55 protein-coding genes (2 of these 55 only partly in view) are annotated in these 56,194 nt (G+C 61.0%); 31 read left to right on the forward strand and 24 right to left on the reverse strand.

The features are described from left to right. The 3 genes from ACJ8IP_RS22700 to greB form a co-directional block, all read right to left on the reverse strand. Positions 1-161: the 5' portion of a hypothetical protein gene (locus ACJ8IP_RS22700; protein ID WP_342174348.1), read on the reverse strand. 136 nt of this gene lie to the left of the window's left edge; 161 of the gene's 297 nt are visible here — the first part of the coding sequence; the start codon lies at positions 159-161; its stop codon lies beyond the left edge, outside the window. Positions 162-464: 303 nt separating this feature from the next. Continuing rightward, on the reverse strand, positions 465-2,798 hold the full coding sequence (locus ACJ8IP_RS22705) for a Tex family protein (RefSeq protein ID WP_094142018.1): 2,334 nt from the start codon (positions 2,796-2,798) through the stop codon (positions 465-467). 157 nt (positions 2,799-2,955) lie between these two features. Continuing rightward, positions 2,956-3,429, reverse strand: coding sequence for a transcription elongation factor GreB (greB, locus tag ACJ8IP_RS22710; RefSeq protein ID WP_033645289.1), 474 nt, complete (start codon positions 3,427-3,429; stop codon positions 2,956-2,958). A 230-nt stretch (positions 3,430-3,659) separates the two neighbouring features. Between greB and cbpA the strand changes: the two genes are divergently transcribed. From cbpA to envZ, 4 genes are all read left to right on the forward strand, one after another. After that, positions 3,660-4,622 (forward strand): curved DNA-binding protein, encoded by a 963-nt coding sequence (gene cbpA, locus ACJ8IP_RS22715; protein WP_033645288.1) that lies wholly within the window; start codon positions 3,660-3,662, stop codon positions 4,620-4,622. Positions 4,623-4,627: 5 nt separating this feature from the next. Beyond that, positions 4,628-4,933, forward strand: a complete 306-nt coding sequence (locus ACJ8IP_RS22720; protein WP_004930739.1) for a chaperone modulator CbpM — start codon at positions 4,628-4,630, stop codon at positions 4,931-4,933. Positions 4,934-5,189: 256 nt separating this feature from the next. Then, positions 5,190-5,909, forward strand: coding sequence for an osmolarity response regulator transcription factor OmpR (gene ompR, locus ACJ8IP_RS22725; protein ID WP_004709363.1), 720 nt, complete (start codon positions 5,190-5,192; stop codon positions 5,907-5,909). Next, positions 5,906-7,276, forward strand: coding sequence for a two-component system sensor histidine kinase EnvZ (envZ, locus tag ACJ8IP_RS22730; protein WP_033645286.1), 1,371 nt, complete (start codon positions 5,906-5,908; stop codon positions 7,274-7,276). Before ompR ends, envZ begins: the two co-directional genes overlap by 4 nt. A 32-nt stretch (positions 7,277-7,308) precedes the next feature. On the opposite strand, the gene ACJ8IP_RS22735 is transcribed toward envZ, so the two are convergent. From ACJ8IP_RS22735 to ACJ8IP_RS22765, 7 genes are all read right to left on the reverse strand, one after another. After that, complete coding sequence (locus ACJ8IP_RS22735; RefSeq protein ID WP_033645285.1) at positions 7,309-7,788, reverse strand: type II toxin-antitoxin system VapC family toxin; 480 nt, start codon at positions 7,786-7,788, stop codon at positions 7,309-7,311. Then, the gene (locus ACJ8IP_RS22740) at positions 7,785-8,048 is read right to left on the reverse strand and encodes a FitA-like ribbon-helix-helix domain-containing protein (RefSeq protein WP_004930730.1); all 264 of its coding nucleotides are present in this window, start codon (positions 8,046-8,048) and stop codon (positions 7,785-7,787) included. Before ACJ8IP_RS22740 ends, ACJ8IP_RS22735 begins: the two co-directional genes overlap by 4 nt. A 126-nt stretch (positions 8,049-8,174) precedes the next feature. After that, positions 8,175-9,794, reverse strand: a complete 1,620-nt coding sequence (gene pckA / locus ACJ8IP_RS22745) for a phosphoenolpyruvate carboxykinase (ATP) (protein ID WP_015379308.1) — start codon at positions 9,792-9,794, stop codon at positions 8,175-8,177. Between the two features lie 194 nt (positions 9,795-9,988). After that, on the reverse strand, positions 9,989-10,867 hold the full coding sequence (gene hslO, locus ACJ8IP_RS22750) for an Hsp33 family molecular chaperone HslO (RefSeq protein WP_033645284.1): 879 nt from the start codon (positions 10,865-10,867) through the stop codon (positions 9,989-9,991). A 25-nt stretch (positions 10,868-10,892) separates the two neighbouring features. After that, a complete protein-coding gene (hslR, locus tag ACJ8IP_RS22755) occupies positions 10,893-11,300 on the reverse strand; it encodes a ribosome-associated heat shock protein Hsp15 (protein WP_033645283.1) in 408 nt (135 codons plus the stop codon). Then, the gene (gene yrfG, locus ACJ8IP_RS22760; RefSeq protein WP_025304546.1) at positions 11,297-11,977 is read right to left on the reverse strand and encodes a GMP/IMP nucleotidase; all 681 of its coding nucleotides are present in this window, start codon (positions 11,975-11,977) and stop codon (positions 11,297-11,299) included. The genes hslR and yrfG overlap by 4 nt, the downstream gene beginning before the upstream one ends. Before the next feature lie 98 nt (positions 11,978-12,075). Next, positions 12,076-14,211: an intracellular growth attenuator family protein gene (locus tag ACJ8IP_RS22765; protein ID WP_164107056.1), complete on the reverse strand. Its 2,136-nt coding sequence runs from the start codon at positions 14,209-14,211 to the stop codon at positions 12,076-12,078. 445 nt (positions 14,212-14,656) lie between these two features. On the opposite strand from ACJ8IP_RS22765, the gene nudE reads away from it, so the two are divergent. Further along, on the forward strand, positions 14,657-15,211 hold the full coding sequence (gene nudE, locus ACJ8IP_RS22770) for an ADP compounds hydrolase NudE (protein ID WP_033645281.1): 555 nt from the start codon (positions 14,657-14,659) through the stop codon (positions 15,209-15,211). A gap of 51 nt (positions 15,212-15,262) precedes the next feature. On the opposite strand, the gene mrcA is transcribed toward nudE, so the two are convergent. Beyond that, on the reverse strand, positions 15,263-17,821 hold the full coding sequence (gene mrcA, locus ACJ8IP_RS22775; RefSeq protein ID WP_442524529.1) for a peptidoglycan glycosyltransferase/peptidoglycan DD-transpeptidase MrcA: 2,559 nt from the start codon (positions 17,819-17,821) through the stop codon (positions 15,263-15,265). Between the two features lie 121 nt (positions 17,822-17,942). On the opposite strand from mrcA, the gene pilM reads away from it, so the two are divergent. The 12 genes from pilM (at position 17,943) to trpS (ending at position 27,970) form a co-directional block, all read left to right on the forward strand. Further along, positions 17,943-18,776: a type IV pilus biogenesis protein PilM gene (pilM, locus tag ACJ8IP_RS22780; protein WP_033651740.1), complete on the forward strand. Its 834-nt coding sequence runs from the start codon at positions 17,943-17,945 to the stop codon at positions 18,774-18,776. After that, positions 18,776-19,315 (forward strand): PilN domain-containing protein, encoded by a 540-nt coding sequence (locus tag ACJ8IP_RS22785; protein WP_072626820.1) that lies wholly within the window; start codon positions 18,776-18,778, stop codon positions 19,313-19,315. Before pilM ends, ACJ8IP_RS22785 begins: the two co-directional genes overlap by 1 nt. After that, a complete protein-coding gene (locus ACJ8IP_RS22790; RefSeq protein ID WP_072626821.1) occupies positions 19,308-19,802 on the forward strand; it encodes a hypothetical protein in 495 nt (164 codons plus the stop codon). Before ACJ8IP_RS22785 ends, ACJ8IP_RS22790 begins: the two co-directional genes overlap by 8 nt. Beyond that, on the forward strand, positions 19,795-20,154 hold the full coding sequence (locus ACJ8IP_RS22795; RefSeq protein WP_147880784.1) for a HofP DNA utilization family protein: 360 nt from the start codon (positions 19,795-19,797) through the stop codon (positions 20,152-20,154). The genes ACJ8IP_RS22790 and ACJ8IP_RS22795 overlap by 8 nt, the downstream gene beginning before the upstream one ends. Beyond that, entirely contained in the window at positions 20,151-21,395 is a 1,245-nt protein-coding gene (hofQ, locus tag ACJ8IP_RS22800; RefSeq protein ID WP_147880783.1) for a DNA uptake porin HofQ, read from the forward strand. Before ACJ8IP_RS22795 ends, hofQ begins: the two co-directional genes overlap by 4 nt. Positions 21,396-21,744: 349 nt before the next feature. Then, complete coding sequence (aroK, locus tag ACJ8IP_RS22805; RefSeq protein WP_004391482.1) at positions 21,745-22,266, forward strand: shikimate kinase AroK; 522 nt, start codon at positions 21,745-21,747, stop codon at positions 22,264-22,266. 106 nt (positions 22,267-22,372) lie between these two features. After that, complete coding sequence (gene aroB / locus ACJ8IP_RS22810) at positions 22,373-23,473, forward strand: 3-dehydroquinate synthase (protein ID WP_046687922.1); 1,101 nt, start codon at positions 22,373-22,375, stop codon at positions 23,471-23,473. 156 nt (positions 23,474-23,629) lie between these two features. Further along, a complete protein-coding gene (locus ACJ8IP_RS22815; RefSeq protein WP_033645274.1) occupies positions 23,630-24,643 on the forward strand; it encodes an SPOR domain-containing protein in 1,014 nt (337 codons plus the stop codon). Positions 24,644-24,727: 84 nt separating this feature from the next. After that, positions 24,728-25,540: an adenine-specific DNA-methyltransferase gene (gene dam, locus ACJ8IP_RS22820; protein WP_033651736.1), complete on the forward strand. Its 813-nt coding sequence runs from the start codon at positions 24,728-24,730 to the stop codon at positions 25,538-25,540. A 51-nt stretch (positions 25,541-25,591) separates the two neighbouring features. Further along, positions 25,592-26,269: a ribulose-phosphate 3-epimerase gene (gene rpe, locus ACJ8IP_RS22825; protein ID WP_019456160.1), complete on the forward strand. Its 678-nt coding sequence runs from the start codon at positions 25,592-25,594 to the stop codon at positions 26,267-26,269. Further along, on the forward strand, positions 26,262-26,960 hold the full coding sequence (locus ACJ8IP_RS22830) for a phosphoglycolate phosphatase (protein WP_147838462.1): 699 nt from the start codon (positions 26,262-26,264) through the stop codon (positions 26,958-26,960). Before rpe ends, ACJ8IP_RS22830 begins: the two co-directional genes overlap by 8 nt. A gap of 2 nt (positions 26,961-26,962) precedes the next feature. Further along, a complete protein-coding gene (gene trpS, locus ACJ8IP_RS22835; RefSeq protein ID WP_004930324.1) occupies positions 26,963-27,970 on the forward strand; it encodes a tryptophan--tRNA ligase in 1,008 nt (335 codons plus the stop codon). Positions 27,971-28,021: 51 nt separating this feature from the next. On the opposite strand, the gene cysG is transcribed toward trpS, so the two are convergent. Genes cysG through nirB form a run of 3 tightly spaced genes read right to left on the reverse strand, consistent with a single transcriptional unit; the run spans position 28,022 to position 32,347 of the window. Then, complete coding sequence (cysG, locus tag ACJ8IP_RS22840; protein WP_047573442.1) at positions 28,022-29,425, reverse strand: siroheme synthase CysG; 1,404 nt, start codon at positions 29,423-29,425, stop codon at positions 28,022-28,024. Positions 29,426-29,474: 49 nt separating this feature from the next. Next, complete coding sequence (nirD, locus tag ACJ8IP_RS22845; RefSeq protein WP_033645269.1) at positions 29,475-29,801, reverse strand: nitrite reductase small subunit NirD; 327 nt, start codon at positions 29,799-29,801, stop codon at positions 29,475-29,477. Beyond that, the gene (gene nirB, locus ACJ8IP_RS22850) at positions 29,798-32,347 is read right to left on the reverse strand and encodes a nitrite reductase large subunit NirB (RefSeq protein WP_108682133.1); all 2,550 of its coding nucleotides are present in this window, start codon (positions 32,345-32,347) and stop codon (positions 29,798-29,800) included. The genes nirD and nirB overlap by 4 nt, the downstream gene beginning before the upstream one ends. 290 nt (positions 32,348-32,637) lie before the next feature. On the opposite strand from nirB, the gene ACJ8IP_RS22855 reads away from it, so the two are divergent. Then, positions 32,638-33,918: a cytosine deaminase gene (locus ACJ8IP_RS22855; RefSeq protein ID WP_169539927.1), complete on the forward strand. Its 1,281-nt coding sequence runs from the start codon at positions 32,638-32,640 to the stop codon at positions 33,916-33,918. A gap of 54 nt (positions 33,919-33,972) precedes the next feature. Here the strand turns inward: ACJ8IP_RS22855 and tsgA are convergent, their stop codons facing one another. The 4 genes from tsgA to ACJ8IP_RS22875 all read right to left on the reverse strand — a co-directional run bounded on the left by tsgA (position 33,973) and on the right by ACJ8IP_RS22875 (position 38,044). Then, a complete protein-coding gene (gene tsgA / locus ACJ8IP_RS22860) occupies positions 33,973-35,157 on the reverse strand; it encodes an MFS transporter TsgA (RefSeq protein ID WP_025304528.1) in 1,185 nt (394 codons plus the stop codon). 191 nt (positions 35,158-35,348) lie between these two features. Beyond that, positions 35,349-36,329, reverse strand: coding sequence for a LacI family DNA-binding transcriptional regulator (locus ACJ8IP_RS22865; RefSeq protein WP_033645266.1), 981 nt, complete (start codon positions 36,327-36,329; stop codon positions 35,349-35,351). Between the two features lie 72 nt (positions 36,330-36,401). Further along, a complete protein-coding gene (locus tag ACJ8IP_RS22870) occupies positions 36,402-37,709 on the reverse strand; it encodes a 6-phospho-beta-glucosidase (RefSeq protein ID WP_033645265.1) in 1,308 nt (435 codons plus the stop codon). Continuing rightward, entirely contained in the window at positions 37,706-38,044 is a 339-nt protein-coding gene (locus ACJ8IP_RS22875; protein ID WP_164107064.1) for a PTS lactose/cellobiose transporter subunit IIA, read from the reverse strand. The genes ACJ8IP_RS22870 and ACJ8IP_RS22875 overlap by 4 nt, the downstream gene beginning before the upstream one ends. Before the next feature lie 353 nt (positions 38,045-38,397). Here ACJ8IP_RS22875 and ppiA point away from each other — a divergent pair, with 353 nt between their 5' ends. From ppiA to argD, 6 genes are all read left to right on the forward strand, one after another. Beyond that, positions 38,398-38,967 carry a peptidylprolyl isomerase A gene (gene ppiA, locus ACJ8IP_RS22880; protein WP_038878108.1) on the forward strand — a complete coding sequence of 190 codons (570 nt, stop codon included), beginning with the start codon at positions 38,398-38,400 and terminating at the stop codon, positions 38,965-38,967. Positions 38,968-39,122: 155 nt separating this feature from the next. Further along, entirely contained in the window at positions 39,123-40,808 is a 1,686-nt protein-coding gene (locus tag ACJ8IP_RS22885; RefSeq protein WP_033651731.1) for a sensor histidine kinase, read from the forward strand. Further along, positions 40,808-41,533: a two-component system response regulator BtsR gene (gene btsR, locus ACJ8IP_RS22890; RefSeq protein ID WP_025304522.1), complete on the forward strand. Its 726-nt coding sequence runs from the start codon at positions 40,808-40,810 to the stop codon at positions 41,531-41,533. Before ACJ8IP_RS22885 ends, btsR begins: the two co-directional genes overlap by 1 nt. 151 nt (positions 41,534-41,684) lie before the next feature. Further along, positions 41,685-43,208, forward strand: a complete 1,524-nt coding sequence (locus tag ACJ8IP_RS22895; RefSeq protein WP_033645261.1) for a helicase HerA-like domain-containing protein — start codon at positions 41,685-41,687, stop codon at positions 43,206-43,208. Between the two features lie 72 nt (positions 43,209-43,280). Then, the gene (locus ACJ8IP_RS22900; protein ID WP_033645386.1) at positions 43,281-43,856 is read left to right on the forward strand and encodes an aminodeoxychorismate synthase component II; all 576 of its coding nucleotides are present in this window, start codon (positions 43,281-43,283) and stop codon (positions 43,854-43,856) included. 131 nt (positions 43,857-43,987) lie between these two features. Beyond that, a complete protein-coding gene (gene argD / locus ACJ8IP_RS22905; protein WP_164107059.1) occupies positions 43,988-45,205 on the forward strand; it encodes a bifunctional acetylornithine/succinyldiaminopimelate transaminase in 1,218 nt (405 codons plus the stop codon). Positions 45,206-45,245: 40 nt separating this feature from the next. Here the strand turns inward: argD and ACJ8IP_RS22910 are convergent, their stop codons facing one another. Next, on the reverse strand, positions 45,246-47,324 hold the full coding sequence (locus ACJ8IP_RS22910; RefSeq protein WP_164107060.1) for a YccS/YhfK family putative transporter: 2,079 nt from the start codon (positions 47,322-47,324) through the stop codon (positions 45,246-45,248). A 50-nt stretch (positions 47,325-47,374) separates the two neighbouring features. Then, positions 47,375-48,007, reverse strand: coding sequence for a cAMP-activated global transcriptional regulator CRP (crp, locus tag ACJ8IP_RS22915; protein WP_004090925.1), 633 nt, complete (start codon positions 48,005-48,007; stop codon positions 47,375-47,377). 382 nt (positions 48,008-48,389) lie between these two features. Between crp and ACJ8IP_RS22920 the strand changes: the two genes are divergently transcribed. After that, positions 48,390-48,797 (forward strand): OsmC family protein, encoded by a 408-nt coding sequence (locus tag ACJ8IP_RS22920; protein WP_025304517.1) that lies wholly within the window; start codon positions 48,390-48,392, stop codon positions 48,795-48,797. Positions 48,798-48,835: 38 nt separating this feature from the next. On the opposite strand, the gene ACJ8IP_RS22925 is transcribed toward ACJ8IP_RS22920, so the two are convergent. From ACJ8IP_RS22925 to ACJ8IP_RS22935, 3 genes are all read right to left on the reverse strand, one after another. Then, positions 48,836-49,705 (reverse strand): phosphoribulokinase, encoded by an 870-nt coding sequence (locus tag ACJ8IP_RS22925; protein ID WP_042785488.1) that lies wholly within the window; start codon positions 49,703-49,705, stop codon positions 48,836-48,838. A gap of 151 nt (positions 49,706-49,856) precedes the next feature. Continuing rightward, entirely contained in the window at positions 49,857-50,090 is a 234-nt protein-coding gene (locus ACJ8IP_RS22930; RefSeq protein WP_004930376.1) for a YheU family protein, read from the reverse strand. Further along, entirely contained in the window at positions 50,087-51,067 is a 981-nt protein-coding gene (locus tag ACJ8IP_RS22935) for a hydrolase (RefSeq protein ID WP_072626833.1), read from the reverse strand. The genes ACJ8IP_RS22930 and ACJ8IP_RS22935 overlap by 4 nt, the downstream gene beginning before the upstream one ends. Positions 51,068-51,186: 119 nt before the next feature. Between ACJ8IP_RS22935 and ACJ8IP_RS22940 the strand changes: the two genes are divergently transcribed. From ACJ8IP_RS22940 to tauD, 6 genes are all read left to right on the forward strand, one after another. Then, entirely contained in the window at positions 51,187-51,789 is a 603-nt protein-coding gene (locus tag ACJ8IP_RS22940) for a LysE family translocator (RefSeq protein WP_033645257.1), read from the forward strand. A gap of 11 nt (positions 51,790-51,800) precedes the next feature. Next, positions 51,801-52,583 (forward strand): PhzF family phenazine biosynthesis protein, encoded by a 783-nt coding sequence (locus ACJ8IP_RS22945; RefSeq protein ID WP_164107061.1) that lies wholly within the window; start codon positions 51,801-51,803, stop codon positions 52,581-52,583. Positions 52,584-52,697: 114 nt separating this feature from the next. Beyond that, positions 52,698-53,693: a taurine ABC transporter substrate-binding protein gene (gene tauA, locus ACJ8IP_RS22950; RefSeq protein WP_164107062.1), complete on the forward strand. Its 996-nt coding sequence runs from the start codon at positions 52,698-52,700 to the stop codon at positions 53,691-53,693. A 9-nt stretch (positions 53,694-53,702) separates the two neighbouring features. Beyond that, positions 53,703-54,470, forward strand: coding sequence for a taurine ABC transporter ATP-binding subunit (gene tauB, locus ACJ8IP_RS22955; protein WP_033645255.1), 768 nt, complete (start codon positions 53,703-53,705; stop codon positions 54,468-54,470). Beyond that, on the forward strand, positions 54,467-55,303 hold the full coding sequence (gene tauC, locus ACJ8IP_RS22960; protein ID WP_033645254.1) for a taurine ABC transporter permease TauC: 837 nt from the start codon (positions 54,467-54,469) through the stop codon (positions 55,301-55,303). Before tauB ends, tauC begins: the two co-directional genes overlap by 4 nt. Then, positions 55,300-56,148, forward strand: coding sequence for a taurine dioxygenase (gene tauD, locus ACJ8IP_RS22965; protein WP_089192317.1), 849 nt, complete (start codon positions 55,300-55,302; stop codon positions 56,146-56,148). Before tauC ends, tauD begins: the two co-directional genes overlap by 4 nt. Positions 56,149-56,154: 6 nt before the next feature. Here tauD and ACJ8IP_RS22970 read toward each other — a convergent pair whose 3' ends face one another. Next, positions 56,155-56,194: the end of an ABC transporter ATP-binding protein gene (locus ACJ8IP_RS22970; RefSeq protein WP_047026483.1), read on the reverse strand. Its footprint extends 1,874 nt past the window's final position; 40 of the gene's 1,914 nt are visible here — the last part of the coding sequence; its start codon lies beyond the right edge, outside the window; the stop codon is at positions 56,155-56,157.

A 56,194-nucleotide genomic window follows, 5' to 3' on the forward strand; every position in this document is an offset into this window, starting at 1 on the left:
CATTCAATGCAAAAAGTAAGGGTATTGTAACCAATTATTTTGGCGGCGGCCGCTTTTTGGCTGGCCCCCTTGATAATCCCCGTTTTACCACCGCTTATACGCGGCGACAAATGAGAATGGCGAGTTAAATCAGTTACGTATTTGTAGCCGAGTTTTCTCATTTGCAAATATCGATGGCTTTTTCCCTTTATTTATTTCCGCTGAAAGGCAATTCGATAACATTATTCCGCCGTAATGCGAGCGGTAACCATTTGTGTTTCTCTCACAATTCGCGAGATGAAAAATGCGTGTTAACGGAGTTGTTAATAAACGGCTGCAGAAGGGATTTTTGCTGGCTGAATAATGGGAGGACGGTCACACAAGAACGGGAAATAAAAAGATGATGGTTTATTGAGACGGGTCAAAAATGCCGCAAGTTTTCTTCATTGGAAAGGGCGGAGCAGGCTCCGCCCTGTTGGTCTGACTTAGCGTTTCTTGCCGAAAGCCGCCGCCAGCGCGTCGCCCATGGCGCTGTTGCCGGCCGGCGCCGCATTGCGCGGTTTGGCCTTGTTGGCGGGCGCCGAACGGTTGGCGTTGTCGCGCGCCTGTGCCGGCGCGTTGCCGCCGCGGCGCGGCGAGCCTTCGCCCGGTTGCTCATCCAGACGCATGCTCAGCGCGATGCGTTTGCGTTGCAGATCGACTTCCATCACCTTCACTTTGACGATGTCGCCGGCTTTCACCACGGTGTGCGGATCTTCGACGAACTTGTCCGCCAGCGAGGAGATATGCACCAGGCCGTCCTGATGCACGCCGATATCCACGAAGGCGCCGAAGTTGGTGACGTTGGTCACTGACCCTTCCAGGATCATGCCCGGCTGCAGATCGTTGAGGGTTTCCACGCCTTCGGCAAAGGTGGCGGTTTTGAACTCCGGACGCGGGTCGCGGCCCGGTTTCTCCAGCTCTTTCAGGATGTCGGTGACCGTCGGCACGCCGAACTTGTCGTCGGTGAAATCGACCGCTTTCAGGCTGCGCACCGCCGAGGCGTTGCCCATCAGATCCTGCAGCGCCTGCTCGGTGGCGGCCAGAATGCGCTGCACCACCGGGTAGGCTTCCGGGTGGACGGTAGAGGCATCCAGCGGGTTGTCGCCGTGGTTGATGCGCAGGAAGCCGGCGCACTGTTCGAACGCTTTCGGCCCCAGACGGCTGACTTTCAGCAACTGTTCACGGTTGCTGAAGCGGCCGTTCTCGTCGCGCCAGTTGACGATATTCTGCGCCATCATGCGCGTCAGGCCGGCCACGCGGGTCAGCAACGGCACCGAAGCGGTGTTCAGATCGACGCCGACGGCGTTCACGCAGTCTTCCACCACCGAGTCCAGCTTTTTCGCCAGCTGGCTCTGGCTGACGTCATGCTGATACTGGCCGACGCCGATGGATTTCGGGTCGATCTTCACCAGCTCCGCCAGCGGATCCTGCAGACGACGGGCGATGGACACCGCGCCGCGCAGCGACACGTCGAGATCCGGGAACTCCTGCGCCGCCAGTTCGGACGCGGAGTACACCGACGCGCCCGCTTCGCTGACGATCACTTTTTGCGCCCGGACGTCGCTGAACTGCTTTTGCAGGTCGAGATAGAAACGCTCGGTTTCACGTGAAGCGGTGCCGTTGCCGATCGCCACCAGCTCCACGTTGTGTTTGATGCACAGCGCCGCGACGATGGCGGCGGCTTTGGCCGCTTGCCCGGTGTGCGGATAGACGGTGTCGGTGGCGACCAGCTTGCCGGTCGCGTCGACCACGGCGACTTTCACCCCGGTACGCAGGCCAGGATCGAGGCCCATGGTGGCGCGCATGCCGGCCGGCGCGGCCATCAACAGATCATGCATGTTGCGGGCGAAGACGTTGATCGCTTCATCCTCCGCGCGTTCGCGCACCGTGCCCATCAGTTCGGTTTCAAGGTGCAGCAGCACCTTGATGCGCCAGGTCCAGTTGACCACCGCCTTGCGCCAGGCGTCGGCCGGAGCGTTGTTCAGGCGCAGATTGAGGTGATTGATGATGATCAGCTCCGCCTGGCTTTCGCGCGGCGCTTCCTCAAACTGCGGATCGGCGTTCAGCGCCAGCTGCAGCACGCCTTCGTTGCGGCCGCGGAACATCGCCAGCGCGCGGTGCGAAGGCACCTGGGAAATCGGTTCGTGGTGATCGAAATAGTCGCGGAACTTAGCGCCTTCGTCTTCCTTGCCCTCGACCACTTTGGAGACCAGATGGGCGTTTTTCCACAGGTAGTCGCGCACCTTGGCCAGCAGCGCGGCGTCTTCGGCGAAGCGCTCCATCAGGATATAGCGCGCGCCGTCGAGGGCGGCTTTCACGTCCGCCACGCCCTTCTCGGCGTCGACGTAGCGTTCAGCCAGCTGTTCCGGCTGCTGTTGCGGATCCTGCCACAGCGTGTCCGCCAGCGGTTCCAGACCGGCTTCGATGGCGATCTGGCCACGGGTGCGGCGCTTGGGTTTGTACGGCAGGTAGAGGTCTTCGAGTTCGGTCTTGCTCAGCGTGGCGTTGATCGCCCCCGCCAGTTGTTCGGTCAGTTTGCCCTGTTCATCGATCGACTTCAGGATGGTCTGACGACGATCTTCCAGTTCACGCAGATAACCCAGGCGGGTTTCCAGCTGGCGCAGTTGGGTGTCGTCCAGGCCCCCGGTGACTTCCTTACGATAGCGTGCAATAAAGGGCACGGTATTACCTTCATCCAGCAGACGGATGGCGGAGTCGACTTGCTCCGGCCGGGCCTGCAGTTCTGTTGCAATAATGCGGCTCAGTGGGTCATTCATAGGTCTGGTATCTGTATTGAGAACGGTGAATAAACAGGGGACAGTTATACGGATTGATCGCGGAAAATGCCAGCGGAGCGGGCCGCCGCCGCGCGGCCGCGGCGTGGAGAACAGCTCGGGCGGCGGCGTTGGCGGCGGTTAGGAAAAAGCTGAAAGCTTACTTCGGGTAGTTTATCTCGTTAACGTACCACTGCGCCTCGCCCAGCGGGGTATTGACGGTGGCGACGTCCCCGACCTCTTTTTTCAGCAGGGCGCGCGCCATCGGCGCATCGATGGAGATGTAATCCTTGCGGCCGAAAATCTCGTCGTAGCCGACGATGCGAAAACGTTTGATCTCGCCGTCGTCATTCTCCACCTCCACCCAGGCGCCGAAGAACACTTTGCCTTCCTGCTGCGGGGAGTAATCGACGATCTTCAACTGCTCCAGGCATTTGGTCAGATAGCGGACGCGGCGATCGATCTCGCGCAGCCGCTTCTTGTTGTATTGGTAATCGGCGTTTTCGCTTCTGTCGCCCAGGCTGGCGGCCCAGGTCACTTTCTTGGTCACCTCGGGGCGTTCTTCACGCCAGAGGTAATCCAGCTCTTGTTTGAGCTTGTCATACCCTTCACGGGTTATCAGTTGAGTTCTCATCGTGATTTATCTTTATGGGGCCACCGCCACAGTGTACGTGAATGCGGAGGGCTTTAAAAATGGCGCGCGGGCCTGCGCCTTGTCGCACGGTTTTTATTCAGTTTGCGCAGCTTTTAACAATCGGGAGTATGCTTAGCGATAGCGGAAAAAGAATGTGACGAAAGGAGGATATCTGGCGAGAGAGACAAGGAATTTTGGCGCACAACCCAACACATTGAAGGTATTACCGCATGGAATTTAAAGATTACTACGCCACGATGGGCGTTGAGCCCAACGCCGATCTGAAAACCATCAAAACGGCTTACCGCCGGCTGGCGCGTAAATATCACCCTGACGTGAGCACCGAAGACGACGCCGAGAGCAAGTTCAAGGAACTGGCCGAAGCCTATGAGGTACTGAAGGACGACGAGCGCCGCGCCGAGTACGATCAGATCCGGCTGCATCGCAACGATCCCAACTTTGGCCGCCAGGCGCGCGGCGATCACGGCGGCTATCAGCAGAGCGCCTCATGGCACGGCGGCGGCGCCGACGCGCAAGACTTCTCCGACTTCTTCGAGAGCATGTTCGGCGGGCGGGCGGCGGGCGGGCACCGTTCCGCTTCGCACTCGCACGGCGGGCATGGCTTCCGCGGCCAGGATCTGGAGATGGAGGTGCCGCTGTTCCTCGAGGAAACGCTGCATGGTCAAAGCCGCGAGATTTCCTACAAGCTGCCGGTGTACGACGAACTGGGGCGGCAGGTAAGCGAAGCCAGCAAGACGCTGAACGTGAAAATTCCGGCCGGCGTGGGCGACGGCGAGCGCATTCGCCTCAAGGGGCAGGGCGTTGCCGGCGTGGGCGGCGGCCAGAACGGCGACCTGTATCTGGTTATCCGCCTCGCGCCGCACCCGCTGTTTGAGATAGACGGCCACAACCTGAGCATCGTGGCGCCGCTCGCTCCGTGGGAAGCGGCGCTCGGCGCCAGCATTGAGGTGCCGACGCTGACCGGCAAAATCGCGCTGACCGTGCCGGCCGGCAGCCAGAGCGGCAAACGGCTGCGGGTCAAAGGCAAAGGGCTGGCGGGCAAGAAAGAGCCCGGTGACCTGTACGTTATTCTCAAGGTGGTGATGCCGCCGAAGCCGAACGAGAAGGCCAGCGCCCTGTGGCGGGAACTGGCTGAACAGGCGGCGTTCAACCCGCGCGCGGAATGGGAGTAAAGCAGATGATGAAAAAAGAGATCACTTTCACCGTGGTGGAATTGTGTCAGAGGGTGGAGATTTCAGAGGACGAGCTGGTCGAGATCGTCGGCCTGGGCGTTATCGTGCCGCTGGAGCCGGCGCAGCCGCGCTGGGAGTTTGATTATCCGGCGCTGAGCCATCTGCAGCGCGCACGCAGGCTGCGGGCGGAGCTGGATCTGGACTGGCCGGGGATCGCCATGGCGCTGACGCTGCTCGACCGGGTTGATGCGCTACAGCAAGAGAACCGGCAGCTGCGCAGGCAGCTGGCGCGTTTCCTGCAAACTTCCTGACCCGACAGCTGAACGCCACCGGGCGCTTCCCGGTGGCGAAATTGCACAAAATTGGGCCGTCGCCCCACATTGCGCCGATAAAGGGCGAAATTTTGACGAACCCCCGTCGACATTCACTGAAAATTGTTGATAAATGGGGAAAAGAATAAGCTTTGTAACAATTTCGTCTAGAATACATACCATTAAACGCTGTCTCAAATGGCAAGGTTTTCTAACAATATTCGAGTCAGGCAATAAAGCCTTTGGGAGTAATACCATGCAAGAGAATCATAAGATCCTGGTTGTCGATGATGACATGCGCCTGCGCGCGCTTTTAGAACGTTATTTAACCGAGCAGGGCTTCCAGGTTCGCAGCGTTGCCAACGCTGAGCAAATGGATCGCTTGCTGACTCGTGAATCCTTCCATTTGATGGTGCTCGATCTGATGTTGCCGGGCGAAGACGGCCTGTCCATCTGCCGCCGCCTGCGCAGCCAGAGCAACCCGATGCCGATCATTATGGTCACCGCGAAAGGCGAAGAGGTCGATCGCATCGTGGGCCTGGAAATCGGCGCCGACGACTACATTCCTAAACCGTTCAACCCGCGTGAGCTGTTGGCTCGTATCCGCGCGGTGCTGCGCCGTCAGGCGAACGAACTGCCGGGCGCGCCTTCGCAGGAAGAAGCGGTGATCGCTTTCGGCAAATTCAAACTGAACCTCGGCACCCGCGAGATGTTCCGCGAAGACGAGCCGATGCCGTTGACCAGCGGCGAGTTCGCGGTACTGAAGGCGCTGGTCAGCCACCCGCGTGAACCGCTGTCGCGCGATAAGCTGATGAACCTGGCGCGTGGCCGCGAATACAGCGCCATGGAACGCTCCATCGACGTGCAGATCTCTCGTCTGCGCCGTATGGTTGAAGAAGATCCGGCGCATCCGCGTTATATCCAGACCGTGTGGGGTCTCGGCTACGTCTTCGTCCCGGACGGCAGTAAGGCATGAGGCGATTGCGCTTTTCACCGCGTAGCTCGTTTGCCCGAACCCTGTTGTTGATCGTCACCTTGCTGTTCGTCAGCCTGGTGACGACCTATCTGGTGGTGCTGAACTTCGCCATCCTGCCCAGCCTGCAGCAGTTCAACAAGGTATTGGCCTACGAAGTGCGTATGCTGATGACCGATCGGCTGCAGCTGGAGGACGGCACGCTGCTGGAGGTGCCGCCGGCGTTCCGCCGTGAGATCTACCGCGAACTGGGCATCTCTCTCTACACCAACTCGGCGGCGGAGGAGAGCGGCCTGCGCTGGGCGCAGCACTACCAGTTCCTCAGCCAGCAGATGGCGCAGCAGCTCGGCGGGCCGACCGATGTGCGGGTGGAGGTGAACAAGAACTCCCCGGTGGTGTGGCTGAAAACCTGGCTGCAGCCCGATATCTGGGTGCGCGTGCCGCTGACGGAAATCCACCAGGGCGATTTCTCGCCGCTGTTCCGCTATACGCTGGCGATTATGCTGCTCGCGATCGGCGGCGCCTGGCTGTTTATTCGTATTCAAAACCGCCCGCTGGTGGAGCTGGAACATGCGGCGCTGCAGGTGGGCAAGGGCATTATTCCGCCGCCGCTGCGCGAGTATGGCGCTTCCGAAGTGCGGTCGGTGACTCGCGCATTCAATCAGATGGCGTCGGGCGTCAAACAGCTGGCGGATGACCGCACTTTGCTGATGGCCGGAGTCAGCCACGACCTGCGCACGCCGTTGACGCGCATCCGCCTGGCGACGGAGATGATGAGCGCCGAAGACGGCTATCTGGCCGAGTCGATCAATAAAGACATCGAAGAGTGCAACGCCATCATCGAGCAGTTCATCGATTATCTGCGCACCGGGCAGGAAATGCCGACCGAAAGCAGCGATCTGAACGCCATTTTAGGCGAAGTGGTCGCGGCCGAGAGCGGCTATGAGCGGGTGATTGAAACCGCGCTGTCGCCGGGCGAGCTGATGATGAACGTGCATCCGCTGTCGATTAAACGGGCGGCGGTGAATATGGTGGTGAACGCGGCGCGTTACGGCAACGGCTGGATCAAGGTCAGCAGCGGCCGTGAGCTGCAGCGCGGCTGGTTCCAGGTGGAAGATGACGGCCCGGGCATCAAGCCGGACGAGTTGAAGCACCTGCTGCAGCCGTTCGTGCGCGGTGACAGCGCGCGCAGCACCAGCGGCACCGGCCTGGGGCTGGCGATCGTGCAGCGTATTATCGACGCGCATGATGGCGAACTGGATATCGGCACCAGCGAGCGCGGCGGGCTATTGATCCGCGCTTATATTCCGTTGCCGATGGAGAAAAAAGAGTCGACCAACGGCCATCAAACGGCCAGGGAAACCGCCTGACCTCTGATGTGGGCCGCGCCGCTGCGGCCCCGTCAGGACTTTCTGCTCATCACGTAGTATTCCGCCGCATCCTCATGCAACCGGCGGCCGGTCGGCGCCTGCCACGGATCGATTAATTCGATGCCGCAGTGGAGGAAGTCTTTGGTATTGCGGGTGGCCAGGGCGGCGCCGTAATGCAGGCAGGTGGCGGCGATTTGGGTATCGGGCACGCTCATCGCTTTACCCAACAGCCGATTCCTTGCCGTCAATTCCGCGTATTGCATCGCGCACAGCCCATCAAACGGCAATATCTGCCCCTCGAACTTCAATTCAATGGCGTCCGCCAATTTCAGCTTGAGATCCCGCTGGCGTTTGCCGTCAGGCATGCAGGCCACGCCGCTGAACAGTTCGGCGAGGACAATGGCGCTGAGATAGAGCTCGTCATTGTCCTTTTCATTTAACCAGTTAATGACGTTGTAGTACGGGCTGGGACGCAGCGTTTCTGAAATGACGTCGGTGTCGATAATGATCATGCGTTGTCATCTTCATCATCAAAGGTGACGATGCGTGGCGGCACGGCGTCACGCGGTGGGATCTCCAGCTCAACGCCGCCGAATTCGGCGAAGTGCTGATGCATCCAGGTACCCAATCCATAGCGCGGCGGCTTTTTCACCAGCGCCTGTTTCAGGATCATGCGCGCTTCCTCTTCCATGGAATGGCCGTTTTTCGCCGCTGAGATACGCAACAGCTCTTTGATTTCGTCGTCCAGATTTCTGACGGTGATAGTAGCCATTGAAACCTCCTTTGCTATCAATGATTGCATTGACTTATTTTCTCGTCTTGCCGATTAAAAAGCAATCAATTGAAATAAAAAAAGGCGCGGGATCCGCGCCTTAGCTGAAGAGGTAACGCTACCGAATTACAGCTTCGGGCCGGCGCTGACCAGCGCGGCACCCGCAGGCGTGTCGGTGTATTTGTCGAAGTTGGTGATGAAGCGCTCGGCCAGATCCTGCGCTTTTTCCTGCCACTGCTCGAGGCTGGCGTAGGTGTTGCGCGGATCGAGGATCTCCGGGTTCACGCCAGGCAGCGCGGTCGGCATCGCCAGATCGAAGATAGGCAGGGTAACGGTTTCCGCCTTGTCGATTTCACCGCTCAGGATGGCGTCGATGATGCCGCGCGTATCTTTGATCGAGATGCGTTTGCCGGTGCCGTTCCAGCCGGTGTTGACCAGGTAAGCCTGGGCGCCGGCGGCCTGCATGCGTTTCACCAGCACTTCGGCGTACTGCGTCGGGTGCAGCGACAGGAAAGCGGCGCCGAAGCAGGCGGAGAAGGTTGGGGTTGGCTCGGTCACGCCGCGCTCGGTGCCGGCCAGCTTGGCGGTGAAGCCGGACAGGAAGTGGTACTGAGTCTGGTTGGCGGTCAGGCGCGATACCGGCGGCAGCACGCCGAAGGCGTCGGCGGTCAGGAAGATCACCTTGGTGGCGTGACCCGCCTTGGACACCGGCTTGACGATGTTCTGGATATGGTAGATCGGGTAAGAAACGCGGGTATTCTCGGTTTTCGAACCGTCGTTGAAGTCGATGCTGCCGTCGGCCAACACGGTGACGTTTTCCAGCAGCGCATCGCGTTTGATGGCGTGGTAGATGTCCGGCTCGGCTTCTTCAGACAGCTTGATGGTCTTGGCGTAGCAACCGCCTTCGAAGTTGAACACGCCGTCGTCGTCCCAGCCGTGCTCGTCATCGCCGATCAGCTGACGCTTAGGATCGGTGGAGAGGGTGGTCTTGCCGGTGCCGGACAGGCCGAAGAACACCGCCACGTCGCCTTTCTCGCCCACGTTGGCCGAGCAGTGCATCGAGGCGATGCCTTTCAGCGGCAGCAGGTAGTTCATCATCGAGAACATGCCTTTCTTCATTTCGCCGCCGTACCAGGTACCGCCGATCAGCTGCATGCGCTCGGTCAGGTTGAAGGCGACGAAGTTCTCCGAGTTCAGGCCTTGCTGCTGCCAGTTCGGGTTGGTGCATTTGGCGCCGTTCATCACCACGAAGTCCGGCTCGAAGTCAGCCAGCTCTTCGTCGCTCGGGCGGATGAACATGTTTTTCACGAAGTGCGCCTGCCAGGCCACCTCGGTGATGAAACGCACTTTCAGGCGCGAGTCGGCGTTGGCGCCGCAGAAGGTATCCACCACGAACAGGCGCTTGCCGGACAGTTGCTCGGTGACCAGGTGTTTCAGATCGGCCCAGACTTCCGGGCTGAGAGGTTTGTTGTCGTTTTTGCCTTTGCCCTGATCGGCCCACCACACGGTATCGCGGGTGATGTCGTCGCGGACGATGTATTTGTCTTTCGGCGAACGGCCGGTGAAGATGCCGGTATCGACGGAGACGGCACCCAGCTTGGTGACTACCCCACGCTCAAAACCTTCCAGAGATGGGTCTGTTTCTTCCTTAAACAGCAGTTCATAGCTCGGGTTGTGAACGATTTCGCTGACGTCGTGAATGCCGTAAGCGGCCAGATCCTGAGGGGTTATACCTTTAACGCGCATGTTACTACTCCTTGGTCACAGAATTTCTGGCGGCAATTGTAGGGATCTAACGGTGCGTAACCGCGATGGGTATCAAATATTTAACGTTTTAGGCGGTATTTCGTTACGATCTGAGAGATAGCACACGGAAAAAAGCAAACGTGCAAACGGCGGGGCTTGGCGGGCGCCGGGCGCGCCCGCCGAGAGGGTGTGACTTAGTGCAACCGGTCGCTTTCGCCGGCGTTGCCCGCATACAACGCGGCAACATCAACCGGGTCAAAGACATAGTGGCTGCCGCAGTAGTCGCAGTGCATGTCGATATTGCCGTCCTGCTCCAGCATGTCCGCCACTTCGTCGGTCGGCAGCGTCAGCAGCGCGTCGGCGCAACGCTGGCGTGAACAGGTACAACGGAATTGCACGTCCTGCGGTTCATACAGCGTGACTTCTTCCTGATGATACAGACGGTACAGCACCTCGTTGGCCGGCAGGCCGAACAGCTCTTCGCTTTTGACCGTGTTGGTCAGTTGCACCAGGTGATCGAAATCATCGAGGTTGCCGTCTTGCGCCGGCAGCACCTGCAGCAGCATGCCGGCCGCCGCGGCATTGCCTTCCGCTTCGCCGGTGCGGATGAACAGGCGGGTCGGCAACTGTTCAGACTGGCGGAAGTAGGCTTCCAGGCATTCGGCCAGCGTTTCCCCTTCCAGACCGACCACGCCCTGATAGCGCTCGCCTTCCGTTGGGGAAATGGTGATGACCATGACGCCGTTGCCGATCATCTGATGCAGGGTGCTGTCGTCGGCGATAGGCGCCTGGGTGCGCGCAACGCCGCGCATCTCCTGGCGGTTGTTGCCGTTGATCACCGCCAGCTTCAGCGGGCCGTCGCCTTGCAGCTGAACGGTGATGTCGCCGTCGAACTTCAGGGTTGCGGTCAGCAGACTGGTGGCGACCAGCAGCTCGCCCAGCAGTTTTTGCACCGGCGCCGGGTAGTCGTGGTTGTTCAGGATCTGCTGATAGGTTTCGCTGACGGTAACCAGCTCGCCGCGCACCGCGTAGTTTTCAAACAGGTAACGGTGCAATTGGTCATGGTTGGACATAATCTTCTCTCATTGCGGTGAGGGGTTATTCCTGCTCACCAAATTTAAATTTCATCAGGTCGCGCCGCTCCTTTTTGTCCGGACGTCGGTCCGGATGCGGCATGGTCAACGCGTTCATCTTGCGCGCCAGCGCCATTTTTTCGCGGTTGGCGATGCTGGCTTCGGTTTCCTGATACATTTGCTGCGCCTCGTTGGCGCCGCGGCGTTGGCTGGTCAGCGCCAGCACGATCACCGTACGTTCTTCGTTGCCCTGCCGCAGTTTGAGCTCGGCGTTGAGCTCGACAATCTTGCTCGGCTTGCCGCGCTGGCCGTTGTAATGCACCTTGCCGCCGTCGATCATTTCGCGCGCCAGCGCGCGGGTCTTGTAGAAGCGTGCGGCCCACAGCCACTTATCCAGTCGGACCGCGTCGTCGCGCGTCGCTTTTTCCTTCATGCTTCCCCCTTGGCCAGCGCCGGTATCAGCAGGCGGTAGTCGCGCATCGACGGATGGCGCTGGAAGCTTTTCTCCGCCGTGCTGGAGTCCGGGTTTTGCACGCCCAGGCAGTAACGAATGCCGAAAGTGCGCGCCGCGTCGAGGATCGGCTCGCCGTCGTCGACAAACAGCGTGCGCTGCGGGTTGAATCCGGTGTGCTGTTGCACTGCCTGCCACAGACGCTGATCTTCTTTCGGATAACCAAATGTGTGGGTGGAAAACAATAAATCAAGGTGCCGATCGAGGCCGGTATGCTCGATTTTCACCGCCAGGCTGTGCGGATGGGCGTTGGTCAGCAAAATGGTTTGCAGGCCGGCGTCGCGCAGCGCCCGTAAAAAAGGCTCGGTGTCTTCGCGCAGCCGGGCGCGGCTGCCCACTTCGCTGGTCATGCGGTAAATGTCCAGATCCAGCCGCTCGCTCCAGTAATCGAAGCAATACCAGTTCATGGTGTGCTGCACCGCCTGGTATTCCCGCTCGATGATGTGGCGGGCTTCGTCGAACGGAATGGCGCGCCTTTCGCTCAGCGCCTGCGGCACCAGGCTGAGCCAAAAGTGGCTGTCGAACTCCAGATCCAGCAATGTGCCGTCCATGTCCAGCAGCACGGTATCGATCTGCGGCCAATCAAACTCGGGAACCATAAAAACTCCACGGGCGGACCGACGGGCAGTCCGCAGATGAGAATAATAGCGTTAGCGTAGCATAAGCGGATGACAGGGCCGAAGCCCCGGCGTCAGGTTCAGGCCATCGGCCGCATCGACATCGGATTGAGCTGCGGGTTGAAGCAGCTGTCGTAGTAACGCTGGATATCGGCGACGCGGTGCTGATTGATGCGCCGACGCTGCACCAGGCGCCAGGCGTTATAACCCAGGCTGACCACTACGGCCAGCAACAACAGGCTGGTGCCGAGATAGCGCCACAGGGTGATCATGTCCGGTTCGCTGTGCAACGCCACGTGGCGAGTGCCGTTGGCGTCAACGCTGAGGCTGGTGATCACGCCCTGCGCCTGGAATGGGGTATGCAGCAGCAGGTTGGACTGGCGCTGCAGCTCATTCCACTGGTCGAGCGCGTTGTATTCGCTTTGCGGCGTCTGCGGCTGGGGGTGACTGACCCACTGGCGGCCTTCGTCGCTGCGGATCAGGAAACCGCCTGGCGGCGGGCTGTTGAGCGCAGCGGCGGCCAGTCGCGTCTCATTGAAGATGAACGACGAGGTGGCCACTTTGGTCAGGCTTTCCAGCGATTCGGCGCTGACCGGACGAAGCAGGACGTTGACGCCTTGCAGCGCGCCGGATTTGGCGCGTTTCACCAGGCTGCTCCAGTTTTTCGCGTTGCCCAAGTTAACCAGCGCGTTTTTCAGCCGTACACAGTCGTTTTCCGTCTGGCACAGATCCTGCGTTTTCAGCACGATATCGGAGAAATCGTCCAGCAGGATCATGCCGGATTTCTCGATGGCGCTGGCCAGCTGCGGGTTGACCTTCTGATCGGCGCCGCTCGGATGCAGCTGACCGCTGACCGTCGCCAGCAGGGCTGTCGCTTTGTCTATGACTTCCGATTCCGGCTGCGGCAGCGGGGCGGCGGTGTTCCAATAGATGCCGGAGCAGTCGAACGGCGCAAAATTGACGGCGCCGCCGCCGTTGGCCGGCGGCGGGACATAGCACATGCCGCTGCCGCGCACTTTCAGCGTGTCGCCGATGCGCAGCGGCGTGGCCTCCAGCGCCTGTACGCTGGTCACTTCCACTTTTTGCGCGCCTTGCAGCCAGGCCATGCTGAGGGTCAACGGCAGGTTGAGCGGGATATAGATCAGCAGCAGCAGCAGAACCAGCGCCGAGCTGGCGACCAGCACCGCATTGCGGCCCCACTGCTGCAACGGGAAATTCTTCACTTCGTCATGCAGCGACAGGAAGCGCCCCTGCCGCACCACCTGACGGTTGAGATAGACGTCCACATCGGTGGTTTTGCCCAGATCCTGCGCCAGGTACGGTTGCCAGTGCGGCGGATAGATCAGATCGATAATGCCGAGCGAAATATTGCTGATCTGCCCCTGGCCGGATTCGCCGAACAGGCCCCAGCGCTTTGGCGTGCCGCGCAGGCAGTGGATCTCTTTCAACTCGCGCGACGCCGGGCGGCGGAACAGGTTCCACCCTCCCCAGGCGATCATCAGCACCGCCACGAAAATCATCCAGGGGATCACCAGCACCGGGCTGATCAGGCTGAAGAACAGCAGCAGCAGCGCGGCGGAGATGATGACGGCTTCACGGATGCCGTTCGGCCGGTTCAGCGCATGCTCTTCCGGCGTTTCCTTGCGAATGTTCACCAGCTCGACATGCTCGCTCTCTTCCTTGCGGATGGAGGCGTTTTTGGTCGGCGCGGCGGTCACGACCGGCGGCTGCGGCCGGTCGTGGATATGATCTTTCAGCGAGTGCCCGTTGAGCGAAATCACCAGAGGCAGCGTCTGGGTTCGGATCACTTCCACATGGTTATCGGCGGTGATGTAGGGTTCCCAAAATGGCGGCAGATGCACCTCTTCAGCGTCGAGGTAATAGCGCCATTTATTGGGATCGTCGCTGGCCAGCCCGTAACGGGTGATGGCGTGCGTCACGGGATAAACGTTATCGCTTTGCGGGGTGAGCGCCAGTTTGGCTGCGGGCAGCGTAGCGCCGCCGCCGGGCAACAGTTTGTTGCTCAGTTTGTTTTGTTGATTGAGGTAGAACTCGACCGCCGCGCGTTCTTCGTCGGTCAGCTTGCGGTGGGCGGGTTTGATAAACGGCAGCGTGCGCGCCAGCGCCGTCGGGTGGCGGGCCTTGAACCACAGGTACAGGCCGGCGGCAATCAGGCAGACAAGCACTAAGGCCAATATCAACACTATTGTGCTCATGCAATCCCCATCTCACACCCGTGAATTTCGCCAACCTGATGAAAAGCTGAATATTATACGGAGTAAACCGCCAGGAGGCACCCAGAACTAATGAGGGAACAAACAGATTTTCGCTTTGGATCTCATTCCTTCATGAAGCAAGGTCATTTTATCACTGATTCTTGCCTGCGTGATACTAGCAACCGGCCCCTGCCGTCGATATCGGCATTATCCTATTTTCATGCGCGCTGTTTGCTGAATCAGTGCAGAAAATCGCCCGCGGCTGGCGACGCTTGTTAAAAGAAAGTAAATTACTGTTCATGCGCGTTGCGGCCGAGCTTGCCCTTAACGCACAATGTGATCAAGATCGAATTTGGTCAGCGTTTGAGCGCCAACGAGCCGTGCGTTACGCCAATCATTTTTTCGGTTGCCCTGTCCGCGCCTGGGCAACCTCTTTGAGGCAATCATGGATAAACACCTGCAAAAACCTAAAATTCTGAAAGTGGAAACGGTCGCGCGTTCGCGTTTGTTCAACGTCGAGTCGGTCGATTTGGAATTCAGCAACGGTGTGCGGCGGGTGTATGAGCGCATGCGGCCTTCGGATCGCGAAGCGGTGATGATTGTGCCGGTGATTGGCGATGACCTGCTGCTGATCCGCGAATATGCGGTGGGCACTGAATCCTATGAGCTCGGCTTCCCGAAAGGGTTGATCGATCCCGGCGAGGGGGTGCTGGAGGCGGCCAACCGCGAGCTGATGGAAGAGGTGGGATTCGGCGCCAGACGCTTTGATTTCCTCAGCAAGCTGACGATGGCGCCATCCTACTTTTCCAGCAAAATGAATATCGTGCTGGCACACGATCTCTACCCGCAGAGCCTGGAGGGGGACGAACCGGAACCCCTGCCGCAGGTGCGCTGGCCGATCGCCAACATGATGGCGCTGCTGGCGGAACCGGATTTCCGTGAGGCGCGCAACGTCAGCGCGCTGTTCCTCTCCGAGGCGTTTCTGCGCGCTTCGCGCTGAGACGCTTCACGCCGCATAAAAAAAGGGCCAGATTTCTCTGGCCCTTTTCGATCAGAACAGCTCGTGGCTTTCGCCGCCCGGATCGGTCAGCGTGGTGCCGGTATCGCGCGATGGGTAGTCCGTCGGCTGCGTTCCTTCGATAAAGTACTCGGAACGGCTGCCGCCGCCACCGCCAGAGAGCTTGCCGCTGCTCTTGTCGATGGTGACGCTGATGATGCCCGGCGGCGGCGTGACTTTCTGCTCCGGAATGCCTTCCAGCGCGATCTTCATGAAGTCGTCCCACGCCGGCTGGGCGCTCTTGGCACCGCCTTCGCCGCCGGAAATCTGATCCGGGATGGCGCCGGACACCGTCGAACGGCCCAGATCGCGGCGGTGATCGTCGAAGCCGATCCACACCGACGTCACGGTATCCGGGCCATAGCCGGAGAACCAGGCGTCTTTGGAACTGTTGGTGGTACCGGTTTTACCGCCGATATCATGACGTTTCAGATCGCGCCCGGCGCGCCAGGCGGTGCCCATCCAACCCGGTTCACCGAAGATGTTGCTGTTCAGCGCGTCGTGGATCAGGAAGGCCAGCGGCGTGCTGATCACGTGCGGCGCATACTGTTGGTCGCCGTCCTGCTGCACCTGAGCCGGGGTTACCTGCTCCAGCTGCGGCATCGGCACCGTGCTGTTGCTGCCTTCCTGCGAGGTGGCGACGTTTTCGATGTTGTCATCGGACAGCACGGCCGAACGGTGAGTATCACCGTAGATCACCGGCAGGTTGCAGCTGCTGCAAACCACTTTAGGTTTGGCTTCGAACACCGTATTGCCGTTGTCGTCTTCAATTTTGGTGATGAAGTACGGATCGACCAGGTAACCGCCGTTCGCCAGCACCGCGTAACCGCGCACCAGCTGCATCGGGGTGAAGGAAGCGGAGCCCAGCGCCAGCGATTCGGTATGCACGATGTTCTGTGGCGGGAAGCCGAAGCGCTGCAGATATTCCGCCGCGTAGTCGACGCCCATCGCACGCATCGCGCGCACCATCACCACGTTCTTCGACTGCCCCAGCCCTTGACGCAGACGAATCGGGCCATCGTAGGTCGGCGGCGAGTTCTTCGGCCGCCAGTCGGTGCCGGCGCCGGCATCCCAACGGGTGATCGGCAAGTCGTTCAGGATGGTGGCCAGCGTCAGGCCTTTATCCATCGCGGCGGTATACAGGAACGGTTTGATGTTCGAGCCCACCTGACGCAGGGCCTGCGTGACGCGGTTGAACTTGCTCTGGTTGAAATCGAAGCCGCCGACCAGCGCTTTCACCGCACCGTCGTTCGGGTTGATGGAAACCAGCGCCGAGTTGACGTCCGGCACCTGCGACAGCCACCAGGCCTCGTTCACTTTACGCACCCAGACCTGCTGGCCTGGCTGCACCACGTCGGTGACGCGTTTCGGCGTTGGGCCTTGCTGAGTGTCTGAACGGTATGGCCGCGCCCAGCGCATGGTGGCCATCGGCAGGGCAATGCTGCTGCCGTCGGCCAGCATCGCCGTCGCTTCCTGCGGGTTGGCGGCGGTGATGACCGCCGGCGCCAGCGGGCCGTAGTTCGGCAGGTTTTTCAGCGAGTCGACAATCTGTTTGCGATCCCAGGCCGCTTCGCCGACTTTCCACAGCACGTTTGACGGGCCGCGATAGCCGTGGCGCATGTCATAGGCCAACACGTTATTGCGCACCGATTCCTGCGCCGCCAGCTGCAGCCGTTTGGTCACGGTGGTGTAAACCTTATAACCGTCGGTATAGGCGTTTTCACCGTAGCGCTTGATCATTTCCTGACGCACCATCTCGGAGAGATATGGGGCGGAGAAGCTGATTTCCGGCGCATGGTAGTTGGCGACCAAATCTTCAGAACGCGCCTGATCGTACTGCGCCTGCGTGATGTAGTGTTCGTCCAGCATGCGCGACAGCACTACGTTGCGGCGGGCAACGGCGCGATCGTGCGAATAGAGCGGGTTGAAGGTGGACGGCGCTTTCGGCAGGCCGGCGATGGTCGCCATCTCGCTCAGGGTGAGCTGGCTGACGTCCTTGCCGAAATAGACCTGCGCGGCGGCGCCCACGCCGTAAGCGCGGTAACCCAGGTAGATCTTGTTCAGATACAGCTCAAGGATTTCATCTTTGGTCAGCATCTGCTCGATGCGTACCGCCAGGAAGGCTTCCTTGATTTTACGCATCAGGGTGCGTTCCGGGCTTAAGAAGAAGTTACGCGCCAGCTGTTGGGTAATGGTGCTGGCCCCCTGGGAAGCGTGGCCGGAGACCAGCGCGATGGAGGCCGCGCGGAAGATGCCGACCGGATCGACACCGTGGTGATCATAGAAGCGGCTGTCTTCGGTGGCGATAAATGCGTGCACCATCACCGGCGGAATTTGATCCAACTTCAGCGGAATGCGGCGCTTCTCGCCGTACTGGGCGATCAGTTCGCCATCGGCGCTGTAAACCTGCATCGGTATCTGCAGCCGCACGTCTTTCAGCGTTGCGACGTCGGGCAGCTGCGGCTCGACATATTTGTACAAGCCGAAAATCGAGGCTGCTCCCAGCACGATGCAACATACTGCAAGGATTAGTAAATACTTTACGAACTTCACCTGAGATTTCCCATTTCTAAGTCATTTGGGCAGTTTATAAACAACCGCGCGGTAGTATAAAGGCAAGCCTGCGACATGGATATGTTCTTTTATCATCGGATGTTATGGAGGCTTGTGAAACATGTTCCCTCAAGCATGGCAGGTGGGGCTGGATATACAAATCGACTGCGTGCGGGCGCTGGCGGTCCAACGCCGCCGCAACGGCTGGCAACTGCGTCACTGGTGGCAACAGACGCTGCCGCAGGCGGTTTTACGCGACGGCTGCCTGGCACCTTCCGAAGCCCTGATCCGGGCGCTGCGGCAATGGCGCGTCCAACTGCCGCGACATATTTCCTTACGCATTGCCCTGCCGGCGCAGCGGGTGTTGCAACAGTGCATGGCGCAGCCGGACGCGCGGCTGCGCGAGCCGGAACGCAGCGACTATATCGTTGGCCACGGCGTGAAGCAGTTCCCACTCGACGGCCAGACGCTGGCGCTCGACTATCGCGCTGCGCCGGCGGAGGGGGCGGCGCTGCTGTTGACCGCCGCGCGGCGGCAGGAGCTGCAGCAGTGGCTGCACTGTCTGCGCCAGGCGGGCCTGCATCCGCAAGCGGTCGATATTACGCCCTGCGCGCTGCGGATGATGGCGACGGCGGCGGGCGTGCCGCACACCGCGGGGCTGATGCATCGTCTCGAGCGAGAATGGCTGTGGGTGGCGCCGGCCGACGGCGCGTTCGCGTTCGGGCTGACGCCGGGCGACGATGACGCGCAGGCGCTGCGGGCGCTGCAAGCCCAGATGCCGGCGGACGATGATCGACCGGTCTATGCCGGCAGCGTGCTGGCAGGAGCCTTGCCCGTCGGCTGCCTTTCCTGGTCGCCGCTCAGCGCCTTCACGCAGCTGCGTCCGCCGTTGCCCGTGCATCCCTCAGCGTTCGCGTTGGCCGGCGGTCTGGCGCTGCGCGAGGAGGACCGCTGATGTACCAGGTCAACTTTTTGCCCTGGCGGCAACGTCGCGATCGGCGGCGCGGCTGCTTCTGGCTGGGCGTGTTGCTGTTGCAGATAACGGTGCTGTTGCTGGCGCTGTTCCTCGTCGCCGGCCAACTGCGTCATCAACAGGCGCAGCGTCAGGAGCGGCTGGCGCTGTTGGAAGAAGAGCTGGCGGCAGTGACGCTGCTCGTCCGTCAGCAGCAGCAAGAGCGGGCGCAACGGGCGCGATACAGCGCCCTCGCTGAACGGCAGGCGCGCAATGCCCAACATAACCGGCGTTATTTGCAACTGCTGCAGCAACTCTCCTCCTGCCTCCCCCCACCGCTGTGGCTCACGGCGTTGGACAGCGATGCGGCGAACGGCCTGCGGCTGCGTGGATTGAGCCGTTCTCCTGCCGCCATTTCGCAGTTCGAACGGCGGCTGGCGGGGATGCCCGCGTTACCGCGGCTGCGTTTGGCGGAGGTGGCGCAACGCGACGACGGCCTGTACGCCTTTCATCTGGTGGCGCAATGGGGGCGTGATGGATAACCGTTTGCCATCTGGGCTGCGCTTCTTGCTGGGCCTGTCGGGCCGGCGATTGCTGGCCGCGCAATGGCTGGGCATCGGCACGTTGGCGTTGTTGGGCGGGGGCTGGATGCTGCAAGACGAATGGCGTCAGCGGGAAAGCGCGACAGAGCGGCAACAGCGCCTGCTGCAACAGATCGCCGTGGCGCAGCGCCAACTGGACGAGGCGCCGGTCGCCCTGATGCCGCCGACGCCGATCGCTCCGGCCGCCACCGGCGATCTGACGAATGGGCTGCAACGGGCGGGGGGCGCCTTGTTGCGCTGGCAGCGGCAGGAAAAACCGCCGCGGCAGACGCTGAGCTTGCGCATTGACTACCCCGGTTTGTTGGCGCTGCTGGAGGCGCTGCCCGCCGATTTGCGTCTCGAACAATTGAGCGTGGAGACGCCGCCGCAGGGCATGACGGCGCGGTTGGTTTTACAGGATGCCGCCGAGGAGCTGACCGATGAGTAGAAGATCCGGCCGTTGGTGGTGGCTGCTATGGCCGTGGGCCCTATGCGCCGAACCGCGCGACCCGTTTGCGCCGCCTCCGATACCTGCTTGCGCCCAGACAGAGACATCCCCGGCGGGCTGGCGACTGAAAGGCGTCATCGGGCAACCGACTCAGCGCTATGGCTGGGTGGTGACGCCGGCGGGGCAATGGTTGCGCCTGCGGCCGCAACAACGGGTGCTTGCCGAGCGCTGGCAGGTGACGCAGGTGCAGGCGCGCAGCCTGACGTTGAAGGCGCTGACGGCCGAACCGGAGTGCCCGGCGAGCCGCGACGACATATCGCTGATGATCGACGACAAGGATGACAAATCATGAAAGGACGCGCTGGACTGGGCTTGGCGCTAGGGTGTTTGGCGCTCGGCGCCGCGCAGGCTCAGGATAAACAGATAATCTCATTGGAGTTTCAGGATGCGCCGGTCACGGTCATCCTGCAGGCCTTGGCGGATTATCGGCAGATGAACCTGATCGCCGCGCCGGGCGTGAGCGGCAGCCTGACGCTGCGGCTGGAGGATGTGCCCTGGCCGCAGGCGCTGGCGCTGACCCTGCGTATGGGCAAACTGACGATGACGCGGGAGGGTAACGTGATGCTGATCTCCCCGGAGCCGGATGCGCGGGAAAAAAGACAGCAGCAAGAGGCGCTGGCGCAGCGGCAACCCTTGCACAGCCTGACGATGACCGTGCAAAACGGCGATGCGGCGGAAATTGCCGAAAGCCTCAACGCCCAACGTGGCGCGTTGCTGAGCGAGCGTGGCAGCGTGTTGGCGGATAAACGCACCAATACGCTGCTGCTGCGCGACACCGCGCCGATTGTGGCGCAGTTGAAAAAGCGGATAACGGAAATGGATGCGCCGCTGGCACAGGTGCAACTGGCGGCGCATATCGTGACCATCAACAGCGAAAGCCTGCGTGAGCTCGGCGTGCGTTGGGGATTGGCGCCCGACGACAGGCCGACGCGGCCGCTGCGGCCGGGCAATATCGGCGTTAACCTGCCGTTGGAGCGCAGCGCGGTGAACGCCGGTTTCCATCTGGCGCGCATCAGCGGGCGTTTGCTGAGCCTGGAGCTGACGGCGCTGGAGCAGGAAAATCAGGTGGAGATCATCGCCAGCCCGCGTCTCCTGACGGCGCATCTGCAAACCGCCAGCATCAAGCAAGGGACGGAGATCCCTTATGAAGTGTCCAGCGGCGCCAGCGGTGCGACCGCCATCGAGTTTAAAGAGGCGGTGCTGGGCATGGAGGTGACGCCGAAGGTGTTGCCGGACGGGCGCATCACGCTGACGCTGCAGATCAGCCAAAATATGCCGGGGCGCGCCATCAGCCGAGGGGCCGGAGAGGCGTTGACCATCGATAAACAGGAGATTAAGACGCAGATCACGGTGAAAAACGGCGAAACCCTGGTGCTCGGCGGCATTTTTCAACGGCATCGCGGCAAGTCGGCGGACAAGGTGCCGGGACTGGGGGATGCGCCGCTGCTGGGGGGCTTGTTCCGGCAGAGCGGCGCACAACAGAAAAAACGCGAGCTGGTGATCTTTATTACGCCGACCCTGATTAAGGGATAAGCGGCGGCCTGTCGGCCGGGCGGCAAATCGCCTAAAGTTGATGAGCAGATACACTTTTTTATCCCCTTGGGGGGATCTGCGTTTGACGCTGCGGCCGATTTAGCTTACAAGGGTTACCGAATTGAGCACCGAGGTTTTTTGTTAGCGCCAAGACGCCGTTAAAAACATATGGTTTCCCTCCCGCGGCGTGGATTGCGATTTATTCGGTTGCCAAACTACCAAGAGTGTTGAGATAATTTTTCGTCTGATCTCGCACTATCGCTCATGAGGTTTCAGTTTAGGTCCCGCCGCTGATTTGATTGGCGGGGCGGGTTAACATTAACGAATTGTCTTAGTAATACCGAAAAACATGGCAGAGAAACGCAATATCTTTCTGGTTGGGCCTATGGGTGCCGGCAAAAGCACTATTGGCCGTCAGTTAGCTCAGCAACTCAATATGGAGTTCTTCGACTCCGATCAAGAAATTGAGCGACGTACCGGAGCTGACGTGGGCTGGGTATTCGACGTGGAAGGGGAAGAAGGTTTCCGCGATCGTGAAGAAAAAGTCATTAATGAACTGACGGAAAAACAAGGGATTGTGTTGGCGACCGGCGGCGGTTCGGTGAAGTCGCGCGAAACGCGCAACCGTCTGTCCGCGCGCGGCGTGGTGGTTTATCTCGAAACCACGATCGAAAAGCAGTTGGCTCGTACCCAGCGTGATAAAAAACGCCCGCTGCTGCAGGTTGATTCTCCGCCGCGTGAAGTGCTGGAAGCTTTGGCGAAAGAGCGCAATCCGTTGTATGAAGAGATTGCCGATGTCACCATTCGCACCGACGATCAGAGCGCTAAAGTGGTTGCCAACCAGATCATCAACATGCTGGAAAGCAACTGATTGCCGATTTTCGCGTTCGCCGTCGGCTAATGCGGAAAACTGATTTGTGTTCCCCGCCGTTGCGGGGATCAACCACCGCCGTACCATACAGAGAACTAAGCGCGACATGGAGAGAATTACTGTAACGCTTGGGGAGCGCAGCTACCCGATTACCATCGCCGCCGGATTGTTTGACGATCCGGCTTCTTTTATGCCGTTAAAGGCGGGTGAACAAGCGATGTTGGTCACCAACCAGACCCTGGCGCCGCTCTATCTGGAGCGTGTCCGGCAGGTGCTGGAGCAGAGCGGCGTCGTGGTGGATCAGGTGATTCTTCCCGATGGTGAGCAGTACAAATCTCTGGCGGTGTTGGAGCAGGTGTTTTCGGCGCTGCTCGAAAAACCGCACGGGCGCGATACCACGCTGATCGCGCTCGGTGGCGGCGTTGTCGGCGATCTGACCGGCTTCGCCGCCGCGTGCTACCAACGCGGCGTGCGCTTCATTCAGGTTCCCACCACGCTGCTGTCGCAGGTGGACTCCTCCGTGGGCGGCAAGACCGCCGTCAACCACCCGCTCGGCAAAAACATGATCGGCGCTTTCTATCAACCCGCTTCGGTGGTGGTTGATCTGGATTGCCTGAAAACGCTGCCGACGCGTGAACTCTCTTCCGGCCTGGCCGAAGTCATCAAATACGGGATCATTCTCGATCGCGAGTTTTTCGTCTGGTTGGAACATAACATCGATGCGCTGATGGCGTTGGATATGCAGGCGTTGGCCTACTGTATTCGCCGCTGCTGCGAGCTGAAGGCCGAGGTGGTGGCCGCAGACGAACGCGAAAGCGGTCTGCGCGCCCTGCTGAATCTGGGCCATACTTACGGCCATGCTATCGAAGCCGAGATGGGCTACGGCGTGTGGCTGCACGGTGAGGCGGTGGCTGCGGGCATGGTGATGGCGGCGGAAACCGCGCACCGTCTCGGCCAGTTCTCCGTTGAAGACATCGAGCGCATCAAAGCGCTGCTGCTGCGCGCCGGCTTGCCGGTCTGCGGGCCGCAGGAAATGACGCCGGAATCCTACTTGCCGCACATGTTGCGCGACAAGAAAGTGCTGGCGGGGGAACTGCGTTTGGTGTTGCCGACCGCGATCGGTGCGGCGGAAGTGCGCGGCGGCGTAGGGCATGAGCTGGTGCTGGCGTCGATCGCCGCCTGCTTGCCTGAGCGGAAGCGTAATTAAATCGGACTAAGTAACAGTGGCTTAGCCGCCATTAGCATCTATATTAATACAGTGAGCAGAGCACGACGGGTGTCGCTTTGCCATCATCGGGTTAATCCGCCCGTGCCACGGTAGGTCTACGGTGGTGGGCTTTTGCCTCTAGTTGGAGGGTTTCAGATGGACGAGTTTAAACCGGAAGACGATCTCAGACCTGATAGCAGCGATCGTCGTCCTACGCGTTCGCGCAAGCCGGCCGCCGCGCCGCGCTTCGCCGTTTCGCGCCAGCATTTGATGATTGGCATCGGCATTTTGGTGCTGCTGCTGCTGATTATCGGCATCGGTTCAGCCCTGAAGGCGCCGACCAAACATGAAGCGGCTCAGGAGAGCGGCGCGCAAAACGGCGCGGCCCGCGATATCAACCTGTCCGGTTCTTCGTCGCTGACCACCGCCAATAACGGCGTGCCGGGCGGCACGACGGATACCCACGATAATAACGGCGTGAGCGCGACTCAGCCGCAGCAACCGCAGAACGTCAGCGTTCCGCCGATCTCCGGCACGCCGACCGAAGCGCAAACGCAGCCTCAGCAAGGCGGTGCGCAGCAGCGCGTCGATTTGCCGGGCAACATGGCGGATGCGCTGTCGCAGCAGCAGGGGCAGGTTGACGCCGCTACGCAGGGCATGACCGGCGCAGCGTCGACGTTGCCGACCGCTCCGGCCACGGTGATGAGCGGCGCCGCAGCGCGCGAAGCGACGCGTCCTGTGCAGGGCACTGCCCCGCAACAGCATAAAACGCCGGCGAAAACCGCCGCCGCCAAACCGACCGCAACGCAGCATAAATCACCGACTACGGTGTATACGCCGCCGGCCAAGCCGTCTTCCACCGCGAAAGCGGGAGCGGTCGCCAGCAGCGGCAGTTCTGTGCAGTCTGCGCCGGGCAGCCACTATACCTTGCAACTGAGCAGCGCTTCGCGTTCCGATACGCTGAACGCCTACGCCAAACAGCAGAAGCTGCAGAATTACCTGGTGTACGCCACCAAGCGTGACGGCAAGCCGTGGTACGTGCTGGTGAGCGGCAACTATGCGTCTTCTGCTGAAGCGAAGCGCGCCATTGCTTCGTTGCCGGCCGATGTGCAGGCGAAAAAACCATGGGTTCGACCTGTACACCAAGTGCAGCAAGATCTTAAAAAATAAATCATTTAAATTTGTGCGCTGATGTGCTGTCTGAAACAGAGTACAATCCGCCGCTCTGAATTGTATAAGTAGCTAATTGACGGCATGAAGAAAAACCGCGCTTTTTTAAAATGGGCTGGTGGAAAATACCCGCTGGTAGATGAGATTCGTCGCCATCTGCCGGCGGGAGACTGCTTAATCGAGCCCTTCGTGGGTGCGGGATCCGTCTTTCTGAATACGGATTACGACGCCTACATTCTCGCCGACATCAATAGCGATCTTATCAACCTGTATAACATCGTTAAGCTGCGCACGGATGACTTCGTGCGCGATGCCCGCACGCTTTTCGCCGATGAATTCAATAACTCGGATCAGTTTTACCTGCTGCGAGAAGAGTTCAATACTAGCACCGAGCCTTACCGCCGGGCGCTGCTGTTCCTGTACCTGAACCGTCACTGCTATAACGGCCTGTGCCGCTATAACCTGCGCGGCGAGTTCAATGTGCCGTTTGGCCGGTACAAGAAACCATACTTCCCGGAAGAAGAACTCTACTGGTTTGCTGAAAAATCGCGCAATGCCACTTTTGTCTGTGAGCATTACCGCGATACCATGGCGAAGGCTGCAGCCGGCGCCGTGGTGTATTGCGATCCGCCTTATGCGCCGCTGTCGGCGACGGCGAATTTCACCGCTTACCACACCAACAGCTTCAGCATCGCCGATCAGCAGAGCCTGGCGCATCTGGCGCATCAGCTCTCGGTAGAGAGCCGGGTGCCGGTATTGATTTCCAATCACGATACCGAGCTGACGCGCGACTGGTACCAGCATGCTGCGCTGTATGTGGTGAAAGCGCGCCGCACGATCAGCCGCAATATTCTCGGCCGCAGCAAAGTGAACGAGCTTTTGGCGCTGTATCGCTAAGCCGGGGGCACCCCGGCGCATAACAACTCGACCCTACGTTTGGAGAAGCGGATGAAAAAGTTTTTGATTGCCCCGTCCATTCTGTCGGCAGATTTTGCCCGGTTAGGTGAAGATACCGCTAACGTGCTGGCCGCAGGCGGCGACGTGGTGCACTTCGACGTCATGGACAACCACTACGTGCCCAATCTGACCATCGGTCCGATGGTGTGCGAAGCGCTGCGCAACTACGGCATTACCGCGCCGATTGACGTGCATCTGATGGTCAAGCCGGTGGACCGCATCGTGCCTGACTTCGCCAAGGCCGGCGCGTCTTATATCTCTTTCCACCCTGAAGCCTCCGAACATGTCGATCGCACCATTCAGCTGATCAAAGAGCACGGCTGTAAGGCCGGCCTGGTGTTCAACCCGGCGACCCCGCTGAGCTATCTTGATTACGTGATGGATAAAATCGACGTGATCCTGCTGATGTCGGTCAACCCGGGCTTCGGCGGCCAGTCGTTCATCCACGGCACGCTCGACAAGCTGCGCCAGGTGCGCAAACTGATCGACGACAGCGGCCGCGATATCCGTCTCGAAGTCGACGGCGGGGTGAAGGTGGACAACATCGCCGAAATCGCCGCCGCGGGCGCCGATATGTTTGTCGCCGGTTCCGCCATCTTTGGCCAGCCGGACTACCGCAAGGTGATCGACGAAATGCGCAGCGAGCTGGCGAAGGTTTCCCATGGCTGATTTCGGCGCGATCCGCGCACTGGCCTTCGATCTTGACGGTACGCTGGTCGACAGCGCGCCGGGCCTCGCGGCCGCCATCGATATGGCGCTGGAAGAGAGGGGGCTGCCGCAAGCGGGTGAAGAGCGAGTTGGCACCTGGATCGGCAACGGCGCCGACGTGCTGGTGCAGCGCGCGCTGCGCTGGGCGGAAGTGGAAGACACGCCGGAGCAGTGCAGCCGGCTGCGTGAGCGCTTCGATCATTTCTACGCGCAGACCGTCGACAGCGGCAGCCGCCTGTTCCCGCAGGTGCAAGAGACGCTGGCCCGCCTGGCCGCGCACGGTTACCCGATGGCATTGGTGACCAATAAGCCGACGCCGTTCGTGGCACCGCTGCTGGCATCGCTGGGCATTGGCGAGTATTTTTCGCTGGTGATCGGCGGCGACGACGTGACGGAAAAGAAACCTCACCCGGCGCCGTTGTATCTGGTGCTCGGCAAGCTTGGGTTGCGAGCGCATGAACTGCTGTTCGTCGGCGATTCGCGCAACGATATTCAAGCCGCCCAGGGCGCCGGTTGCCCGAGCGTCGGTTTTACCTACGGTTATAACTACGGCGAATCGATCGCCCTGAGCCACCCCGATCGGGTGTTGGAGCGCTTCGCCGATTTGTTGCCCGCTCTTGGGCTGTCATCTTTAGAGAATCAGGAAATTTAAACATGAGTAAGCCCATCGTATTTAGCGGCGCGCAGCCGTCCGGCGAACTGACCATCGGCAACTACATGGGTGCGCTGCGTCAGTGGGTGCAGATGCAGGACGACTACGACTGCATCTACTGCATCGTCGATCTGCATGCCATCACCGTGCGCCAAGACGCCGAAAAGCTGCGCAAAGCCACGCTGGATACGCTGGCGCTGTATCTGGCCTGCGGTATCGATCCGGAAAAAAGCACCATCTTCGTGCAGTCGCACGTGCCTGAGCACACGCAGCTGAGCTGGGTGCTGAACTGCTACACCTATTTCGGCGAACTGAGCCGCATGACGCAGTTCAAAGACAAATCCGCACGCTACGCGGAGAACATCAACGCCGGGCTGTTCAGCTATCCGGTGCTGATGGCGGCGGACATCCTGCTGTATCAAACCAATCAGGTGCCGGTGGGCGAAGACCAGAAACAACACCTGGAACTGAGCCGCGACGTGGGCCAGCGTTTCAACGCGCTGTACGGCGATGTGTTCAAAGTGCCGGAGCCGTTTATTCCTAAATCCGGCGCACGCGTGATGTCGCTGCAGGAACCGACCAAGAAGATGTCCAAGTCGGACGATAACCGCAACAACGTGATCGGCCTGCTGGAAGATCCGAAAGCGGTGACCAAAAAGATCAAACGCGCAATGACCGACTCGGAAGAGCCGCCTGTCGTGCGTTACGACGTGGTCAACAAGGCGGGCGTCTCCAACCTGTTGGACATCCTCGCCGGCGTCACCGGCAAGAGCATCGCGCAGCTGGAAGCCGAGTTCGAAGGCCAAATGTACGGCCACCTGAAAGGCGCGGTGGCGGAAGCCGTCTCCGGTATGCTGGCTGAGCTGCAGGAGCGTTACCACCGCTTCCGCAACGACGAAGCCTACCTGCAGCAGGTGATGCGCGACGGCGCCGCCAAAGCCCGTGCACGCGCGCAGGAAACCCTGGCGAAGGTTTATCAGGCCGTCGGTTTCGTACCGCCGCAGGCGTAACGCCAGCGCAAATAAAAAAAGCGGCCTTGGGCCGCTTTTTTTACGTCGGTATCACGCCATTTGCGCCAGGCCGGCGGGCGGGGCCTCGCTGGCGAACCAATTGAGCTTGCTGCGCAGGCTGACCACGCTGCCGACGATGATCAGGCTGGGGCTGGCGGCCTGCAGGGACAAGGCGCCCAGTTGGCCAAGCTCGCCTTCGATCACCCGCTGGCGACAGGAAGTGCCGTTTTCCACCAGCGCCACCGGTGTGGCGGCCGGCAGTCCGTTCGCGATCAGCCGGCGCTGGATCTCCGCCGCCTGCGATAGCCCCATATAGAACACCAGCGTCTGTTGCCCGGCGGCCAGCGTCGCCCAGTCCAATCCACCGTCGGCCTTGGCGTGGCCGGTCACCAGACGCACGCTCTGCGCGTGGTCGCGGTGGGTGAGCGGGATGCCGCTGTAGGCGGAACAGCCGGAGGCGGCGGTGATGCCCGGCACCACCGAGAACGGTACGTTGGCGTCCGCCAGCGTTTCCAGCTCTTCGCCGCCGCGGCCGAAGATAAAGGGATCGCCGCCCTTCAGGCGCACCACGCGTTTGCCTTGCCGCGCTTGCTGCAGCAGGATGTGGTTGATCTGCTCCTGCGGCACGCAGTGATGGCCGGCGCGTTTGCCAACGAAGATGCGCTCGGCGTCGCGACGCACCAGCGTCATGATCGCTTCGGAGACCAGCCGGTCGTAAACCACCACGTCGGCCTGCTGGATCTGTTGCAGCCCTTTCAGCGTCAGCAGGCCGGCATCGCCCGGCCCGGCGCCCACCAGCACCACTTCACCGCGATCCTCCGGCCGTTCGCTGAACAGCTGTTCGAGCTGGCGTTCGGCCAGAGCCGTGTCGTCATTGGCCAGCGATTGCGCCAGCCGATCGTGAGCGAACAGCCGCTCCCAGAAGCGGCGGCGCGCGCCGAGGCTGCTGAAGCGCTGTTTCACCCGTTGACGCAGCGATCCGCCGAGCTGCGCCAGCTTGCCGAGGTGTTGCGGCAGCAGCGCTTCCAGCTTCTCGCGCAGCAACCGCGCCAACACCGGCGCTTTGCCGCCGGAGGACACCGCCACCACGATCGGCGAACGATCGATGATCGACGGCATGATAAAGCTGGCGCGTTTCGGGTCATCGACCACGTTGCAGAACACCCGTTGCTGGTTGGCGCACTGGTACACCCGCGCGTTGACCTCCAGCCTATCGGTGGCGGCGATCACCAACCATTTTTCCGTCAGCAGAGCCGGGCTGAATTCGCCCTCGGCCAGCGTCAACAGGCCTTCTGCCGCCCACTGGTGGAACTGCGGGCTGAAGGCCAGGGCGTTGACGGTCAGCGCCGCGCCGGCGTCCAGCAGCAGGCGCGCCTTGCGTTCGGCGATTTCGCCGCCGCCGACCAGCAGGCAGGCTTTGTGTTGCAGTTGGCAGAAAATCGGCAGGTAGTCCATCGGCATTCCTCGGGGTTATCGGCGTGGGGGCGGGATGCGCCCCGAAAGGTTATGCCGCGACTTGCACGATGCCGTCGACCACCCGGCTGGTGAAGCTGGCGACGGAGCGGCTGTCATCTTCCAGGCAGTGGCCATCGTACAGGCGGAAACGCTGTTTCTTCAGCGGGCTGGCGACCCACAACTCCCCCTGATGCTCGGCGATCAGCCCGCGCGACAGCACGCTGGCCTGGGCGAACGGGTCGATATTGCTGATGGCGAACACCTGTTCGTCGGCATAGGGGCGGAACACCGCCACCTGCCGATCGCCGATCAGGGCGCACACGCCGGTGCCGGGCAGGATGTCGGCGATGGGGCAAACGGTAATCCACTGACTCATGCTTGGCTCTCCTCGGTGTCGATCAGGGTGACGGCAATGCGCTCGTCAGGGCGCGCCGGGCGGTGTTGGTCACGTTCGGCCACCACCTGCACGTTCGGATCGCGCAGCGGGCTGTTGATGAAGTGGGCGAAGCGCAGCTGCGTTTCCGGGTGCTCGACGGTTTCTTTCCACTCGCAGATCACCGCCTCGCGCAGGCGGGCGATATCCGCTTCCAGCTGCTCGTTGATGCCGAGCTTGTCGTCGATGATCACCTTGCGCAGGTAATCGATGCCGCCTTCCAGGCTCTCCAGCCATACCGAGGTGCGCTGCAGCTTATCGGCGGTGCGGATATAGAACATCATGAAACGGTCAAGGTAGCGCACCAGGGTCTCGCTATCGAGATCGGCGGCCAGCAGGTCGGCGTGGCGCGGTTTCATGCCGCCGTTGCCGCAAACATACAGGTTCCAGCCGTTTTCGGTGGCGATGATGCCGACGTCCTTGCCCTGCGCTTCGGCGCATTCCCGGGTACAGCCCGAGACGCCGAATTTCATTTTGTGCGGGGTGCGGATGCCTTTGTAGCGATGTTCCAGCGTGACGCCGAAACCGACGCTGTCGCCGACGCCATAGCGGCACCAGGTGCTGCCGACGCAGGTTTTCGCCATGCGCAGCGCCTTGGCGTATGCGTGCCCGGTTTCAAAGCCGGCGGCGAGCAGCTTGCGCCAGATGGCCGGCAGGTCGTCTTTCTGCGCGCCGAACATGCCGATGCGCTGCGAGCCGGTCATTTTGGTGTAAAGATTGTACTCCTTGGCGATCTGTCCGATGGCCAGCAGGCCGTCCGGGGTGATTTCGCCGCCGGCGGAGCGCGGTATCACCGAGTAAGTGCCGTCTTTCTGGATATTGCCGAGGAAGTTGTCGTTGGTATCCTGCAACGGCGTGTGCTGCGGTTTGAGGATGTATTCGTTCCAGCACGAGGCCAGCAGCGAGCCGACGGTCGGTTTGCAGACTTCGCAGCCGTAGCCTTTGCCGTATTTGGCCAATAACGCCTCGAACGACTTGATGCCTTCGACGCGGATCAGGTGGAACAGCTCCTGGCGTGAATAGGCGAAGTGTTCGCACAGGTGGTGGTTGACCTCGATGCCTTGCTTGCTCAGCTCGGCGTTCAACACCTGGGTGAGCAGCGGGATGCAGCCGCCGCAGCCGGTGCCGGCCTTGGTTTCGGCTTTCAGCGCCGCCACGGTGTGGCAGCCTTGGTTGACTGCCCGGATGATGTCGCCTTTGCTGACGTCGAAGCAGGAGCAAATCTGCGCGCTTTCCGGCAGCGAATCCACGCCGATGGCCGGCTTGCTGCCCGCATGGGCCGGCAGGATCAGGCCGTCCGGGTTTTCCGGCAGCGCGATGCCGTTCAGCGCCAGCTGCAGCAGGTTGCCGTAATCGCTGGTATCGCCGACCAACACTGCGCCGAGCAGGGTTTTGTTGTCGGCGCTGACCACGATGCGTTTGTAGACCTCTTTGCTCTCATCCAGATAAACGTAGCTGCGGGCACCCTCGGTGCGGCCGTGGGCATCGCCGATGCCGCCGACGTCTACGCCCAGCAGTTTCAATTTGGCGCTCATATCGGCACCCTGGAAGCCGTTTTCGCGGCCCAGCAGGTGATCGGCGGCCACCTGCGCCATTTTGTAACCCGGCGCCACCAGGCCGAAGGTGCGATCGCGCCAGGCGGCGCACTCACCGATGGCGTACACGTCCGGATCCGATGTCTGGCAGCAGTCGTTGATGGCGATGCCGCCGCGGCGGCCGATCTCCAGTCCGCATTGACGCGCCAGCTTGTCCTGGGCGCGGATGCCGGTGGAGAAAACGATGAAATCCACTTCCAGCAGGCTGCCGTCGGCGAAATGCAGGGTTTTGCGCGCCGTGCCGCCGCCGTTGACGATCTCCTGGGTGTTTTTCCCGGTGTGTACCTTGACGCCCATGCGCTCGATCTTGCGGCGCAGCTGGTCACCGCCCATCGGGTCGAGCTGTTCGGCCATCAGCACCGGAGCGAATTCGATCACGTGCGTTTCCACCCCTAGGCTCTTCAGCGCGCCAGCGGCTTCCAGCCCCAACAGCCCGCCGCCGACCACCGCGCCGCGTTTGCTGCGGCGCGCGCAGGCTTCAATGGCGTTCAGGTCTTCGATGGTGCGGTAAACGAAGCAGTCCTGGCTATCCGAGCCTTTAATCGGCGGGATCCACGGATAGGAGCCGGTGGCCATGATCAGCTTGTCGTAATAGACGGTGCGTCCGGTATTGGAGTGGATGACTTTCTCGTCGCGATTGATGGTGATGGCGCGTTCGCCGATCAGCACCTTCACGCCGTGCTTTTCGTAAAAGCCTTCGCGCACCAGCGACAGCTCTTCGGCGGTATGGTGCGAGAAATAGGAAGAGAGATGCACGCGATCGTAAGCGATGCGCGGCTCTTCGCAAAACACGGTGATGTCGAATAGGTCTTTGTCTGCTTTATCCAACAGATCTTCGATGAACCGGTGGCCGACCATGCCATTGCCGATCACGGCAAGTTTGACTCTGCTCATTATTGCCTCAAAATTCGGGTTTCCTAGGCTTACCTTATCCCTCCCGAGGGGCAATTTATTGATGCAAATCAATCGCGCCTTTATATACCCACAACGTGGTATATGAATGATTTTCCACGTTTTTTGATAAGCTGCGGATTTTATTCACCTTTAGCTGAAGCGAGTCAGGTCGCACACCAACTACCCCGCTGGGAGTAGACGCGCAGGCCGGCATGCAACGGCGACTTTGTCAGCGCGATCCGCTGCCAGTATGATGAAGAAAACCAGCGCAACGGCAGAGGTGAAGGGTGGTGAAACGTCCATTGAAGTTTATCGACAACCTGCGTTTAAGCGGGCATGAAGGATTGTGGCAACTGGCGATAGAACAGGGGCGCATTGCGCATCTGGTGCCGCAGCCGGAAGGGCAGGAGTGGCGCAGCGACGTGCTGGATGCGCAGGGCGGGCTGGCGCTGCCGGCATTCGTCGAACCCCATATTCATCTGGATACCACGCAAACCGCCGGCCAGCCGGCCTGGAACCAGTCCGGCACGCTGTTTGAGGGGATCGAGCGCTGGGCAGAACGCAAAGCCTTGTTGACCCATGAAGACGTCAAGCAACGCGCCTGGCAAACGCTCAAGTGGCAGATCGCCAACGGCGTGCAGTATGTGCGCACCCACGTCGACGTTTCCGATCCCACGCTGACCGCGCTGCGCGCCATGCTGGAAGTTAAGCAGGAGGTGGCGCCCTGGGTAACGCTGCAGATCGTCGCCTTCCCGCAGGAGGGGATCCTTTCCTATCCCAACGGCGAAGCATTGCTGGAAGAAGCGCTGCGGCTGGGAGCCGACGTGGTGGGCGCCATTCCGCATTTCGAGTTCACCCGCGAGTACGGCGTGGAGTCGCTGCACAAGGCATTCGCGCTGGCGCAAAAATACGATCGGCTGGTGGACGTGCACTGCGATGAAATTGACGATGAGCAATCGCGTTTCGTCGAGACCGTGGCGGCGCTGGCGCTGAAGCTGGAGATGGGGGAGAAAGTCACCGCCAGCCACACCACGGCGATGCACTCTTACAACGGCGCTTACGCCTCGCGGCTGTTCCGCCTGCTGAAAATGTCCGGCATCAACTTCGTCGCCAACCCGCTGGTGAACATTCACCTGCAGGGGCGTTTCGACAGCTACCCAAAACGGCGCGGCGTGACGCGGGTGAAGGAGATGCTGGAGGCGGAGATCAACGTCTGCTTCGGCCACGACGATGTGTTCGATCCCTGGTATCCGCTCGGTACCGCCAACATGCTGCAGGTGCTGCATATGGGGCTGCACGTGTGCCAGCTGATGGGCTATGGCCAAATCGACGACGGGCTGAAGCTGATCACCAGCCACAGCGCGCGCACTCTTAACCTGAGCGACTACGGCCTGGCGGCCGGCAACAGCGCCAACCTGGTGATCCTGCCGGCGGAAAGCGGTTTCGACGCGGTGCGCCGCCAGACGCCGGTGCGTTATTCGATTCGCCAGGGCGCGGTGATCGCCGAAACGCGGCCGGCGGAAACCACGCTGCATCTTCAGCAGGATGAGACGGTGGATTTTCGGCGCTAAGGCGCAAAAAAAGGGCGCCTTGCGGGCGCCCTTGATGTATTTGATGCGAAGAAATCAGTGCGTTACGTGACCGTGGCTGCGGTGCTTGGTCACGAAGCCCAGCAGCAGACACATCACGAACACCGCCAGATACAGGCCGTTGGCTGTGGTCAGCGCCGCGTGCGCCCCGCCTTTCGCCACGATCGGGCCGGTGACCACGAAGGTCAGCATGGTGCCGATGGTGCCGCAGGTCAGGATAAAGTTGACCAGCTTCGGCGAGGAGACCTTGGTCTGCAGCGAGCCGAGGGTGATCAGCGTGGTGTAGATGGCGCTGGAAACGAAGCCCAGGGCCATGATGTAGTAGCCCAGGTGCTCCGGATTGTCGGTGCTGACGAACAGGTACATCGCGCCGGTGGCCAGCGCGGCCAGCACGGTAACGATGCGCTGTAGATCGAAGAAGCGCAGGATGAAGCTGAACACCCACATGCCGACCATGTATGAGGTCCAGAAGTCGCTCACCAGCTTACCGGCCTGGCCGATGTCCATGTTGAACGACTTGGTGGCGTACTCAGGCACCCACTGAATGAAGCCCAGCTGGCCAAGGATGTAGCACAGCGCGGCGATCGACAGGAACAGCACGCCGATGCCCCATTTTTCTTTCTCGACCGGTTGACCGGCGTCGGCGCCTTTCTTGCCCAGCACCGGGAAGTCGGAGCACAGGGTCAGCACGAAGATCCCCACGTACAGCAGGCCGATGCAGGCATAAACCCAGTACCAGCCGATATGGCGAGCCAGCAGCATGGCGGCGACGATTGGGAAAATCATCCCGGCCATGCTGAAGAAGGAATCGGTGAACAACAGGCGTGAACCGCGCTGGCGGCCGGCATACATGTGGGTGATCAGGAAGGTGCCGATCGACATGGTGATGCCGCTAACCACGCCAAGGATAAACATGCACAGCGAGAACATGGTCAGGCTCTTGCCGAGCATCAGCCCTGCCACCGCCAGCACCATCAGGACAAAGCCGAAGATCAGCTGACGCTTCAGCGGGATGATTTCCATCAGCCAGGCATTGAGGAAGATCGAAATCAAAATGCCGGCGTTGAGGAAAGTAAAGGTGTTACTCATGCTGGAAACCGGCAGATTAAAGTACTCTGCAATGTTTCCCATCACCATCCCTGTGACGATCACTAAAGCACCGGTCAGCGCGTACGAAAAGAAGCTGATCCAGGTAAGCCGTATGCGGTTACTGTCATTCATTATATAGGCCTGAATATGTCTGTTAGAGGTTTTAAAACTGGCATAAGGCCGCTGGCTTTTCCTGGCAAACGCAGAAAAAAGTCCCGTTCAGGCCACCAGGGGGCGGATCCTAGCACAGACAACGGGATTTTTTGTGATGGCTGTCGATTTTTTGATGCAACCCATGAAGGGATGATACGCATTATTGTGATCTATTTGCGTACCGTCACAATGGAATCACGGTTGATGATCGTCGGCTCAAAACGGTGCGTCGGGGTGGCGGGATCGATCAACCTGCGCGCCGCGTATTGCGCCATCTCGCTGATGGGAAAGTGTACGCTGCTCAACGCCGGGCGGACGAAGGGCGCGCGTTCGCCGCTGTCGTAGCAGATCAAGGAGATATCCTGCGGCACCCGCAGGCGGTGCTCGTTGATCGCCAGCAGGGCGCCGATCGCCATCTCTTCGTTGCAGCAGTAGATGGCGCTGGGCGGCGCGGCCTGCCGCAACAGGCGATCGGCGCAGCGGTAACCGCTTTCCAGATCGTAAACGCCCTCCAGACAGGCCACCGGCTCGATATTCGCCGCCTGCATCGCCTCTTCAAACCCTTGCAGCCGCAGGCGGCTCGACGGCCGCTCGCGCGGCCCGCTGATGCAGGCGATGCGCCGGTGTCCGGCGTCGAGCAGTTGCTGGGTCGCCATGCGGCTGGCGAGCGGATGATCGAAGGTGACGCAGCGGTCTTCCAGCCCCGGCACCAGACGATCGAGCAACACGAAATGACGTTGCTCCGCCGCCAGCTGGCGCAGCCGATCGTCACTGAGAAAACGCACGTGCAGGATCACGCCGTCGCAGCGCAGGCTGAACAGCCGCTGCACCGCCTGCCATTCGTTTTCGGCGCTGTTGCGGCCCTGGGTCACCAGCAGCTGCTTGCCGTGGGATTCGGCCTCGGTTTGCACGAAGTCCATCAGCGCGCCGAAGAAGCCGCCGCGATACGACGTGGTGACCAACCCGAGGGTATTGCTATGGCTGGAGGCGAGCGCGCGGGCCGCCGGGTTGGGGGTGTAACCGAGCTGGGCGACGGCGCGCTCAACCTTCTCGCGGGTCGGCGCTTTGACGTTGCTGTCGCCGTTCACTACCCGCGATACGGTGGCGCGCGATACGCCCGCCAGCGCCGCGACATCTTCCAGTGTCACCATCGTCCAACTCCTGATTACGGCTAAAAAAATGGGTTCGGCGCGCCGAACCCCTGTCATACCGCGCGCAGGCGCTTACCTGAACTGCGGCAAATACGGCGCGTTTATCGTCAACACCTCGTCCAGCAACGGCTGCGCCAGATTAGCGTTGCCCACCAGCGGGTTGGCGATCAGCGCCAGCAAGCCGCTGCGGCGATCGCCGTGCACCGCGGCCTCGATGGTCAGGCGTTCGTAGGCTTTCACCTGCTGCGTCAGCGCCTGCATCGGTTCCGACAGCGGGCCGAAGGTCAGCGGATGCGCGCCCTGAGCATCGACGATACAGTTGATTTCTATCACAGCATCGTCCGGCAGGCCATGGATTGCGCCGCGGTTTGCGGTGTTGACCACTAATTGCGTGCCGAGATTATTATGGATAGCACGGATCAGCTCCAGCGCAACTTCGGAATAGAAAGAACCGCCGCGGAAGCTGAGCTGCTCCGGCTTACTGTTCAACTGCGGATCGGCATACAGCTCGAACAGCTCTTTTTCTACCTGCATCACCTGCTCGGCGCGGGTGCCGCGCTCGCCGGCGGCGGCCATCTCTTCCGCCAGCATCTCGCGGGTCTGGTAAAAATAGCGGTGGTACGGGCAGGGGATGGCGCCGAGCGCGCGCAGGAAGTCCGGCTGCCAGGGCTCTTCCTTGATGTTGTTCATGGTCAGCGCCGCGCCGTCGCACAGCATGTCGATCACGTTGCCGGTGACGTCGCGCCCCTGCTGCGTGACCTGATGCACCCAGACCATGTGGTTCAAACCGGCGAACCGCAGCTGCACGTCGGCGTAAGGCGCCTGCAGCATGTTGGCGATCATGTGATGCATGCTGATCGGTACGTTGCACAGGCCGATGATCTTCGCTTTGGTAAAGCGGGACACCGCCTCGGTGACGATGCCGGCCGGGTTGGTGAAGTTGATGATCCAGGCGTCCGGTGCCAGCTTTTCCACCCGACGGGCGATATCCAGCATTACCGGAATGGTGCGCAGCGCTTTGGCGAAGCCGCCGACGCCGGTGGTCTCCTGGCCGAGCAGCTGATATTTGAGGCCCAGCCGTTCGTCGGCGGCGCGCGCCGGCAGTTGCCCGACGCGGAACTGGGTCAGCACGAAAGCGGCGCCGCGAATCGCTTCGTCCAGCGCGAAGTGCACGCTGACCTTCACCTGTTCCAGCCCGTGGCGCGCCAGCATGCGGCGGGTCAGGGCGGCGATGGTTTCCACCTTTTGGCGGCCTGGCTCGACGTCCACCAGCGCCAGTTCGGTGACCGGCAGCTCATCGATGCGTTGGATCAGCCCATCGACCAGTTCGGGAGTGTAGCTGCTGCCACCGCCAATCACCGCGATTTTGAGCGTGCTCATGAGTGGCCCTCCGTTTGCGACTGACGGCGATAGAGCTCGATCATGTCGTCGGCCAGATCCTGGATCACCATGGCGTTCATCAGATGATCCTGCGCATGTACCGTGATCAGGTTGATCGCCAGCTTGCCGCAGCCTTCGTCCAGGCCGATCAGCTCGGTCTGGATCAGGTGCGCCTTCTTCACCCACTCTTTGGATTCGACCATGTGTTTGGCCGCGGCGGCGAAGTCACCGGCGCGCGCTTGCCGCAGCGCCATCAACGCATTACTGCGCGCGCTGCCGGAGAACACCAGCAGTTCCATGATGGTGCTTTCAAACTCGGGGCTGACTTCAGTCATCAATTCACTCACGTCATTTCTCCAGGGGTTGCGCGGCGACGCCGCCGTGGGATACCTCAGTATCCGTTCTTTTTATAATGAGAGCGCTCTCATTTATATAGGGTAACGGCAACGGGTGTGCAAACTGGGAGGTAGATCGCAAAAAACGCCCCGGGGCGGCGCTGGGCAAAAAATGCGTGACGCGGTTGGCAAAAAAGCCTTCTGCGCCCATACTTTCCGCAGCAAAATTCAGGGCCGCCTAGGATATGTCCCGTAATTGGGTAAATATAGGTAAATGGCTGGCACTTGCCGATACAGCTCTTTAGAATCAAAGCGCTTTTCCGTTGTTTGTCTCTCAGAGAAAGGACCCGTTAATGTTCAAACGTACTTTAGTGACCTTCGTCGCGCTGTGTTCCCTGACCGCAGTGGCGCCAGCCGCACTCGCCGCCGGTGAGACCCACGTCATGCTGACGACCTCGGCGGGGAATATCGAGTTGGCGCTCGACAGCCAGAAGGCACCGGTTTCCAGCCAGAACTTCGTCGACTACGTGAACAGCGGGTACTACAACAACACCATCTTCCACCGCGTGATCCCGGGCTTTATGATCCAGGGCGGCGGTTTCACCGCTGACATGCAGCAAAAATCCACCAAGGCGCCGATCAAGAACGAAGCCGACAACGGCTTGCGCAACCTGCGCGGCACCATCTCGATGGCGCGCACCGCCGACAAGGACAGCGCCACCAGCCAGTTCTTCCTGAACGTGGCGGATAACGCCTTCCTGGATCACGGCCAGCGTGACTTCGGCTACGCGGTATTCGGCAAAGTGGTGAAAGGCATGGACGTCGTGGACAAGATCGCTCAGGTGCCGACCGGCAACGTCGGCCCTTACCAGAATGTGCCGACCAAACCGGTGGTGATTCTGTCGGCCAAGGTGCTGCCGTAAGTTTTTTGGCCGATCCCGCCGGGGTCGGCCGTCCTTCCTCACGAAGCCTTGCCTTCATCACTGTTTTCTCCCGCGCCCCATGCTCTAATCGGCAGACAATAATCAGACCGGAAATCCGGCGTTCGCCCTTTGTTGTCTCTGGATGAGTTGCTGCCATGTATGAATTTAACCAGGTGCTGTTGCTGTTGCAGCAGATGTGCGTCTATCTCGTCATCGCCTATCTGCTGAGCAAAACCCCGCTGTTTATCCCGCTGATGCAGGTGACCATTCGCCTGCCGCACAAGCTGCTGTGTTACGTGATCTTCTCGGTGTTCTGCATCATGGGCACCTATTTCGGGTTGCACATTCAGGATTCGATCGCCAATACCCGCGCGATAGGCGCGGTCCTGGGCGGCTTGCTGGGCGGGCCGTCGGTAGGCTTTCTGGTCGGGCTGACCGGCGGGCTGCACCGGTATACGCTCGGCGGCATGACCGACGTGGCCTGCGCGATCTCCACGGTGTCGGAAGGCTTGGTCGGCGGCATCGTACACAGCATCGCCATGCGCCGCGGGCGCATCGAACTGCTGTTCAATCCGCTGTTCGTCGGCGGCGTGGCGCTGGTGGCGGAAGTGTTGCAGATGGCGATCATTCTGGCGGTGGCGCGCCCTTACAACGAGGCGTTGCAGCTGGTGGAACACATCGCGCTGCCGATGATGATCGCCAATACCGTCGGCGCGGCGATGTTTATGCAAATCCTGCTGGATCGGCGCGCGATGTTCGAGAAATACACCAGCGCTTTCTCTTCCAAGGCGCTGAAAATCGCCGAGCGTACCGAGGGTATCCTGCGGCAGGGCTTCGATCAGGAAAACAGCATGAAGGTCGCCCGGGTGATTTATCAGGAACTGGGTATCGGCGCGGTGGCGATCACCGATCGCGACAAGCTGTTGGCGTTTATCGGCATCGGCGACGATCACCACCTGCCGGGGACGCCGATCGCCTCGGTGCATTCGCATCGCGCCATCGACAACAACGAGGTGGTGTACGCCGACGGCAACCAGCTCTCTTACTGCTGCTCGATCAATCCGGCCTGCAAGCTGGGATCGACGCTGGTGATCCCGCTGCGCGGCGAAAACCAGCGGGTCATCGGCACCATCAAGCTGTACGAACCGAAAAGCCAGCTGTTCAGCACCATCAACCGCACGCTGGGCGAAGGCATCGCCAGCCTGCTCTCGGCGCAGATCATGGCCGGACAGTACGAGCGCCACAAGCAGTTGTTGGCGCAGTCGGAGATCAAGCTGTTGCATGCGCAGGTCAACCCGCATTTCCTGTTCAATGCGTTGAATACGCTGGTGGCGGTGATCCGCCGTGATGGCGAGCGCGCCTGCGAGTTGGTGCAGTCCCTTTCGACCTTCTTTCGCAAAAACCTCAAGCGCTCGGATGATGAAGTCAGCCTGGCGGACGAGATAGAACATGTGAACGCCTACCTGCAGATCGAGAAAGCGCGTTTCGCCGATCGGCTGGAGATTGCGGTATCGCTGCCCGAGGCGCTGCTGGCGGCGCGGCTGCCGGCGTTTTCGCTGCAGCCGATCGTCGAGAACGCCATCAAGCACGGCACCTCGCATCTGTTGGGCGTGGGCCGCATCGAAATCGGCGCCTGCTGCGAAGGCGATCATCTGCTGCTGCAGGTGACGGACAACGCCGGGCTGTTCCAGCCGAAACCGAACTGCAGCGGGCTGGGTATGAATCTGGTGGATAAACGCATTCGCGTGCGCTACGGCGAAGGCTATGGCGTGCAGGTGGATTGCCGGCCGGACGCCTATACCCGCATTACGCTCAATGTTCCCATGGAGAGGGCCGCCTGATGTTAAACGCACTGATTGTTGACGATGAGCCTTCCGCGCGCGACAACCTGCGCCATCTGCTGGAGGCCGAAGCGGGGATCACGATCATCGGCGAATGCGCCAACGCCATCGAAGCCATCAGCCAGATCCACCGGCTGCAGCCGGATGTGGTGTTTCTCGATATTCAAATGCCGCGCATCAGCGGGCTGGAAATGGTCGGCATGCTGGATCCCAATCGGATGCCGCACATCGTGTTTCTGACCGCCTACGACGAATACGCGGTGCAGGCGTTCGAGGAGCACGCCTTCGACTATCTGCTGAAGCCGGCGGAGCCGAAGCGGCTGAGCAAGACGCTGCAACGCCTGCGGCAGCGCAGTGCGCCGCAGGATGTGACGGCGCTGGATGAGAGCGCCGGCTACCTGAAATACATTCCCTGCACCGGCCACAGCCGCATCTATCTGCTGCGGTTCGACGAGGTGTTGGCGATCCGTTCCAAACTGAGCGGGGTATTCGTGGTGCGCAGCGACGGCATGGAGTGTTTCACCGAATTGACGCTGCGCACGCTGGAAAGCCGTACGCCGCTGGTGCGCTGCCATCGGCAGTATTTGGTCAACCTGGAGCAGGTGCGCGAGATCCGCTTCGAAGAAGGCGGCGCGGCGGAGATGATCATGTCCGCCGGCGATCCGGTGCCGGTCAGCCGGCGCTATTTGAAAGCGCTGAAGGAGCAACTGGGGCTGCGGGGGTGACGCAGGTCTTAGGGGGATTCTGAAAAGACAGGCATCATGGGCGTCCCGACGGCGCCCTTTTTGTTTGTCCTTGACGGGGTTACGCGGCGCTTATAGCTTTATTGCATCAACAGGCGCGTTTCGCGCCGCGTCAGCGTCAAAGGAACAGAAAATGAGTGAACCACGGATTATCGCCAAGGCGATGAAAGACGGAAAACCGGAACAGGATCTGGTGATTTTGCCGGCGTTGGCCAACCGCCACGGGTTGATTACCGGGGCAACCGGCACCGGCAAGACGGTGACGCTGCAAAAAATGGCCGAACAGTTCTCGCGCATCGGCGTGCCGGTGTTCCTGTCGGACGTGAAGGGCGATCTGTCCGGCATCGGCGCCGAGGGCGTGCCTTCCGAGAAGCTGCAGGCGCGCCTGGCGGCGATCGGCGTCACCGACTGGCAGCCGCAGGCCTGCACCATTATCCCGTGGGATATTTACGGCGAAAAGGGGCATCCGATCCGCGCCACGATTTCCGATCTCGGGCCGCTGCTGCTGGGGCGCCTGTTGGATCTGAACGAGGTGCAAAGCGGCGTGCTGCAGCTGGTGTTCAAAATCGCCGATGACAATGCGCTGCTGCTGTTGGACATGAAAGACCTGCGCGCCATGGTGCAGTTCGTCGGCGATAACGCCAAACAATTCCAGACTCAGTACGGCAACATCTCTGCCGCGTCGATCGGCGCCATCCAGCGCGGGTTGCTGACGCTGGAAGAGCAGGGCGCCAACCAGTTCTTCGGCGAGCCGATGCTGGACATCAACGATCTGATGAAAACCGACGCCAACGGTCATGGCGTGATCAACCTGCTGGCGGCGGACAAGCTGATCAATCAGCCGAAGCTGTATTCAGTGTTCCTGCTGTGGCTGCTGGCCGAGCTGTTTGAACATCTGCCGGAAGTGGGCGATCCTGAACAGCCGAAGCTGGTGTTCTTCTTCGATGAAGCGCACCTGCTGTTCAACGACGCGCCGGCGGCGCTGTTGACCAAGATCGAACAGGTGGTGCGCCTGATCCGCTCCAAAGGCGTCGGCATTTACTTCGTCACCCAGAACCCGCTGGATATCCCGGACAGCGTGCTGGGCCAGTTGGGCAACCGCGTACAGCATGCGCTGCGCGCCTTCACGCCGCGCGATCAGAAGGCGGTGAAAACGGCGGCGCAAACCCTGCGCGCCAATCCGGCCTTCGATGCTGAAACGGCGATCACCGAGCTGGGCGTGGGCGAAGCGCTGGTGTCATTCCTCGACGAGAAGGGCCGGCCGAACGTGGTGGAGCGGGCGATGGTCATCGCGCCGGAATCCAAGATGGGCATGCTCGGCGCGGAAGGGCTGAACAGCGCGATCAACAAGTCGCCGCTGTATGGCCGCTATGAAGACATGATTGACCGCGAGTCCGCCTACGAGAAGCTGTCGTCGGGCGGCTTCGCCACCGTCGGCACTGCGCAGCAGGGGCAGCAACCGCAGGCGCAAGCGCAGCAACAGACGGGCGGCGGCCTGATGGACGGATTGAACGAGCTGCTGTTCGGTTCCACCGGCCCGCGCGGCGGCAAACGCGACGGCATCGTCCAGACCGCTGCCAAGAGCATGGCGCGCGATCTTGGCCGGCAGATCCTGCGCGGCGTACTGGGTTCGATCACCGGCGGCCGTAAAAAGTAAGCGGAAATTATCGTCGGCAGCGGCGGGTTAAATCAGTAAACTATGGCAGCGTTTTTCTCTGCCGGACCTAACATGCTGCTGCTGATCGATAACTACGACTCCTTTACCTATAACCTTTACCAGTACTTCTGCGAGTTGGGCGCCGAGGTGGTGGTGAAGCGCAATGATGAGCTGCAGCTGGCCGATATCGAGCGGCTGGCGCCGCAGCATCTGGTGATTTCCCCCGGCCCTTGTACCCCGAACGAAGCGGGCATCTCGCTGGCCGCCATTCGTCATTTCGCCGGCAAGCTGCCGATCCTCGGCGTGTGCCTGGGGCACCAGGCGCTGGGGCAGGCGTTCGGCGCCGAGGTGGTGCGCGCCCGCGCGGTGATGCACGGCAAAACCTCGGCCATTCGCCATCTGGGCGTCGGCGTGTTTCGCGGCCTGAGCGATCCGCTGACCGTGACGCGTTACCATTCGCTGGTGCTGAAAGCCGATACGCTGCCGGATTGCTTTGAAGTGACCGCCTGGAGCGAACGCGACGGCGTGCGCGACGAGATCATGGGTATCCGCCACCGCACGCTGGCGCTGGAAGGGGTGCAGTTCCACCCGGAAAGCGTGCTCAGCGAGCAGGGCCATCAGCTGTTGGACAATTTTCTCAGGCGTTAATCCCTTCGCATTTTTTTCGCCCGTCAGGCGTTTTGCATTTGCGCTTTAGTGTTTTTTTATGCATATTTCGTGATTATATTTTCATTATAACATCGCGATAGCGCTGAAAAACCTTCAGGGTGGAGCCGAAAATGACTGACAAATCCGCAGTGAGCCGCAGCACCTTTGACCAGGTGATCCTGCCTGTTTATGCACCCGCCCAGTTTGTGCCGGTGCGCGGCCAAGGCAGCCGGGTCTGGGATCAGCAGGGAAAAGAGTACATCGATTTTTCCGGCGGCATCGCGGTGACGGCGCTGGGGCACTGCCATCCGGCGCTGGTCGAGGCGCTCAAACGCCAGGGCGAAACCTTGTGGCATACCAGCAACGTCTTCACCAATGAGCCCGCGCTGCGCCTGGCGAGCAAACTGATCGACGCCACCTTCGCCGATCGGGTGTTCTTCGCCAACTCCGGCGCAGAGGCCAACGAGGCGGCGTTCAAATTGGCGCGCCATTACGCCATTACCCGTCACAGCCCGTACAAAACTAAAATCATCGCCTTCTATAACGCGTTTCACGGCCGCACGCTGTTCACCGTGTCGGTGGGCGGGCAGGCCAAATATTCCGACGGGTTCGGGCCGAAGCCGGCCGACATCGTGCACGTGCCGTTCAACGATCTGGCGGCGGTGAAAGCGGTGATGGACGACCATACCTGCGCGGTGGTGATGGAGCCGATTCAGGGCGAGGGCGGCATTACGCCGGTCGACGCCGACTTCCTTAAAGGCGTGCGCAAACTGTGCGACCAACATCAGGCGCTGCTGGTGTTCGATGAAGTGCAAAGCGGCATGGGGCGCAGCGGCAAGCTGTTTGCCTATATGCATTATGGCGTGACGCCGGACATTCTCACCACCGCCAAGGCGCTGGGCGGCGGTTTCCCGGTGAGCGCCATGCTGACTACCGAAGAGATTGCATCGGTGATGCAGGTGGGCACTCACGGCACCACCTACGGCGGCAACCCGCTGGCCTGCGCGGTGGCGGAGGCGGCGCTGGATGTGATCAATACGCCGGAGGTGCTGAGCGGCATCGAGCAGCGCCATGCGCTGTATGTGCAGGCTTTGCGGAATATTGGCGATAAATACGGTATTTTCACCGCCATTCGCGGCATGGGGTTGCTGATCGGCGCCGAGCTGACGCCGCATTATCACGGCAGAGCGCGCGATTTCCTCACCGCCGCCGCCGCGCGTGGGCTGATGATCCTCAACGCCGGGCCGAACGTGATCCGCTTCGCGCCGTCGCTGGTGGTGGAGCTGCAGGACATCGAGGCCGGCATGGCGCTGTTCGAGCTGGCGGTGCAGGATGTGATCAACGCCTGAAGCACCTGCGGCGAATAACGGGGCGCGGCATGCCGCGCCCTTATTGATCGCGCAGTTTACGCTTGAGCCAGATGCCGTGGTGCGGGCGCTGGCGCCAGGCCAGCGACGAAATGGTGTGCATGACGCTCAGGTGCGACAGAATACGCCGCAAATGACGTTCCATCTCGGTGACGGGCATCTCCGGATGCAGATCCGGCGGCTGCATGATGCCGCTGTTGTCACTGCTCGGGCCGTCGTATTCCAACCGCTGCTGGCAGCTTTGCAGCGCGATTTCACAGGTTTGCAGATACGCTTCCGCCAGCTTTGGCGTCAGCATGTAGTGCTCGCGCGCCAGGATGGTCATGGCGTTCAGGTGTTCGACGATGAACTGGCTGTGAGTGACCCACAGCCGCATGTCCGCCAGATAGTTCGAGGCGAACCCCGGTTCCTGCATCGCCTGATTGAGCGAAGTGAACAGCGCATTGTGCGCCTGGTTGACCTGCATGCGGGCATAGGCCAACGCGGTGGCGTCCGGCTCCGGTTGCTTCAGCATCAGCCGCAGCGCGGCTTGATCGTTTTCCAGCGCCTGATGGGCATTCTTGCGCAGCAGTCCGCTTTGCCACTGCGGCCACAGCCAAATGGTGCCGCCGAACGCCAGCACGCAGCCGATCAGCGTATCGATCAGACGCGGCACCAAAAAATGCGAGCCGTTCAGCGCCAGCAGCTGCAGGGTGTAAACCGCCGTGACCGTAAAGCCAATCACTGACAGCCCGTAGTTCTTGCGCGAAACCAGGTAGGCCAGCAGCGTGATCATCAGCATGATGCTCAGTGTTTCTGCTTCCGGTAACTGCAGCTGCAACAGCCCGGCCGCCAGCAACAGACCGGCGATCGTGCCGAGCGCACGGTGCTGAATACGCACCCGGGTGGCGTTATAGCCGTTTTGGCTCACCAGCATGATGGTGAGCAGTATCCAGTACGGCTTCGGCAGATTGAATACCGCCCCCAGGCTGCTGCCGACCGCCAGCGTCACCCCCAGCCGCGCGGCGTTGCGCAGCGCCGTGGATTTGAACGACAGGTAGCTGGCCAACGCCGGCCAAAACGGCAGGCGATGCTGGCTGGGCATCAAATCGCGGCGGTACAGCGGATGCTGGGTGCGCAGCAGGCGGGCAATGCGGCTGAAATGGTAGTAACAAAACTGGCCGACCGGGTTGTCGGGATGCTGCGCCGCCATTTTTTCCAGCGCCCCCAGTTCGTGCGTCATGGAAAAGCGCTTCGAATGTTGATGGTAGAGAATATCGTGCGCCACCACGCGCAGCCGCCCGGCGATCACCTGAGCGTTGCGGCGAATGATCGCTTCGGCCTGGCTCTGCTCCATCAGTTTTTGTACTTCCTCCGGCAAGTGCAGGCTGACGGTGATGTGCTCCTGCAGATCCATCGCCACCTGAAAGGCGCGTTGCAGACGCTTTTGATCGAGGTTGTTGGCGTGCGGCAGGAAATTAAGCTGTTGGTACAGCAGGCTGATCAGATCCATCACCTTTTGCTGGCGCACCAGCAGCGGCGGCAGCGCGGTTTGCGGATCGGTGTGCTGAGTCAGCAGCGAGTATTTGGCTTCGAAGTAGTCCGCCAGTTCCAGATAGAGCTGGCTCAGCGTCTCGCGCATCGGCTGCTCTTTCCACAGCCTGAACCAGAACCAGGTGAATAAGCCGTACCAGGCGGTGCCGATCGCGTACAGCAGCGGCGCCTGCCAGAGAGGCACGGTGCCGGCCATGCTGAGGGAGAAGATGGCGGCCACCAACGCCGCCGGCAACAGCCGGGCGTGCAGCGGGCTGATTTCGCCGGTGACGCCGAGCAGCAGCGCCAGGCCCAGCATCAGCGCCGGCAGCGGCACGTGCCACAGCAGGGCTTGCTGCAGCAGCAGGCTGCTGAGGGCAAACAGCGCACCGCCGACGATCAGCCGTTTAAAGAAGCGCCTATGCGGCGTGTCCAGACCGGCGATATTGCAGCAGGCGGGCACCAGAGAGAACATCAGGCCGAGCTGCAGCTGGCCAATCAGCAGGCCAAACAGCACCGGCAGGCACAACACCAGCGTTTGTCGCAGTGCGTAGTTGACTTCCGGGTGGTAAATCAGGCGGCGCCACATGGCAGAGAGCAGACAAAAAAACGGCGCAGATTGCGCCGTTTCTTCAGGGATTAACGGGTGCCGTAGACGACAATGGTCTTGCCGTGGGCGGAAATCAGGTTTTGGTCTTCCAGCATTTTCAGAATACGGCCAACGGTTTCACGCGAGCAGCCGACGATCTGGCCGATTTCCTGGCGGGTGATCTTGATCTGCATGCCGTCCGGGTGAGTCATGGCGTCGGGTTGCTTCGCCAGATTCAGCAGGGTTTGCGCGATGCGGCCGGTGACGTCCAGGAAGGCGAGGTTGCCCACTTTTTCGGAGGTAACCTGCAGGCGGCTCGCCATTTGGGCGGACAGACGCATCAGGATGTCCGGGTTCACCTGGATCAGCTGGCGGAATTTCTTGTAGGAAATTTCGGCCACTTCACAGGCGGTTTTGGCGCGAACCCAGGCGCTGCGCTCCTGGCCTTCTTCGAACAATCCGAGCTCGCCGATGAAATCCCCCTGGTTGAGGTAGGACAGGATCATCTCTTTACCTTCTTCATCCTTGATCAGCACCGCGACGGAGCCTTTCACGATGTAGTAAAGCGTTTCGGCCTTTTCACCTTGGTGAATCAGCGTACTCTTCGATGGATATTTGTGGATATGGCAATGAGACAGGAACCATTCGAGAGTAGGGTCTGTTTGCGGTTTGCCGAGAACCATTCGCTGTTATCCTCTGTTGTTATCGCTGCCTTGTGTCACAGGGGTCAGAGTTCCCTGTAAAACCCGCCTGTAGCCGCAGTTATGAGCGAGGGCTACCGGCAAGTTTTGAGGCGTGTCATAAAAATACGCTGTCGCTCTAGCATATTAACTTGCCGTAAGCGCTGCAAGCTACATTCTGTTAACATACCGGTAAAGGAGCCTTTCTCTGGGCGTTTCCCTGAAATTCAGTGTCCCGGAAAGATTTATTGCGGCTCTGTTTGTAGCACAGAGTAAGGCGGGTGTCTCGTGTTGTCTCGCTTCAGCATGATTAGCATCAGGTTACGTTGCCTGTTTCTATGCGAAAGCGTACTCTGATTTTAAGAAATCAACCGGAGTGACCAGAATGCAGGCAAGAGTTAAGTGGGTGGAAGGGTTAACGTTTTTGGGTGAATCGGCCTCCGGCCACCAGGTGCTGATGGACGGCAACGCCGGCGATAAAGCGCCCAGCCCGATGGAGATGGTGCTGATGTCGGTGGGTGGCTGCAGCGCGATCGACGTGGTGTCCATCCTGCAAAAAGGGCGCAACGACGTGCGCGACTGCGAGGTGAAGCTGACCTCCGAGCGCCGTGCAGAAGCCCCGCGGTTGTTCACCCATATCAACCTGCACTTCATCGTCACCGGCCAGGATCTGACCGACAAAATCGTAGAGCGAGCGGTGAACCTGTCGGCGGAGAAGTACTGCTCGGTGGCGCTGATGCTCAACAAGGCCGCCACGGTGACCCACAGCTTCGAGATCCGCCAGCCGGCGTAATCGAGACGGAGCGCGGCCCGCCGCCGCGCTCAACGCGCTTATTCGATCTTCTTGCCTTCCAGCAGCCGCTGCACCAGCGGCGCCATGATCAGCTCCATCGCCAGCCCCATCTTGCCGCCCGGCACCACTAACGTATTGATGTGCGAGATAAACGAGCCCTGCAGCATCGCCAGCAAATAGGGGAAGTCAATCTGATCCAGCCCGCGGAAGTGGATCACCACGAAGCTTTCATCCAGTGAGGGAATGGCTTTGGCGGCGAACGGGTTGGAAGTATCCACCGTCGGTACGCGCTGGAAGTTGATGTGGGTGCGCGAGAACTGCGGCGTGATGTAGTTGATGTAGTCTTCCATCGAACGCACCACCGAATCCATCACCGCCTCGCGGGAGTGGCCGCGTTCGCCGGTATCGCGGATCAGCTTCTGTATCCACTCCAGGTTGACGATCGGCACCACGCCGACCAGCAGATCGACGTGGTTGGCCACGTCATGGTGCTCGGTGACCACACCGCCGTGCAGCCCCTCGTAGAACAGCACGTCGGTCGGCGCCGGCAGCGGCTCCCACGGGGTGAAGGTGCCCGGCACCTGATTGTAGGGTACCGCTTCGTCGTAGGTGTGCAGGTACTTGCGCGAACGGCCGGTGCCGTTTTTGCCGTACTCGATAAAGCTCTGCTGCAGCAGACCGAAGTCGTTGGCCTCGGGGCCGAAATAGCTGATGTGTCTGCCCAGATCGCGCGCCTTGCGGATCGCCGCGTCCATTTCCGGCCGGGTGTAGCGGTGGAAGCTGTCGCCCTCCAGCTCGGCGGCGCGAATGTTGAGCTGTTGGAAGATTTTGCGGAACGCCACGCTGGTGGTGGTGGTGCCGGCGCCGCTGGAACCGGTCACCGCGATAACGGGATGTTTGGCAGACATGGTGGTTGTCACTCCGTGTTGAATGCGCCGGCGTCAGGGGATTATTGTGGCTCTTGTTGACGCTCTCTATGTCAGGAAAAAATGGCGCGCGCTGGTTTGCAATGTCCCATTGTTACCTGATTTTTTCCGTCAGTCATAGAACCGGGCGCCACTAAATTTCTTCCTGCCCGGCGCGGAACTGACCGCGCGGCATGATGTTGACGCTCTCATGCAGTTCCGACCACACCAGCACCACTTCGCCGTTTTTCAGCTGGCGGCGCACGTCCTCCACCTTCTGCTCCAGCGATCGTTCGTGCTCGCCGTAATCGGTGCCTTCACGCAGCACAAAGGATTCGATCAGGCTGTTCAGGGTGTCGGTTGCCAGTTCTTGCCAGGGAATGATCACGTCGGGATGTCCAGATAAGGGGAAAGCCAGGCCGGAATGCGATGCTCCAGCCACATGTGCGGTTTTTTCAGCGTGCCGCCGACAAAGCCGACGTGGCCGCCGAACTCGGTCAGCTGATATTCGATATTGCGCGGCAGGCCGGCGACGTCGGGGATCACCTCATGGGTCATGAAGGGATCGTCCTTCGCATGGATGATCAGCAGCGGCGTTTGGATCGCCGGCAACAGCGGCAGGGCGCTGCAGCGGCGATAATAATCGGTGGCGTCGCTGAAGCCGTGAATGCGCGAGGTGATGGCGTCGTCGAATTCGCGGATGCGCCGCAACCCGTTCAGCTGTGACAGCTTGAGCGGCAGGGTGTCCGGGTAGTGCAACAGCTTGCGGGTGGCGTTTTGTTTCAGCTGCCCCAACAGGTAGCGCTGATAGACGCGGGAGAAACCTTGCTCCATGCGATAGGCGCAGGGCTCCAGCATCAGCGGCGCCGAGACCACCACCGCCGCCTGCAGCAGGCTGTCGGCGCCTTGCTGCGCCAGATAACAGGCCAGCATGTTGCCGCCGAGCGAAACGCCTACCGCCGCGGTTGGCACCTCGCCGTAGCGGTCGCGCAGCCAGCGCAGGAAGAAACGCGCGTCTTCGGTTTCGCCGGAGTGGTAGATGCGCTGTTTGCGGTTGGGCACGCCGCTGCAGCCGCGAAAGTGCATCACCACCCCGAGCCAGCCGCGCTCGCGCCAGGCGTTGAGCAGGCCATGCGCGTAGGGGCTGTAGAAGCTGCCCTCCAGACCGTGGAACAGCACCGCGCGCGGTTTGTCGCGCGCCTGCGCCGGATCCTCGCTCCAGGCGAGATCGACGAAATCGCCGTCGGGCAATTCCAGCCGTTGCCAATGCGGTTTCAATAACACGCGGCGGCGCACCAGCCGCGGCAACAGCGTTTGCAGGTGCGGGTTACTGGCCCCGGTCAGGGGGCGAAAGACGTCATGCATAGGCGGAGTAAAAATGTTGTTGGCGACTATTGTGAGATCCCAGGCGCACTGTTAGCTTCAATACCAATAACTGACAATGATACTGCAAAAAAGCGCCTTGGGTGAGGAGCACCCGTGCCATGGAACCGAGTTTATTCCTTTCGATGCTGGGCTTCCTGTGGGTCGCCGCCATCACGCCTGGCCCCAATAACCTGCTGCTGACCACCTCCGGCGCTCATTTCGGCTTTATGCGTTCGCTGTGGCTGATGATCGGCATCATGCTCGGCATGCAAAGCATTTTGCTGCTGGTGGCCTTCGGCGTCGGCAGCCTGATCCTGGTTTACCCGTCGCTGCACCTGATCCTGAAAATCCTCGGCAGTTTGTACCTGCTGTGGCTGGCGTGGAAAGTCGCCACCGCCGCCTATGAAAAGCTGGAAACCGACGTGGCGCCGCCGCAGCCGGTGCGGCTGTATCAGGGCTGGCTGTTGCAGTTCCTCAACCCGAAAGCCTGGCTGATGGCGCTGGGCGCGGTGGCGAGCTTCAGCCTGGCGGGCGATAAGTACAACGGTTCCATTGCGGCGATCGCGCTGGGCATTTTGGCGGTAAACATCGTCGCCGGCGTTATCTGGCTGGCGTTCGGCACGGTGATCGGCCGCCTGCTGCGCAGCAAAAAGGCCTGGATTATCTTCAACGTTTCCATGGGGCTGCTGACTGCAGCCTGTGTATTACTGATTTGGCATTAAGGAGCGGAACGATGGCGGAAAACTATTATCACGTGGTCGCCTTTACCGGTGAGGGACTGCGCGGCAACCCGGCCGGGGTCTGCCTGCTGACGCAGCCGCTGCCGACGGAGCGGCTGCAGGCGATCGCCAACGAGATCGGCCTGCCGGAAACCAGCTTTGTCTGGGATGACGGCGACATGACCGCCATTCGCTGGTTTACCCCGGAGCGTGAGGTCGATCTTTGCGGCCACGGCACGCTGGCGGCGGCGCATGTGATGTTCAGCGCGGTTAACCCGGCGCTGAAGGATATTCGCTTCAGATCGGCCGGCGGCGAGCTGTTCGTCAAGCGCGATGAGCGGGACGGGGAGCGGCTGGTGCTTGATTTCCCCGCCAGGCCGCCGCAGAAAGTCGCCGAACCGGCGGGCCTCGCGGCGCTGCTGGGCGTGCAGCCGCAGGAAGTGTGGCAGGCGAAAGCGCTGCTGGCGGTGGTGGAAAATGAGGCGCAGGTGCGCGCGATGCGCCCGGACATCCCGGCGCTGATCGCATTGGCCGGCCGCGCGGTGATCGTCACCGCGCCGGGTGACACCGTGGACTTCGTTTCGCGCTATTTCACTCTCGACGGCGGCGAGGATCCGGTGACCGGTTCCGCGCATTGTACGTTGATGCCCTACTGGACGGCGCGTCTCGGCCGCCATCGGCTGCACGCCCGGCAGATTTCGGCGCGCGGCGGCGAGCTGTTCTGCGAATTGCAAGGGGACCGCACGTTGCTCGGCGGCTACGCTCACGTGTTCTTGCGCGGGACGATCGTGCTGTGATTCGCTTTAATATTACCTAAGGTAATAAAGAAGACTTTTTTATTCTTTTATCGCCCGTCATCGCTCAGATAAAACTGTCAGCAACTGAACAGATTTTTATCAACGGAGCGGAACATGGCGGGCAAATTCTTTTCTTTACGCAACGCGGCGCTGCTGGCGCTGTCGCTCAGCGCGGCCAGCGCCTATGCGGTGGACGTCACCGTGGCGTACCAGACGTCGGCGGAGCCGGCCAAGGTGGCGCAGGCGGAAAACAGCTTCGCCAAACAGTCCGGTGCGACCGTCGACTGGCGTAAGTTCGACAGCGGCTCCAGCGTGTTGCGCGCGCTGGCCTCCGGCGACGTGCAGATCGGCAATATTGGCTCCAGCCCGCTGGCGGTGGCCGCCAGCCAAAAACTCCCCATCGAAGTGTTCCTCATCGCCTCGCAGCTCGGCAGTTCCGAAGCGCTGGTGGTGAAGAATGACATCAAAAGCCCGCAGGATCTGATCGGCAAGCGCATCGCGGTGCCGTTTATTTCTACGACTCATTACAGCCTGCTGGCCTCGCTCAAACATTGGGGCATCAAGCCTGAACAGGTGAAGATCCTCAATCTGCAGCCGCCGGCCATCGCCGCCGCCTGGCAGCGCGGCGACATCGACGGCGCCTACGTCTGGGCGCCGGTGGTCAACGAACTGGCCAAACAGGGCAAGGTGTTGACCGACTCCGCGCAGGTGGGCGAATGGGGTTCGCCAACCCTGGACGTGTGGGTGGTGCGCAAAGACTTCGCCGAGAAACATCCCGACGTGGTGACCGCCTTTGCCGCCAGCGCCCTGCAGGCGCAGAAGGCCTACCTGGCAGCGCCGGAACAGTGGCTGAAAGATCCGAGCCATCTCAGCACCTTGGCGCGCTTGAGCGGCGTGCCGGAAGCGCAGGTGCCGGAGCTGGTGAAGGGGAACCGTTATCTGCCGGTGGCGGATCAGGTCGCCCAACTCGGCCAGCCGGTGGACAAGGCGATCCGCGATACCGCCGAATTCCTCAAGCAGCAGGGCAAGATCCCGCAGGTCGACAGCGACTACAGCGCTTACGTCACCGACCGTTTTGTGAAACAGGTGCAGGCTGCGCCGCAGTCGTAAGGAAGCAGGATGCTAAACGTCAGCCATCTTTCAGCAGAGTATCAGGGGCGGCCCGCGCTGCGTGACGTGTCGTTCCAGATCGCCGCCGGGCAACTGGTGGTGGTGCTCGGCCCGTCGGGCTGCGGCAAAACCACGCTGCTGAATTTAATCGCCGGGTTTATCGAGCCTTCAGCTGGCAGCATCACGCTGGATGGAACGTCCGTTCATGGCCCAAGCGCCGAACGGGGCGTGGTGTTCCAGCATGAGGGTTTACTGCCGTGGCGTAACGTGGTGGACAACGTCGAGTTCGGCCTGCAGCTGGCCGGCGTCGGCAAGGCGCAGCGCCGCCAGGTGGCGGAGCAGATGTTGCAGCGCGTCGGTCTGGCCGGTTACGAGCGGCATTTCATCTGGCAGCTTTCCGGCGGCATGCGCCAACGCGTCGGCATCGCCCGCGCTCTGGCCGCCGATCCGCGTCTGCTGTTGTTGGATGAACCGTTCGGCGCGCTGGACGCGTTCACTCGCGAGCAGATGCAGGAGCTGCTGCTGACCATCTGGCGCGATACCGGCAAGCAGGTGCTGCTGATCACTCACGATATTGAAGAGGCGGTGTTCCTCGCCAGCGAGCTGTTGCTGCTGTCGCCGGGGCCGGGGCAGGTGGTGGAGCGGCTGTCGCTGAACTTCGGCCAACGCTATGCCGACGGCGAAGCCTGCCGCTCGATTAAGTCCGATCCTGAATTTATCGCGCAGCGCGAATACGTGCTGGGCAAAGTTTTCCAACAGCGCGAGGCCCTGTTATGAGCCTGCATTCCACGTTAAAGGCCGCGGCGCAGCCGCAGGGCAAAGCGACGCGCCGTTTCAGCGTGCCGCGCAACGTTTGGCTGAGCGGCGCCACGCTGTTGACGGTGTTGATCGTCTGGTGGGGCGTGACGGCGCTGCAGCTGATCAGCCCGCTGTTCCTGCCGGCGCCGCAGCAGGTATTGCATCAGCTGATCACCATCGCCAGCCCGCAAGGCTTTATGGACGCCACGCTGTGGCAGCATCTGGCGGCCAGCCTGGGGCGCATTTTGGTGGCGCTGCTGGCGGCGGTGATCGTCGGCATTCCGGTGGGCATCGCCATGGGGCTGAACGACACGGTGCGCGGCATCCTCGATCCGCTGATTGAGATCTATCGTCCGGTGCCGCCGTTGGCGTATTTACCGCTGATGGTGATTTGGTTCGGCATCGGCGAAACCTCGAAGATCTTGCTGATTTATCTGGCGATTTTCGCGCCGGTGACGCTCTCCGCCGTGGCCGGCGTGCGCAGCGTGGCGCAGGTGCGGGTGCGCGCCGCCCGCGCGTTGGGCGCCACGCGTTGGCAGGTGCTGCGTTTCGTGGTGCTGCCGAGCGCGCTGCCGGAGATCCTGACCGGCATTCGCATCGGGCTGGGCGTCGGCTGGTCGACGCTGGTAGCCGCCGAACTGATCGCCGCCACGCGCGGCCTGGGATTTATGGTGCAATCCGCCGGTGAGTTTCTGGCGACCGACGTGGTGCTGGCCGGCATCGGCGTGATTGCGGTGATTGCATTTGGGTTGGAGCTGGGGCTGCGTGCCCTGCAGCGCCGATTGACCCCGTGGCATGGAGTACAGCAATGAACGAACGTCTGAATATCACCCCGCTGGGGCCTTACATCGGGGCGCTGGTGGAAAACGTCGAGTTGGCCCGGCCGCTGGGCGACGGCCAGTTTGAACAGCTTTATCATGCGCTGCTCAAGCATCAGGTGCTGTTCTTCCGCAACCAGCCGATCACGCCGCTGCAGCAGCGCGATCTGGCCGGCCGCTTCGGCGATCTGCACATCCACCCGGTCTATCCGCACGCCACCGACGTGGAAGAGATCATCGTGCTCGATACCCACGACGACAACCCGCCGGACAACGACAACTGGCACACCGACGTGACCTTTATCGAGAACCCGCCGCTGGGGGCGATCCTGGCGGCCAAGACGCTGCCTGCCACCGGCGGCGATACGCTGTGGGCCAGCGGCATCGCCGCCTATGAGGCGCTGTCGGTGCCGTTCAGAACGCTGCTCGCGGGGCTGCGCGCGGAACATGACTTCACCAAGTCGTTCCCGGAGCACAAGCATCGCGGCAGTGAAGAAGAGCATCAGCGCTGGCAACTGGCGGTGCAGAAAAACCCGCCGCTGTTGCATCCGGTGGTGCGTACCCATCCGGTCAGCGGCCGGCAGGCGCTGTTCGTCAATGAAGGGTTCACCACGCGGATCGTCGATCTGGCGCCGAAGGAGAGCGACGCTTTACTGAATTTCCTGTTTGCTCACATCACCAAACCGGAGTTTCAGGTGCGCTGGCGTTGGCAGGAGAATGACGTGGCGATCTGGGATAACCGCGTGACGCAGCACTACGCCAACGCGGATTATCTGCCGCAGCGGCGCATCATGCACCGCGCGACCATTCTGGGGGACAAGCCCTTTTACAAGGCGTAACAACGGTTAGGCGTCGAACGCCTGCGTTAACTGCTCCAGCTGTTCC

Source organism: Serratia sp. CY52157 (assembly GCF_052168495.1).
Classification (GTDB): Bacteria; Pseudomonadota; Gammaproteobacteria; order Enterobacterales; family Enterobacteriaceae; genus Serratia; species Serratia ureilytica.

Bases quoted from the DNA above. Each gene is read 5' to 3' on its own strand.
- ACJ8IP_RS22705 (WP_094142018.1), bottom strand. From the start codon at position 2,798: ATGAATGACCCACTGAGCCGCATTATTGCAACAGAACTGCAGGCCCGG.
- greB (WP_033645289.1), bottom strand. From the start codon at position 3,429: ATGAGAACTCAACTGATAACCCGTGAAGGGTATGACAAGCTCAAACAA.
- cbpA (WP_033645288.1), top strand. From the start codon at position 3,660: ATGGAATTTAAAGATTACTACGCCACGATGGGCGTTGAGCCCAACGCC.
- ACJ8IP_RS22720 (WP_004930739.1), top strand. From the start codon at position 4,628: ATGATGAAAAAAGAGATCACTTTCACCGTGGTGGAATTGTGTCAGAGG.
- ompR (WP_004709363.1), top strand. From the start codon at position 5,190: ATGCAAGAGAATCATAAGATCCTGGTTGTCGATGATGACATGCGCCTG.
- envZ (WP_033645286.1), top strand. From the start codon at position 5,906: ATGAGGCGATTGCGCTTTTCACCGCGTAGCTCGTTTGCCCGAACCCTG.
- ACJ8IP_RS22735 (WP_033645285.1), bottom strand. From the start codon at position 7,788: ATGATCATTATCGACACCGACGTCATTTCAGAAACGCTGCGTCCCAGC.
- ACJ8IP_RS22740 (WP_004930730.1), bottom strand. From the start codon at position 8,048: ATGGCTACTATCACCGTCAGAAATCTGGACGACGAAATCAAAGAGCTG.
- pckA (WP_015379308.1), bottom strand. From the start codon at position 9,794: ATGCGCGTTAAAGGTATAACCCCTCAGGATCTGGCCGCTTACGGCATT.
- hslO (WP_033645284.1), bottom strand. From the start codon at position 10,867: ATGTCCAACCATGACCAATTGCACCGTTACCTGTTTGAAAACTACGCG.
- hslR (WP_033645283.1), bottom strand. From the start codon at position 11,300: ATGAAGGAAAAAGCGACGCGCGACGACGCGGTCCGACTGGATAAGTGG.
- yrfG (WP_025304546.1), bottom strand. From the start codon at position 11,977: ATGGTTCCCGAGTTTGATTGGCCGCAGATCGATACCGTGCTGCTGGAC.
- ACJ8IP_RS22765 (WP_164107056.1), bottom strand. From the start codon at position 14,211: ATGAGCACAATAGTGTTGATATTGGCCTTAGTGCTTGTCTGCCTGATT.
- nudE (WP_033645281.1), top strand. From the start codon at position 14,657: ATGGATAAACACCTGCAAAAACCTAAAATTCTGAAAGTGGAAACGGTC.
- pilM (WP_033651740.1), top strand. From the start codon at position 17,943: ATGTTCCCTCAAGCATGGCAGGTGGGGCTGGATATACAAATCGACTGC.
- ACJ8IP_RS22785 (WP_072626820.1), top strand. From the start codon at position 18,776: ATGTACCAGGTCAACTTTTTGCCCTGGCGGCAACGTCGCGATCGGCGG.
- ACJ8IP_RS22790 (WP_072626821.1), top strand. From the start codon at position 19,308: ATGGATAACCGTTTGCCATCTGGGCTGCGCTTCTTGCTGGGCCTGTCG.
- ACJ8IP_RS22795 (WP_147880784.1), top strand. From the start codon at position 19,795: ATGAGTAGAAGATCCGGCCGTTGGTGGTGGCTGCTATGGCCGTGGGCC.
- hofQ (WP_147880783.1), top strand. From the start codon at position 20,151: ATGAAAGGACGCGCTGGACTGGGCTTGGCGCTAGGGTGTTTGGCGCTC.
- aroK (WP_004391482.1), top strand. From the start codon at position 21,745: ATGGCAGAGAAACGCAATATCTTTCTGGTTGGGCCTATGGGTGCCGGC.
- aroB (WP_046687922.1), top strand. From the start codon at position 22,373: ATGGAGAGAATTACTGTAACGCTTGGGGAGCGCAGCTACCCGATTACC.
- ACJ8IP_RS22815 (WP_033645274.1), top strand. From the start codon at position 23,630: ATGGACGAGTTTAAACCGGAAGACGATCTCAGACCTGATAGCAGCGAT.
- dam (WP_033651736.1), top strand. From the start codon at position 24,728: ATGAAGAAAAACCGCGCTTTTTTAAAATGGGCTGGTGGAAAATACCCG.
- rpe (WP_019456160.1), top strand. From the start codon at position 25,592: ATGAAAAAGTTTTTGATTGCCCCGTCCATTCTGTCGGCAGATTTTGCC.
- ACJ8IP_RS22830 (WP_147838462.1), top strand. From the start codon at position 26,262: ATGGCTGATTTCGGCGCGATCCGCGCACTGGCCTTCGATCTTGACGGT.
- trpS (WP_004930324.1), top strand. From the start codon at position 26,963: ATGAGTAAGCCCATCGTATTTAGCGGCGCGCAGCCGTCCGGCGAACTG.
- cysG (WP_047573442.1), bottom strand. From the start codon at position 29,425: ATGGACTACCTGCCGATTTTCTGCCAACTGCAACACAAAGCCTGCCTG.
- nirD (WP_033645269.1), bottom strand. From the start codon at position 29,801: ATGAGTCAGTGGATTACCGTTTGCCCCATCGCCGACATCCTGCCCGGC.
- nirB (WP_108682133.1), bottom strand. From the start codon at position 32,347: ATGAGCAGAGTCAAACTTGCCGTGATCGGCAATGGCATGGTCGGCCAC.
- tsgA (WP_025304528.1), bottom strand. From the start codon at position 35,157: ATGAATGACAGTAACCGCATACGGCTTACCTGGATCAGCTTCTTTTCG.
- ACJ8IP_RS22865 (WP_033645266.1), bottom strand. From the start codon at position 36,329: ATGGTGACACTGGAAGATGTCGCGGCGCTGGCGGGCGTATCGCGCGCC.
- ACJ8IP_RS22870 (WP_033645265.1), bottom strand. From the start codon at position 37,709: ATGAGCACGCTCAAAATCGCGGTGATTGGCGGTGGCAGCAGCTACACT.
- ACJ8IP_RS22875 (WP_164107064.1), bottom strand. From the start codon at position 38,044: ATGACTGAAGTCAGCCCCGAGTTTGAAAGCACCATCATGGAACTGCTG.
- ppiA (WP_038878108.1), top strand. From the start codon at position 38,398: ATGTTCAAACGTACTTTAGTGACCTTCGTCGCGCTGTGTTCCCTGACC.
- ACJ8IP_RS22885 (WP_033651731.1), top strand. From the start codon at position 39,123: ATGTATGAATTTAACCAGGTGCTGTTGCTGTTGCAGCAGATGTGCGTC.
- btsR (WP_025304522.1), top strand. From the start codon at position 40,808: ATGTTAAACGCACTGATTGTTGACGATGAGCCTTCCGCGCGCGACAAC.
- ACJ8IP_RS22895 (WP_033645261.1), top strand. From the start codon at position 41,685: ATGAGTGAACCACGGATTATCGCCAAGGCGATGAAAGACGGAAAACCG.
- ACJ8IP_RS22900 (WP_033645386.1), top strand. From the start codon at position 43,281: ATGCTGCTGCTGATCGATAACTACGACTCCTTTACCTATAACCTTTAC.
- argD (WP_164107059.1), top strand. From the start codon at position 43,988: ATGACTGACAAATCCGCAGTGAGCCGCAGCACCTTTGACCAGGTGATC.
- ACJ8IP_RS22910 (WP_164107060.1), bottom strand. From the start codon at position 47,324: ATGTGGCGCCGCCTGATTTACCACCCGGAAGTCAACTACGCACTGCGA.
- crp (WP_004090925.1), bottom strand. From the start codon at position 48,007: ATGGTTCTCGGCAAACCGCAAACAGACCCTACTCTCGAATGGTTCCTG.
- ACJ8IP_RS22920 (WP_025304517.1), top strand. From the start codon at position 48,390: ATGCAGGCAAGAGTTAAGTGGGTGGAAGGGTTAACGTTTTTGGGTGAA.
- ACJ8IP_RS22925 (WP_042785488.1), bottom strand. From the start codon at position 49,705: ATGTCTGCCAAACATCCCGTTATCGCGGTGACCGGTTCCAGCGGCGCC.
- ACJ8IP_RS22935 (WP_072626833.1), bottom strand. From the start codon at position 51,067: ATGCATGACGTCTTTCGCCCCCTGACCGGGGCCAGTAACCCGCACCTG.
- ACJ8IP_RS22940 (WP_033645257.1), top strand. From the start codon at position 51,187: ATGGAACCGAGTTTATTCCTTTCGATGCTGGGCTTCCTGTGGGTCGCC.
- ACJ8IP_RS22945 (WP_164107061.1), top strand. From the start codon at position 51,801: ATGGCGGAAAACTATTATCACGTGGTCGCCTTTACCGGTGAGGGACTG.
- tauA (WP_164107062.1), top strand. From the start codon at position 52,698: ATGGCGGGCAAATTCTTTTCTTTACGCAACGCGGCGCTGCTGGCGCTG.
- tauB (WP_033645255.1), top strand. From the start codon at position 53,703: ATGCTAAACGTCAGCCATCTTTCAGCAGAGTATCAGGGGCGGCCCGCG.
- tauC (WP_033645254.1), top strand. From the start codon at position 54,467: ATGAGCCTGCATTCCACGTTAAAGGCCGCGGCGCAGCCGCAGGGCAAA.
- tauD (WP_089192317.1), top strand. From the start codon at position 55,300: ATGAACGAACGTCTGAATATCACCCCGCTGGGGCCTTACATCGGGGCG.